General features: G+C 63.9%; 46 protein-coding genes and 1 tRNA gene. 28 read left to right on the top strand and 19 right to left on the bottom strand.

What is annotated here, in order from left to right:
* Positions 1 to 416: 416 nt before the first annotated feature.
* The 3 genes from CR492_RS17950 to CR492_RS17940 form a co-directional block, all read right to left on the bottom strand.
* A complete protein-coding gene (locus tag CR492_RS17950) occupies positions 417 to 1,094 on the bottom strand; it encodes a DsbA family protein (RefSeq protein WP_102845109.1) in 678 nt (225 codons plus the stop codon).
* A 151-nt stretch (positions 1,095 to 1,245) separates the two neighbouring features.
* Positions 1,246 to 1,752, bottom strand: coding sequence for a DUF721 domain-containing protein (locus CR492_RS17945; RefSeq protein WP_102845103.1), 507 nt, complete (start codon positions 1,750 to 1,752; stop codon positions 1,246 to 1,248).
* 45 nt (positions 1,753 to 1,797) lie between these two features.
* Complete coding sequence (locus CR492_RS17940) at positions 1,798 to 2,289, bottom strand: VOC family protein (RefSeq protein ID WP_102845102.1); 492 nt, start codon at positions 2,287 to 2,289, stop codon at positions 1,798 to 1,800.
* A 177-nt stretch (positions 2,290 to 2,466) separates the two neighbouring features.
* Between CR492_RS17940 and mutY the strand changes: the two genes are divergently transcribed.
* The 3 genes from mutY (at position 2,467) to CR492_RS17925 (ending at position 4,220) form a co-directional block, all read left to right on the top strand.
* Positions 2,467 to 3,531, top strand: coding sequence for an A/G-specific adenine glycosylase (gene mutY, locus CR492_RS17935; RefSeq protein WP_102845101.1), 1,065 nt, complete (start codon positions 2,467 to 2,469; stop codon positions 3,529 to 3,531).
* The gene (locus tag CR492_RS17930) at positions 3,528 to 3,803 is read left to right on the top strand and encodes an Imm74 family immunity protein (protein ID WP_102845100.1); all 276 of its coding nucleotides are present in this window, start codon (positions 3,528 to 3,530) and stop codon (positions 3,801 to 3,803) included. Before mutY ends, CR492_RS17930 begins: the two co-directional genes overlap by 4 nt.
* Before the next feature lie 72 nt (positions 3,804 to 3,875).
* Positions 3,876 to 4,220 carry a nuclear transport factor 2 family protein gene (locus tag CR492_RS17925; protein WP_102845099.1) on the top strand — a complete coding sequence of 115 codons (345 nt, stop codon included), beginning with the start codon at positions 3,876 to 3,878 and terminating at the stop codon, positions 4,218 to 4,220.
* Positions 4,221 to 4,235: 15 nt separating this feature from the next.
* On the opposite strand, the gene CR492_RS17920 is transcribed toward CR492_RS17925, so the two are convergent.
* Positions 4,236 to 5,435 carry a site-specific DNA-methyltransferase gene (locus tag CR492_RS17920; protein WP_432431222.1) on the bottom strand — a complete coding sequence of 400 codons (1,200 nt, stop codon included), beginning with the start codon at positions 5,433 to 5,435 and terminating at the stop codon, positions 4,236 to 4,238.
* Positions 5,436 to 5,553: 118 nt separating this feature from the next.
* Positions 5,554 to 6,180 carry a ribonuclease HII gene (locus CR492_RS17915; RefSeq protein WP_102845097.1) on the bottom strand — a complete coding sequence of 209 codons (627 nt, stop codon included), beginning with the start codon at positions 6,178 to 6,180 and terminating at the stop codon, positions 5,554 to 5,556.
* A 278-nt stretch (positions 6,181 to 6,458) separates the two neighbouring features.
* Here CR492_RS17915 and CR492_RS17910 point away from each other — a divergent pair, with 278 nt between their 5' ends.
* The 11 genes from CR492_RS17910 (at position 6,459) to CR492_RS17860 (ending at position 16,247) form a co-directional block, all read left to right on the top strand.
* Entirely contained in the window at positions 6,459 to 7,871 is a 1,413-nt protein-coding gene (locus CR492_RS17910) for a mannose-1-phosphate guanylyltransferase/mannose-6-phosphate isomerase (RefSeq protein ID WP_102845096.1), read from the top strand.
* Between the two features lie 155 nt (positions 7,872 to 8,026).
* Positions 8,027 to 8,482 (top strand): hypothetical protein, encoded by a 456-nt coding sequence (locus tag CR492_RS17905; protein ID WP_102845095.1) that lies wholly within the window; start codon positions 8,027 to 8,029, stop codon positions 8,480 to 8,482.
* Positions 8,483 to 8,486: 4 nt separating this feature from the next.
* Positions 8,487 to 9,413 (top strand): ribonuclease T2 family protein, encoded by a 927-nt coding sequence (locus CR492_RS17900; RefSeq protein WP_102845094.1) that lies wholly within the window; start codon positions 8,487 to 8,489, stop codon positions 9,411 to 9,413.
* Positions 9,414 to 9,416: 3 nt separating this feature from the next.
* Complete coding sequence (locus CR492_RS17895) at positions 9,417 to 10,274, top strand: 23S rRNA (adenine(2030)-N(6))-methyltransferase RlmJ (protein WP_102845093.1); 858 nt, start codon at positions 9,417 to 9,419, stop codon at positions 10,272 to 10,274.
* Positions 10,275 to 10,390: 116 nt separating this feature from the next.
* The gene (locus tag CR492_RS17890; RefSeq protein ID WP_245412157.1) at positions 10,391 to 10,924 is read left to right on the top strand and encodes a hypothetical protein; all 534 of its coding nucleotides are present in this window, start codon (positions 10,391 to 10,393) and stop codon (positions 10,922 to 10,924) included.
* Positions 10,925 to 11,033: 109 nt separating this feature from the next.
* Positions 11,034 to 11,630 (top strand): glutathione S-transferase family protein, encoded by a 597-nt coding sequence (locus tag CR492_RS17885; RefSeq protein WP_102845091.1) that lies wholly within the window; start codon positions 11,034 to 11,036, stop codon positions 11,628 to 11,630.
* Between the two features lie 121 nt (positions 11,631 to 11,751).
* On the top strand, positions 11,752 to 12,045 hold the full coding sequence (locus CR492_RS17880) for a hypothetical protein (protein WP_102845090.1): 294 nt from the start codon (positions 11,752 to 11,754) through the stop codon (positions 12,043 to 12,045).
* Positions 12,039 to 12,422 carry a hypothetical protein gene (locus tag CR492_RS17875; RefSeq protein ID WP_102845089.1) on the top strand — a complete coding sequence of 128 codons (384 nt, stop codon included), beginning with the start codon at positions 12,039 to 12,041 and terminating at the stop codon, positions 12,420 to 12,422. The genes CR492_RS17880 and CR492_RS17875 overlap by 7 nt, the downstream gene beginning before the upstream one ends.
* 554 nt (positions 12,423 to 12,976) lie before the next feature.
* On the top strand, positions 12,977 to 14,782 hold the full coding sequence (gene xoxF5 / locus CR492_RS17870) for a lanthanide-dependent methanol dehydrogenase XoxF5 (RefSeq protein WP_102845088.1): 1,806 nt from the start codon (positions 12,977 to 12,979) through the stop codon (positions 14,780 to 14,782).
* A gap of 137 nt (positions 14,783 to 14,919) precedes the next feature.
* On the top strand, positions 14,920 to 15,402 hold the full coding sequence (locus tag CR492_RS17865) for a c-type cytochrome, methanol metabolism-related (RefSeq protein WP_180982603.1): 483 nt from the start codon (positions 14,920 to 14,922) through the stop codon (positions 15,400 to 15,402).
* Positions 15,399 to 16,247, top strand: coding sequence for a substrate-binding domain-containing protein (locus CR492_RS17860; RefSeq protein ID WP_102845086.1), 849 nt, complete (start codon positions 15,399 to 15,401; stop codon positions 16,245 to 16,247). The genes CR492_RS17865 and CR492_RS17860 overlap by 4 nt, the downstream gene beginning before the upstream one ends.
* A gap of 42 nt (positions 16,248 to 16,289) precedes the next feature.
* Here CR492_RS17860 and CR492_RS17855 read toward each other — a convergent pair whose 3' ends face one another.
* Entirely contained in the window at positions 16,290 to 16,970 is a 681-nt protein-coding gene (locus tag CR492_RS17855) for a hypothetical protein (RefSeq protein ID WP_102845085.1), read from the bottom strand.
* 246 nt (positions 16,971 to 17,216) lie between these two features.
* Between CR492_RS17855 and CR492_RS17850 the strand changes: the two genes are divergently transcribed.
* The 3 genes from CR492_RS17850 to folK are packed head-to-tail and all read left to right on the top strand — an operon-like array spanning position 17,217 to position 18,797.
* Complete coding sequence (locus tag CR492_RS17850; RefSeq protein WP_102845084.1) at positions 17,217 to 17,432, top strand: hypothetical protein; 216 nt, start codon at positions 17,217 to 17,219, stop codon at positions 17,430 to 17,432.
* Positions 17,429 to 18,301 carry a dihydropteroate synthase gene (gene folP, locus CR492_RS17845; RefSeq protein WP_245412156.1) on the top strand — a complete coding sequence of 291 codons (873 nt, stop codon included), beginning with the start codon at positions 17,429 to 17,431 and terminating at the stop codon, positions 18,299 to 18,301. The genes CR492_RS17850 and folP overlap by 4 nt, the downstream gene beginning before the upstream one ends.
* Complete coding sequence (folK, locus tag CR492_RS17840) at positions 18,282 to 18,797, top strand: 2-amino-4-hydroxy-6-hydroxymethyldihydropteridine diphosphokinase (RefSeq protein WP_102845083.1); 516 nt, start codon at positions 18,282 to 18,284, stop codon at positions 18,795 to 18,797. The genes folP and folK overlap by 20 nt, the downstream gene beginning before the upstream one ends.
* A gap of 4 nt (positions 18,798 to 18,801) precedes the next feature.
* Here folK and CR492_RS17835 read toward each other — a convergent pair whose 3' ends face one another.
* Positions 18,802 to 20,796: an alpha/beta hydrolase family protein gene (locus CR492_RS17835; RefSeq protein ID WP_245412155.1), complete on the bottom strand. Its 1,995-nt coding sequence runs from the start codon at positions 20,794 to 20,796 to the stop codon at positions 18,802 to 18,804.
* A gap of 131 nt (positions 20,797 to 20,927) precedes the next feature.
* Here CR492_RS17835 and CR492_RS17830 point away from each other — a divergent pair, with 131 nt between their 5' ends.
* Entirely contained in the window at positions 20,928 to 21,332 is a 405-nt protein-coding gene (locus CR492_RS17830) for a winged helix-turn-helix domain-containing protein (RefSeq protein WP_102845082.1), read from the top strand.
* On the opposite strand, the gene CR492_RS17825 is transcribed toward CR492_RS17830, so the two are convergent.
* Positions 21,262 to 21,765: a TOBE domain-containing protein gene (locus tag CR492_RS17825; protein WP_180982602.1), complete on the bottom strand. Its 504-nt coding sequence runs from the start codon at positions 21,763 to 21,765 to the stop codon at positions 21,262 to 21,264. The genes CR492_RS17830 and CR492_RS17825 overlap by 71 nt on opposite strands.
* Positions 21,766 to 21,877: 112 nt before the next feature.
* Here CR492_RS17825 and CR492_RS17820 point away from each other — a divergent pair, with 112 nt between their 5' ends.
* Positions 21,878 to 22,087, top strand: a complete 210-nt coding sequence (locus CR492_RS17820) for a TOBE domain-containing protein (RefSeq protein ID WP_012590596.1) — start codon at positions 21,878 to 21,880, stop codon at positions 22,085 to 22,087.
* A gap of 188 nt (positions 22,088 to 22,275) precedes the next feature.
* Here the strand turns inward: CR492_RS17820 and CR492_RS17815 are convergent, their stop codons facing one another.
* The 3 genes from CR492_RS17815 to CR492_RS17805 form a co-directional block, all read right to left on the bottom strand.
* Positions 22,276 to 23,109, bottom strand: a complete 834-nt coding sequence (locus CR492_RS17815) for a molybdenum storage protein subunit alpha (RefSeq protein WP_102845080.1) — start codon at positions 23,107 to 23,109, stop codon at positions 22,276 to 22,278.
* A gap of 11 nt (positions 23,110 to 23,120) precedes the next feature.
* Positions 23,121 to 23,933 (bottom strand): uridine kinase, encoded by an 813-nt coding sequence (locus tag CR492_RS17810; RefSeq protein ID WP_102845079.1) that lies wholly within the window; start codon positions 23,931 to 23,933, stop codon positions 23,121 to 23,123.
* A 220-nt stretch (positions 23,934 to 24,153) separates the two neighbouring features.
* Positions 24,154 to 24,483 (bottom strand): polyhydroxyalkanoic acid system family protein, encoded by a 330-nt coding sequence (locus CR492_RS17805; protein ID WP_102845106.1) that lies wholly within the window; start codon positions 24,481 to 24,483, stop codon positions 24,154 to 24,156.
* A 284-nt stretch (positions 24,484 to 24,767) separates the two neighbouring features.
* Between CR492_RS17805 and CR492_RS17800 the strand changes: the two genes are divergently transcribed.
* From CR492_RS17800 to CR492_RS17790, 3 genes are all read left to right on the top strand, one after another.
* Positions 24,768 to 27,341 carry a heavy metal translocating P-type ATPase gene (locus CR492_RS17800; RefSeq protein WP_102845105.1) on the top strand — a complete coding sequence of 858 codons (2,574 nt, stop codon included), beginning with the start codon at positions 24,768 to 24,770 and terminating at the stop codon, positions 27,339 to 27,341.
* Between the two features lie 178 nt (positions 27,342 to 27,519).
* The gene (purH, locus tag CR492_RS17795; RefSeq protein ID WP_102845104.1) at positions 27,520 to 29,112 is read left to right on the top strand and encodes a bifunctional phosphoribosylaminoimidazolecarboxamide formyltransferase/IMP cyclohydrolase; all 1,593 of its coding nucleotides are present in this window, start codon (positions 27,520 to 27,522) and stop codon (positions 29,110 to 29,112) included.
* Positions 29,113 to 29,349: 237 nt separating this feature from the next.
* A complete protein-coding gene (locus CR492_RS17790; RefSeq protein WP_012590590.1) occupies positions 29,350 to 29,637 on the top strand; it encodes a heavy metal-binding domain-containing protein in 288 nt (95 codons plus the stop codon).
* 207 nt (positions 29,638 to 29,844) lie between these two features.
* Here the strand turns inward: CR492_RS17790 and CR492_RS17785 are convergent, their stop codons facing one another.
* The 3 genes from CR492_RS17785 to CR492_RS17775 form a co-directional block, all read right to left on the bottom strand.
* Positions 29,845 to 31,065, bottom strand: a complete 1,221-nt coding sequence (locus CR492_RS17785; RefSeq protein WP_245412154.1) for an alpha/beta hydrolase — start codon at positions 31,063 to 31,065, stop codon at positions 29,845 to 29,847.
* Between the two features lie 275 nt (positions 31,066 to 31,340).
* The gene (locus CR492_RS17780; protein WP_102845077.1) at positions 31,341 to 32,183 is read right to left on the bottom strand and encodes a transglutaminase-like domain-containing protein; all 843 of its coding nucleotides are present in this window, start codon (positions 32,181 to 32,183) and stop codon (positions 31,341 to 31,343) included.
* 121 nt (positions 32,184 to 32,304) lie between these two features.
* Positions 32,305 to 32,892, bottom strand: coding sequence for a YbhB/YbcL family Raf kinase inhibitor-like protein (locus CR492_RS17775; RefSeq protein WP_102845076.1), 588 nt, complete (start codon positions 32,890 to 32,892; stop codon positions 32,305 to 32,307).
* Positions 32,893 to 33,141: 249 nt separating this feature from the next.
* On the opposite strand from CR492_RS17775, the gene CR492_RS17770 reads away from it, so the two are divergent.
* A complete protein-coding gene (locus tag CR492_RS17770; RefSeq protein ID WP_102845075.1) occupies positions 33,142 to 33,459 on the top strand; it encodes a hypothetical protein in 318 nt (105 codons plus the stop codon).
* A 9-nt stretch (positions 33,460 to 33,468) separates the two neighbouring features.
* Here the strand turns inward: CR492_RS17770 and CR492_RS17765 are convergent, their stop codons facing one another.
* From CR492_RS17765 to CR492_RS17750, 4 genes are all read right to left on the bottom strand, one after another.
* Positions 33,469 to 33,909, bottom strand: coding sequence for an EamA family transporter (locus CR492_RS17765; RefSeq protein ID WP_102845074.1), 441 nt, complete (start codon positions 33,907 to 33,909; stop codon positions 33,469 to 33,471).
* Positions 33,906 to 34,988 (bottom strand): peptide chain release factor 1, encoded by a 1,083-nt coding sequence (gene prfA, locus CR492_RS17760; RefSeq protein WP_102845073.1) that lies wholly within the window; start codon positions 34,986 to 34,988, stop codon positions 33,906 to 33,908. The genes CR492_RS17765 and prfA overlap by 4 nt, the downstream gene beginning before the upstream one ends.
* Positions 34,989 to 35,097: 109 nt before the next feature.
* Positions 35,098 to 37,362, bottom strand: coding sequence for a phosphoenolpyruvate--protein phosphotransferase (gene ptsP, locus CR492_RS17755; RefSeq protein WP_102845072.1), 2,265 nt, complete (start codon positions 37,360 to 37,362; stop codon positions 35,098 to 35,100).
* A gap of 174 nt (positions 37,363 to 37,536) precedes the next feature.
* Positions 37,537 to 38,772 carry an aspartate kinase gene (locus CR492_RS17750; RefSeq protein WP_102845071.1) on the bottom strand — a complete coding sequence of 412 codons (1,236 nt, stop codon included), beginning with the start codon at positions 38,770 to 38,772 and terminating at the stop codon, positions 37,537 to 37,539.
* A 193-nt stretch (positions 38,773 to 38,965) separates the two neighbouring features.
* Between CR492_RS17750 and ubiG the strand changes: the two genes are divergently transcribed.
* Entirely contained in the window at positions 38,966 to 39,736 is a 771-nt protein-coding gene (gene ubiG / locus CR492_RS17745) for a bifunctional 2-polyprenyl-6-hydroxyphenol methylase/3-demethylubiquinol 3-O-methyltransferase UbiG (RefSeq protein ID WP_102845070.1), read from the top strand.
* Between the two features lie 123 nt (positions 39,737 to 39,859).
* On the opposite strand, the gene CR492_RS17740 is transcribed toward ubiG, so the two are convergent.
* Positions 39,860 to 42,361: a glycosyl hydrolase family 28-related protein gene (locus tag CR492_RS17740; protein WP_146030318.1), complete on the bottom strand. Its 2,502-nt coding sequence runs from the start codon at positions 42,359 to 42,361 to the stop codon at positions 39,860 to 39,862.
* Positions 42,362 to 42,984: 623 nt separating this feature from the next.
* On the opposite strand from CR492_RS17740, the gene CR492_RS17735 reads away from it, so the two are divergent.
* The 4 genes from CR492_RS17735 to CR492_RS17720 all read left to right on the top strand — a co-directional run bounded on the left by CR492_RS17735 (position 42,985) and on the right by CR492_RS17720 (position 46,665).
* Positions 42,985 to 44,277: a COG4223 family protein gene (locus tag CR492_RS17735; protein WP_102845068.1), complete on the top strand. Its 1,293-nt coding sequence runs from the start codon at positions 42,985 to 42,987 to the stop codon at positions 44,275 to 44,277.
* 47 nt (positions 44,278 to 44,324) lie between these two features.
* Complete coding sequence (locus CR492_RS17730) at positions 44,325 to 45,872, top strand: heme biosynthesis protein HemY (protein ID WP_102845067.1); 1,548 nt, start codon at positions 44,325 to 44,327, stop codon at positions 45,870 to 45,872.
* Between the two features lie 110 nt (positions 45,873 to 45,982).
* Positions 45,983 to 46,058: transfer RNA gene (locus CR492_RS17725), tRNA-Thr, on the top strand.
* Positions 46,059 to 46,221: 163 nt separating this feature from the next.
* Positions 46,222 to 46,665, top strand: a complete 444-nt coding sequence (locus tag CR492_RS17720) for a tyrosine-type recombinase/integrase (RefSeq protein WP_102845066.1) — start codon at positions 46,222 to 46,224, stop codon at positions 46,663 to 46,665.
* The last annotated feature ends 112 nt before the right edge of the window (positions 46,666 to 46,777 follow it).

The following is a 46,777-nucleotide window of genomic DNA, read 5'->3' as shown; positions in this document are numbered from 1 at the left end:
GCCCTTTGGGGGGGGGGGGGGCGCGTGTAGGTCGCCGTCCGTAAAGCTTTCGGGCCCATTGGCCGCTGGCGGGTCCGTTGCCGGCCGGAACCCACGGCTGTCCGGATTGTCTTTCTTCCCACCCGTCGAGGACGGCGCGTTCGAGGCTTGGGCCCTTCATCAGGGCGTCAGGCGTTATGCCTTAAGGAATTCGGCCGCCGCTAGCACGGCGAAGGCCCGCTCCTCGCACAGCGCGCCCAACTTGCATTGGAGGGCCTGCAAGGCCGTTTGGAAATCCGATTCTCCGCATCCTGAGGAGCCATTTCGCGAGAAATGGCGTCTCGAAGGATGTGTCACGCGGGCTGTTGACGCTCTCGTGGTTCGAGACGGGCTCTCGGAGCCCTCCTCAACATGAGAGATTTTGGAGAATGTAGCTCTCACCCCTTCAGCAGCGGCTCCAGCAATTTGTCCAGCGTCTCCGGCGAGATCTCGCCGCTTTCCTTCTTGCCATTGATGAAGAAGGTCGGCGTCGCGGTCACGTTGAATTTCGCCGAGGCGTTGTCGCGCACCTTGTTGACGTTGTTGTAAAGCTCCTGATTCTTCAGGCAGGCCTCGAACGCTTCCTGTCCGACGCCGGCCTGTTTAAGGAGTCCCGCCAGCGCCTCGACCGGCTTTTCGGTAAAGGCCCAGTTCTTCTGCTGCGCAAACAGAAGATCGACGATGGCGTTGCGCTTGTCGTCGCCGGCGCAGCGGGCGAGCATGAAGCCGGCCGTCGCCAGAGGGTCGAGCGGAAATTCGCGCAGGATGAAGCGCACCTTGCCCGTATCGATATATTTGCTTTTCAGCACCGGGAAGGTCGTCGTGTGAAATGCGGCGCAATGCGAGCACGTCATAGAGGCGTATTCGACGATGGTGATCGGCGCGTCGGCTGATCCCAGCGCCAGATCCGGCAGCGCGCCTGGCGCCATCAGCTGATCGGGCGGCACGGCCGCGCCCTGGGCCAGCGCCGGGGCCGCGCCCGTGGCGGCGACGCTCGCGAAAACGAGCGCCGCGCGCGCGAGCTGGAACAGGAATCGCCGGCTCGGAAAGGCCGGAGCTTTGGTCACAGTCGTCATGGATTTCGATTCCATCCGGCAGGTAGGAGTGGCGAAGTTAGCGAAGGCCGACGATGCAGTGTGGCCCGCGGACCGCTTCATCGCCAGAAAAAACCCGCGCCAGAAAAAACATGGCGGCAAAACGCATGTCCGCGCGGCGGAACGATGGCGGTCAGCCGCCGTCCTCGCGCTGGGAGCGGGTTAGCACACAGGCGCCAAGGCGCGTCAAGGCGTCGCGGAGCGCTTCATCGGCGATATCGCCGGTCGCGGCGGCCGCGGCCTTCACAATTTCGGGAGTCGGCGGCTCGCTGCGGCGCCTTGGGCCCGGGCGCGGCTCTAGCGGACCCTGTTTCAACAGCAGCCGGTAGACGCAGCGCCAGCCAAGATGGGCGTTGACGCGTTCGACGACAATTCCGGCAAGATGCTGAAGCTCGAGCGCAAAGCCCGTTTCGACGCGCACGATGAGCGTCGCTGGCGTTGCGGCGGCGCGGCCGCGCGGCGGCCATTGCAGCTTGATCGGCTGCGACATGGCGGCGATTCGCGCGCCGACGATCTCCTCCCAATAGAGGATGACGTCGGATTTGCCGAAGCCGCGTCGCGCCAGCGCGGGGTCGATGATCGGCCCGACGAGGTCGGCGATCGGCCGCGACCAGGGATCCTTGGAACGCTTTGCGCGCATGACGCTTTGTAACGCGTTTCGGGCTGGCCGCAAGGCGGCCGACGTTCAGCCCTGCGCGGGCGCCTCGCCGTGGAGAGCGGCGGCGCGGCGGCGAATTTCCTCGGTCGAGAGATCCTCGATGTGACTGGCGATCCACCAGCGATGCCCGAACGGATCTTCGAATTTGCCGCCGCGATCGCCATAAAACTGATCGGCCACCGGCCGCAGCGTTTTCAACCCCTCTTGCCCGGCGCGGCGGGTGAAGGCGTCGACGTCCTCGACATAAAGATGCATGAGCACCGGCGTGCCGCCGATCGTCTGGGGCGATAACGCCTCATGATCGGGAAATTCGTCCGACAGCATGATTTTCGCTGGGCCGATCTCGAGTTCGGCGTGGCCGACGCGACCTTCATGCTCGATGCGCAGCGTCTCCTGCGCCCCGAAGGCCCGTTTGTAGAATTCGATGGCGCTGGAGCCGCTGCGCACGGTGAGATAGGGGATCGCGCCCTCGCGCCCTGCCGGGACGGGCCGGGCGCTCCGCGCGGATTGCTGGTTCATCGATGCTCCTCCGGACGCGTTTTTTGCTGCGCCTCTGTTTGAAGGTTTTCGGACGGGCCTTGCAGCGTCAAAACGCCAATCGCGCGGCGCTATGTCGGACGCCGACGCCCGGGGTTCCGTGTTCGAGTCGACCCAGGCTCGCTTTGCCAAGCAAATGAGACCGGTTAAACGAGGCGCATGTGTGACGCCGCAATCCCAGACGCAGTTCTTGCCTGGTACGACCGCCATCGCCGCGTTCTACCCTGGCGCGCGCCTCCTGGGGCGACGGCTGATCCTTACGCCGTCTGGCTCTCGGAAATCATGCTGCAGCAGACGACGGTCGCGGCGGTAAAATCCTATTTTTCGGCATTTCTGGCGCATTGGCCCAACGTCGACGCGCTGGCGCGGGCGCCAGCCGAGGAGGTGATGCGGCAATGGGCCGGGCTCGGCTATTATTCGCGGGCGCGCAATTTGCACGCCTGCGCCAAAACCGTGTCCGCGCAATTTGGCGGACAATTTCCTGACAAGGAGGCGGCCCTGCGCGCTCTGCCGGGTCTTGGCCCTTATACCGCGGCGGCGGTGGCCGCGATCGCATTCGGCCGCAAGGCTGTCGTCGTCGACGGCAATGTCGAGCGCGTCCTCTCGCGGCTCCATGCGATCGAGGCGCCCCCGCCGGCGGGAAAACGCCTGATCTACGCGAAAGCCGAGGCGCTGACGCCTGCCGAGCGTCCCGGCGATTATGCGCAGGCGATGATGGATCTAGGCGCGACGATCTGCACGCCGAAAAACCCCGCCTGCGCGCTTTGCCCCCTGAACGGCGCCTGCGCGGCGTTCAGGGCCGGCGATCCGGCGCGTTTTCCCGTGAAGGCCGCGAAACGGGATCGGCCGCTCCGGCGCGGCGCGGCCTTTTTTGTGGCGCGCCCTGACGGCGCGGTCCTGGTGCGAACGCGCCCGCCGAAAGGGTTGCTCGGCGGCATGACCGAGATCCCCGGCTCGCCCTGGAGCGAGGATTTCGACGAGGCCGCCGCGCCGCGCCATGCGCCGGTCGCGGCCAATTATCGCCGCCTGGCGCGCCCCGTCGAGCATAGTTTCACGCATTTTGCCTTGCAGCTTTCGGTCTATGTGGGGGAGGCTGGGGCGGACATGCCGGCGCCCGAGGGCTGCCGCTGGGCGGCGGGCGATCTTGAGAATGAGGCGCTGCCGAGCCTGATGCGCAAACTGGTCGGCGCGGCGCGGCGACGGGAATTTGGGGGAGATGCGTGACGAAAAGCAAGCGGCGCGGGTCGGGACCGCAGATCACTCTGACGGAAGGCGCGATCCGGGTCGCCTGGGCGGACAGGCGCCTGACCATCCTGCCGTCGGCGCAGCTTCCCGACGCCGAGGAGCCGGCCGATTTCGTTGTCGATCTCGATCAGATCGTCGCGTGGGACGCGCCGCACGAGAGCGCGGAGGTCACCATCGAGGAGCTGCAGGCGATCGCGCAGGCGATCGAGGCGGAGTTTGACAAGCTCGGCCTTGTCGTCGAGCTGGATTGAGGGCGGCGGGCCAGCTTGCGCTGCGGCGGCGTTCGCGGCACAACGGCGCCATTCTCATGGGAGCGCTACTTGATGACCCGTACGCCGCAAGAAATTTTCCAGCACCATGCCGAGACGCTCGTCGCCGGTGACCTCGACGGCATCGTCTATGATTATGCCGAAGACGCCGTAATCCTGACGCCGGCAGGCGTGAAGCGCGGCAAAGCGGGCGTTCGCGAGGCTTTCGTGGCGCTGCTGGCGGACTTGCCGCAGGCCGACTGGGCTTTGCCGACTGTCCTCTTTGAAGGCGATGCGCTGTTTCTGGAATGGACGGCGAAATCGAAGGAAAATTACGCCGACGACGGGGTCGACACCTTCATTTTCCGCGACGGATTTATCCGCCTGCAGTCGGTGCGCTACACGCTGAAGAAGGTCTGAGCTGGTAAATTCCAGTCAGGCTTCGGCCTCGCGCAGCCTTCCGCGCGCCACCGTGCGGAGCGCGTCGATTGGCTGCAATTTGCCGTCTTGTGCAAAATGCCAATAGGTCCAGCCGTTGCAGGCGGGCAAGCCCTGCGCCAGCGCCCCGATCTTGTGGATCGAGCCGACGACCGGACCAAGGGTGATGGCGCCGTCGGCCCTGACGGTCGCGCGATGGCGCTGCTTGTCGTCGACGAGGCTGTCGCCGGGCGCGATCAGCCCGGCCTCGACGATCGCCGAAAAGGCGACGCGCGGCTCGGTGCGTTTGCTCGGCGTCAACGCGATCGCCGCTTCGGGCAGCGGCTCGACGGCGTCGATGCGCGCCCGCGCGGCGGCGGCGTAGGTTTTATCACGCTCGATGCCGACAAAATGACGCCCGAGCCGTTTCGCGGCGGCGCCCGTCGTGCCGGAGCCGAAGAACGGGTCGAGCACAACATCGCCGGGGTTGGTCGCGGCGATCAGGATGCGGGCCAGCAAAGCTTCCGGCTTTTGCGTCGGATGCGTCTTGCGCCCGTCCGAACCTTTCAGCCGTTCGGCGCCCGTGCAGATCGGGAAAAGCCAGTCGGAGCGCAGCTGACAATCCTCATTGCCGGCTTTCAGAAGCTCATAATTGAAGCGGTAGTTCTTGGCGGCGGAATCCTTCGCGGCCCAGATCAGGGTTTCATGGGCGTTGGTGAAACGCCGCCCGCGAAAATTCGGCATCGGATTGGCCTTGCGCCAGACGATGTCGTTCAAGATCCAGAAGCCCTCGTCCTGCAGCGTCGAGCCGACCCGGAAGATGTTGTGATAGGAGCCGATCACGAACAGTGTCGCCTCCGGCTTCATGACGCGGCGGACGGCCTTGAGCCAGGCCCTGCTGAACGAATCATAGTGGGAAAAGCTGTCGAACTTGTCCCAATCATCGTCGACGGCGTCGACGAGGCTCTGGTCCGGCCGCGACAGCGTCGATTCGAGTTGAAGATTATAGGGCGGGTCGGCGAAGACGGCGTCGACGCTGGCGTCGGGCAGGCGCGCCAGCTGCTCGAGGCAGTCGCCGATCAGAATTTCATTGAGCGGAAGCGTGGGAGAGCGATCCGCCGGGAGAGGCGCGGGAAACGCTCCGGTCTCAGGACGCAATACCTTAAGCTGAGATCGGGCGTGCGCTGCGCGCGCGGCCCCGGCGGATGCTGGACGCATGATTAAAAACCGATACGCAACTGACGCACATTCTTTACCGTCCGAGCGGTAAAGGGCGCGTTGCGGGGTCCAAGCGGAGCTGTCCCGATTTTGGACGAGTTTCAACCGGCCGGGAGTTTCAATCCGCCCGGAACGGCCGAAAGCTCATCCGGTGAAACGGGCAGGGGCCGTGCGCCTCGATCGCCTGAAGATGCGCCGGCGTGCCGTAGCCGACATGCTGGCTGAAGCCATAGACCGGATGGACGGCGCAGAGCCGGCGCATCAGTCGATCGCGCGTGACCTTGGCGACGATCGAGGCGGCGGCGATTGAAAGGATCGAGGCGTCGCCCTTGACGATCGTCTCGCCCTCGCAGCAAAGGTCCGGAGCGAGGTCGTTGCCGTCGATCAGCACATAGCGCGGCGAGGCGGCGAGCGCCCCCAGGGCGCGGCGCATGGCGCGGAACGTCGCCTGACGGATATTGATGGCGTCAATCTCCTTGACGCTTGAAAATCCGAGCGCGACCGCGAGCGCGCGCTTCATGATCGATTCATAGAGTTTTTCGCGCTCCTCGCGCGTCAACTGCTTCGAATCATTCAGCCCGCGCGGCAGATTGTCGGGATCAAGGATCACGGCGGCGGCGGCGACCGGCCCGGCGAGCGGGCCGCGGCCCGCCTCGTCGACGCCGGCGACGGGCCAGACGTCGCGGCGCAGCAGCTTGCGCTCCAGCCGGAAGTCAGGGCGGTCCGGGATCGGTTTTTCGGCCAAGGCGGTCTACCGAAGCTGCGGCGGGGCGCCGCGCAAGGCGGCGCCGGCGGGCGCAAAAGGCGGGGGAGGCGACATTTTTATCATTGTCCTTTATAACTTGGCCCGCGCTCCGCTCAGCTTGAGGCGGCCCGGTTGGCTGCGTTGGCCTTTTGACGGATTGAGGACGGCGCAGAACCGTCCCTCCTCTGGCGCGCTCGCGTAAACCGGGCGGCTATGCTAGATCGCGCAAAATTTTCCGGGACTGGCCCAACCAACCGATTTGCCTGCGGGGAATAAGAATGCCGAAAATCCTTCCGGTTATCATGTGCGGCGGCTCCGGCACGCGGGTCTGGCCGGAATCCCGCGAAAGCCTGCCGAAGCAATTCATCTCCCTGATCGGAACACGCTCAACCTTCCAGATGGCCGCCGAGATCCTGAAGGACCCGGTGTTCGAAAACCCGATCGTCATCTCGAACCACGATTACCGTTTTCTCGTGTCCGAGCAACTGGCCGAGATCAAGCGGGAAGCCCGCATCGTCCTTGAGCCGGTGCGGCGCGATTCGGCCCCGGCCGTCGCGGTCGCCGCCGAACTCGCCGCGCAGCTTGGCCCCGAAACGGTCGTCGCCCTGCTCGCCGCCGACCATGTCGTTCAGGACACAAAGGGCTTCGTCGAACTCTGCAAGCAGGCGGCCGAGGCCGCCGCGCTCGGCTATATCGTGACCCTCGGCATCAAGCCGACCGCGCCCGCGACGGGCTATGGCTACATCAAGACCGGCAAGCCCGTGAGCCTCGATGGCGCGGTGCTGAAAGTGGCGGGCTTTGTCGAAAAGCCCGACGCCGCCACGGCGGAAAAATATATCGCCGAGAATTACCTCTGGAATTCCGGCAATTTCTTCTTCCGCGCCGACGTCATGCAGGCCGAATTGCAGAAATTCGCTCCCGCCATCGCGGAGGCCGCGGCCGCGGCCGTCGCCGGCGCGAAGCAGGATCTGAATTTCCTCGTCCTCGACAAGGAGGCGTTCAGCGCCGCGCCGAAGATCTCGATCGACTATGCCGTCATGGAGCGGACCGACAAGGCGGCGGTGGTTCCGGCCGACATCGGCTGGTCCGACGTCGGCAATTGGGCGGCCGTCTGGGATCTGTCGGACCGCGATGAATTCGGCAATTCGACGCGCGGCAATGGCGTCGTGATGAACGCCTCCAACGTGCATATCCGCTCGGATGATTTCCTGACGACGGTCGTCGGCGTCGACAATGTCATCGTCGTCACGACGCAGGACGCCGTGCTCGTGCTCAACAAGGCGTATGGCGATCAGGTCAAGCAGCTCGTCGATCGGCTGAAAGCGGAAGGCCGGCCAGAGGCGCTGCAGCACAAGCGCTCCTACCGGCCCTGGGGCTATTATCAGTCGGTCGACAATGGCGCGCGCTATCAGGTCAAGCGCATCGTCGTGAAGCCGGGCCAGCGGCTCTCGCTGCAAAAGCATTTCCACCGCGCCGAGCATTGGATCGTCGTCCGGGGCACGGCGGAGGTCACGCGCGACAGCGAAGTGATCTTTGTCCACGAGAATGAATCGATCTATCTGCCCATCGGCTGCACCCACCGCATGACCAATCCGGGGCGGATCGACCTCGAATTGATCGAGGTCCAGACGGGCTCCTATCTCGGCGAGGACGACATCATCCGCATCGAGGACATTTATAATCGCGGCTGAGATTTCGCCGCTGGCGCAGGCCTGCAACAGGGGGCGTAAAACGAGCCCCCTGCCGCCGCGCGCTCTTGACGGCTTGACCTTCGCGCCGCATCGTCGCCGCTCTTTCGGGGGGCGGCGGAGGTTTGCCGCCCGGCCGAGCAAATGGCGGAGCGCCTATGGCGAATAGAACATCAGGTCTTGCTGCGGCGCTCGCCTTGGCTGCCGCAGCGATCGGCGGCGGCCCGGCCGCGTCGGCGCGTCCGCTGGTGCCGTCCGAATATCGATATGAGCCGTTCAACAGCAATCTGCCTGCCTGCGCCGACCCGGAGCCGCTCGGCGAGATCAGGACCACGTTTCGCGAGCGCGAGCAGCAATATTGGCGCACCGGCCTCGACATCGTCGCCTTCGAGGTCGTGCAGGAAACCGGCTTTCGTTCAAACGGCCTCGACTATATTCCGCGCCGCTATTGTGAGGCGCGCATCGCAATGAGCGACTCAAAAGTGCGGCTGCTCTCTTATTCGATCTCGCAGAGCCTTGGCCCGATTGGCTTTGGCTTCGGCGTCGAATGGTGCGTCAGCGGCCTTGATCGCTTCAACGCCAATGCGCCGAACTGCAAGATGGCGCGGCCGTAGCTCTATGGCCGGCTTCCGACTCGGCGCGCGCGCCCTGGCTGCCTGTCTCGTCGCCGCCCTCGCTGGCGCGCCCGCATTTGCGTCTGACGCAGCCATTGCCGGAACCGAAAACTGCGCGCTCGACGAATGCGTCAATGAACGCCTCCCGCAAGGCCTCCCGGCGGAGCCTTCCGCCGCTGCGCCGGCTCCCGCGCCTTCTACGCCGCCCACCCCCGCCGTCGCCGGCGCGGAGGACTGCGTGCTCGACGAATGCGCCGGCCCCGAGCCGTCGGCAACGCCGCCGCAAGCCGATGCGCCGGCGACCGCGCCTTTCACGCCGGCCGCTGCCGCTCCAGCCTACCGGCGCAGCGCCAATGCGCCAGGCGATTTCGATTTCTACGTGCTCGCTCTGTCCTGGTCGCCCGGCTTCTGCCGCACGGCCGCGGCTGAGCGCGCCGGCAGACAATGCGCGCCGGGCGCCGGCCTTGGCTTTCTCGTGCATGGGCTTTGGCCGCAATATGAGCGGGGCTATCCGCAAAATTGTCCCCTCGGCGCGTCCTTTCCCTCGCGTATCGCGCTTCAGAACGCCGCCGGAGTCTACCCGAGCGAAAGCCTCGCCCGCTACGAATGGCGCAAGCATGGGGTCTGCTCCGGCCGCAGCCCGACCGATTATTTCGCGGACGTGCGCCGCGCCCGCGAGGCGATCGTCATTCCGCCGCCCTTCGCCAATCCGGCGCTGACGCAAACTTCAACTTCGATCGACATCGAGCGCGCCTTCATCGCCGCCAATCCGCGCCTGCGGCCGGGTATGATCGGGGTGTCCTGCCAGCAGAGCGCACTGCAAGAGGTCAGGCTCTGCCTCTCCAAGGATCTGCGCGATTTCCATGCCTGCCCGGAGATCAGCCGCCGTCACTGTCCGATCGGCCAGATCGCCGTCCCGCCGGCGCTGTGAGTTTTGAACTACGCGCATGAATTCCATGCCGGCAATTTCGCCGACGTGCTCAAGCATATTTTTCTCGTCCGCGTCCTTTCCTATCTCAGACGGAAGGAGGCGGGATTTCGCTTTATCGATAGCCACGCCGGCGCCGGCCTTTATGATCTTGGCGGCGCAAGGGCCGAAAAAACCGGCGAGTGGCGCGGCGGCGTCCTACGGCTGATGCAGAGCGGCGTTGCCGGGCCGGCGCGGGAGCTGATCCAGCCCTATCTCGACGGCGTCGCGCCCTATCTCGCCGCGGACCCGCCGCTTTATCCGGGCTCGCCCCTGATCGGCGCGGCGCTGCTGCGGCCGCAGGACCGGTTGATCGCCTGCGAGCTTCACCCCGACGCGTTTCAACGCCTCGCCGAAAATCTCCACGGCTATCGCCACGCAAAAGCGATCGAAATCGACGGCTACTCTGGTCTCAGGGCCTATATTCCGCCGGCCGAGCGGCGCGGCCTCGTGCTGATCGATCCGCCCTTTGAAGACGCCGGTGAATTCGCCCGCCTTGGCGAGGCGCTGCCCGCGGCGGTGCGCAAATGGCCGACCGGAATTTATATGCTTTGGCGCCCGGTGAAGGACCGCGCCGCGGTCGCCGGTTTCACCCGGAGCCTCGCGCAGGGTCTTGCCGCCGCGGGCGCCAAAGCGGCGCTGCGGCTTGAATTGCAGATCCGGCCGCAGGAACGCGACGGCGCCCTCACGCGGACGGATCTCCTGATCGTCAATCCGCCCTTCACCATCGCCGATGAGGCGCGGCTGATCATGTCCGAGCTCGCCCGCAGCCTCGGCGAGGCCGGGTCCGACTGCGGCGTCGAGATCTTGTTTGAGGCGGGGTAGGGGCCGCGCCATTAATTTGGCGTCCGCTGCATTTTTCCGGCGCCGGCGGGGCCGTTCCATACGTTAAGCGCTCCAGAAACGTCAATTCGGGAGAGGAACGCGCGATGGGGAAATCAATGAGGCGCGTTGCCGCCGCCTTTGCCGGTGTTTGCGGCGCCGTTCTACTTGCGGGCTCCGGCGGCGCACGGGCGGCGGAGACCTGTTTTCATGTCTGCCTCAAACAGAGGATGACGTCGTCCGATATCGCCGATTCCGCCATCCGGGACGCGATGGCGGCCTGTCGCGACGATTGCGACGAAGAGGCCGAAGCGCGCCTCGCGCAGTCCGGCCTTGCGGGAAAGATCGCGTCCTGCGAGCCGGCGCCTTTGAGTGAAGAGGAATTCCGAAAAATCCGCTCCGCCAGTCTCTCGGTAATCGGCTTCGCCAACGCCTTCACCTGGGAAGTCAACAATGTGCTCCCGGACAAGATCATCCGCCGCGTTGAACTCATGACCCAGAGCCTCGGGCTCCAGGACGTCACCATGGCGGCGAGCGGCGTCGTCGCGCCCGGCGAACGCGGCGCCTTCTTCGTGAACAATGTCGCTGACGGTTATCCAGCGGTGCGCCTGACATCCCGCGTCAAAGCCATCTACGCCTGCCCGGCGAAATGAAAAAGAGGATCGCGCCTCATCCATTCCGGCGCCCCCTCGCCAGCGGCGGCTGGCGCCTTTATGGCTTGCGCGCGCGCGGATCGCCGCCGCGATCTGGATGAGGTTTTAAATGATGCAGTTGCGAACGTCCGGGGCGTCTCCCTTTGGGCGAAAAGTCCAGCTTGCCGCCGCCATCGCCGGCCTGTCGGACCAGATCGAGGTGATCGCGACCGACACCAGCGATCCGGCCTGCGGCCTCAGCGATCTCAATCCGCTCGGCAAGATTCCGGCTCTCACGCTTGACGGCGGCGCGACCTATTTCGACAGCCGCGTCATCGTCGAATATCTCGACCATCTCGCCGGCGGCGACGTCCTGATTCCCAAAGAGCCCCGCGCTCGTTTCAAGGATTTGACGCTGGCGGCGCTCGCCGACGGGGTGATGGAGGCGAGCCTGCTCCAGATCTATGAGAGCCGCCGCCGCGCGGCCGCCAAGCAGGATCCGCTTTGGCTCGATTGGCAGTCGGAGAAAGTCGCGCGCGGACTCGCCGCTTTCGCCGCCGCGCCGCCTTCGGGCCGTCGCACGGCCGGGCATATTGGGCTTGCCGCCGCGCTCGGCTATCTTGATCTGCGTTTTGAAGGACGCTGGCGAAAGGACTATCCGGAGCTGACCGCCTGGCTTGCTGCTTTTGCGGCGGAAGTCCCGGCCTTCGCGGCGACCGCCGCCTAAGGCTGGCGACAGCGGACGCAGCCCCGTCGAAGCGCGTTATCGCACAGCCGGGATTGAAAGCGATCGGCATGGTTAACGCCGCCGGGCAATCGCGCCTGCGCAAATCTTGCTGGGGGCGCCCATGTCGCTCAATTCCATATCGATCCTCGGACTGCGGCTTTATCTCGGCTTCACGCTTTGCGTCTTTTCAGCGCTGGCCATGGCGCTGGCCACAAGCTATCTTAAGGGCGGTTCGGCGCCTGCGACGATCCTTTATTCCTTCTTGTGCGTCGGCTGCGGCGCCGGTCAGTCTCTTCTGGCCCTGGCGGCTGGCGCGGTCCTTTCGGCCGCGATGCTTTGGTCCGGAAGACAAGCCCCCTCGCGCAAGCATAGGCGAACCGCCCCGTCCATTGGAACAGTGAAGCCGCAATGCTGAATTCCCGCTTGAGCAACAACGGCGTCGTCAAGACTGTGCTGGCTGCGATCTTCGCGCTCGCTCCCTTGCCGCAGGTCGCCGCGGCCGCCGGCGACAAGAGCGTCAACGACTATCCGACCGAGGCGCGCGCGGACTATGTCTATGTCTGCATGAAGACCAATGGCGAATCGCGGGACAGTCTGAAGCGCTGCTCCTGCTCGATCGACGTCATCGCCTCGCTATTGCCCTACGAGCGCTATGAAGCCGCTGAAACCGTCTCGAGCATGAATCAGGCGCTGGGCCAGATCGGCACGATGTTTCGCAACAGCCCGCAGGCCCAGGCGACCTCGCAGGAGCTGCGTCGCGCTCAGGCCGAAGCTGAAGTCCGCTGCTTCTGAAGCTTTGTGCGTCGGGGAACTCGGCCGGCGGCTGCAAATACTTGGCGCGTCGCGCAATCGGGCAAGTTTGCACCGCAGCCATTACATGAGTGCGGCGCACAACGGTAGATGTTGCTATGCAGCAATTACCGGAATATGAATTTTTCTATAAAGACCGGGAAAGTTACGTTAATTTTATATGCGGGCCTCCCGTCGGCAACGCCGCAGCGGCGATGCGCGCGATGCGTGCATAACGATAAAAATCATTGTATTTACAGGTAATTATGCCATTTCGGCGGGGCCGCGGCGGGCTGCTGTAAAGCCTCATTTGGCCGATTTTCCCGATTTTTTTGGACTATTGTCTCACCGCTCTTGCCAATATATACAGGTCCCGTAGTTTTCCGGTTTCATGAGCGGCTGGTCGGGGCCGCCGCTCTTTTCGAAGACGTGAGCGAAGCATGCTTGGTCAGCATGACTTGGCTGAGGTGGTGACACGCTGCCGGAAAGACATACAGAAGCGCTGCCGAAGCAGGATAAGCTTCGCAGTCCGCATACATACGGTCCGGAGGAAATAAATGCGCAAAATCCTATTGATGTCCTGTGTCGCCGCATCTGCGCTCATGGCGAACGGGGCGTTCGCGAACGAAGAGCTGATCACTCTTCAAAAGAACGCCAAAAACTGGGCTCTGCCCACCGGTGACTATTCCAACCACCGCTTCTCGGAACTCAATCAAATCACCAGCAAGAACGTGAAGGATCTCGTTCCGGCTTGGACGTTCTCGACAGGCGTGCTGCGCGGCCACGAAGGCAATCCGCTCGTGATCGGCGACGTGATGTATTTCTCGACGCCCTTCCCCAACATCGTCTACGCTCTCGATCTCAACAATGACGGCAAGATCCTTTGGAAATATGAGCCGAAGCAGGATCCGAGCGTCATTCCGGTAATGTGCTGCGATACCGTAACGCGCGGCGTCGCCTATGCCGACGGCAAGATCATTCTCGGCCAGGCCGACACCACGCTCGTCGCTCTCGACGCCAAGACCGGCTCAGTGGTGTGGTCGGTGAAGAACGGCGATCCGGCGAAGGGCGAAACCAACACCTCTGCTCCGCAGGTCGTGAAGGGCAATGTGCTCATCGGCATCTCGGGCGGCGAGTTCGGCGTCCGCGGTTCGGTGACGGCCTATGATCTCAAGACCGGCAAGAAGGCGTGGCGCGGCTATTCGATGGGCCCGGACTCCGATACGCTGATCGATCCGGAAAAGACCACCGCGCTCGGCAAGCCGGTTGGCCCGAACTCCGGCACCAACACCTGGGAAGGCGATCAGTGGAAGATCGGCGGCGGAACGACGTGGGGCTGGATCTCCTATGATCCCGAGCTGAACCTTGTCTACTACGGCTCCGGCAATCCCTCGACCTGGAACCCGACTCAGCGTCCCGGCGACAACCGCTGGTCGATGTCGATCTGGGCGCGTGATGCGGACAGCGGCAAGGTCAAGTGGATCTACCAGATGACCCCCCACGACGAGTGGGATTATGACGGCATCAATGAAATGGTGCTGACCGAGCAGAAGATCGGCGGCAAGGAACGCAAGATCCTGACTCACTTCGATCGTAACGGCTTCGGCTATACGCTCGACCGCGTCACCGGCGAATTGCTTGTCGCCGAGAAATACGACCCGGCCGTCAACTGGGCGACCAAGGTCGATATGGACAAGTCGTCGAAGAGCTACGGCCGTCCGCTCGTCGTGCCGGAGTTTTCGACCGCTCACGGCGGCGAAGACGTGAACACGAAGGGCATCTGCCCGGCAGCTCTCGGCTCCAAGGACGAGCAGCCTTCGTCCTACTCGCCGCTCACCGAACTGCACTATGTTCCGACCAATCACGTCTGCATGGACTATGAGCCCTTCAGAGTGAGCTACACCGCTGGCCAGCCCTACGTTGGCGCGACGCTGTCCATGTATCCGCCGAAGGGCGAATCCAACATGGGCAATTTCATCGCGTGGGACGCCAAGGTCGGCAAGATCGTGTGGTCGAACAAGGAGCAGTTCTCGGTGTGGTCGGGCGCGCTCGCCACTGCCGGCAACGTCGTGTTCTACGGCACGCTCGAAGGCTATCTCAAGGCTGTCGACGCCAAGACGGGCGAAGAACTCTACAAGTTCAAAACGCCGTCGGGCATCATCGGCAACGTGATGACCTATGAGCACAAGGGCAAGCAGTACGTCGCCATCCTGTCGGGCGTCGGCGGCTGGGCCGGCATCGGCCTCGCGGCCGGCTTGACCGATCCGAACGCCGGCCTCGGCGCCGTCGGTGGTTATGCCGCTCTATCGAACTATACATCGCTCGGCGGCACGCTGACGGTGTTCGCCCTGCACGGTAAGTAAGCCTGCTCACTTAACCGCAAATCAACCCGAGACCTCGGCGCCGCGGCGCCGAGGTTTTTCGCATTGGCGTCCATCCAAAAAGGGATTGTTTCGTGCTTATCAGCTCTCGCGTTCGGGCCTTCTCCTTCGCCCTTCTGATCTCCTCCGCCGGCGTCGCATGGGCCGAAGCTCCCGGCGATCCGGCAGCGGTCAAGCAGGATGACCTTGGCAAATGGTTCGATGCGAAAGGCGATCCCACCTACAAGATCGAACCGGACGGTAAACTCGACTGGTTCTCCTATTCCGGCTTCCGCCGCTATCACTCCGAGTGCCATGTCTGCCATGGCCCCGACGGCGAAGGCTCAAGCTACGCGCCGGCTTTGAAAAACTCGGTGAAGACGCTGAACTATGCGGAATTCGTAGGCATTGTTGTCGGCGGCCGGCGCAATGTGACGAGCAGCCAGGAGAACGTCATGCCGGCGTTCGGCGACAACAAAAATGTGATGTGCTATCTGGACGATATCTACGTTTATCTGCGTGGTCGCTCCACGGAGTCGATCGCCCGCGGCCGCCCGGCCGGCCATGTCGACAAGCCTGAAAAGGCGACAGCGGCCGAGAAGGCCTGCTTGGGACTCCAATGACGTCACGCTCTCGCGCTTTTCTTTTTCTGCTCGCCCTGTCGTCCGCTGCGGCCTTCGGGCTCGAAGTTAAGGCCGAGGGCGCCGATGACGCGGCGATCGAACTTGTCGATCCCGACGTGCTGCGCGTTTGCGCCGATCCGCGCGATTTGCCGTTCTCGAACGAGGCCGGCGAGGGTTTTGAGAATAAGATCGCGGATCTGCTGGCAAAGAAGCTCGGCAAGACGGTCGCCTATGTCTACTATCCGAACACAACAGGCTTCATCCGCAACACTTTGAACGCTCATCGTTGCGATGTGGTGATGGGAATCCCGCAGGGCGACGATATCGTCCAGGTCACCAATCCCTATTATCGCGCCTCCTATGCCGTGGTGACGAAAAAGGGGAGCGATCTCGAAAGCGTCGAGAGCCTGAGCGATCCGCGCCTCAAGGGAAAACATATCGGGATTGTCGCGGGCACCCCGCCGGCGACGATCATCGCGCTCAACGGGCTGCTGCCGAACATCAAATCCTATGCGCTTGTTGTTGATACGCGAGCCGACGCGCCCCCTGTTGAGATGATCAAGGATCTTGAAGCCGGCGATATCGACATTGCCGTTCTTTGGGGCCCCATCGCTGGAAACTTCGCCAAGAACGCCAAAACGCCGCTGGTCACAACGCCGCTGCTGCTCGAAAAGACCGGTCCGCGCATGGTCTATCGGATGGGCATGGGCGTTCGCCACTCCGATCAGGAGTGGAAGCGGACGCTGAATAAATTCATCGCCGAGAACCAGACGGAAATCGACGCCATTTTGACCGACTATGGCGTCCCTCTGCTGGACGAGAACGACAAGCGCAAGACGCACTGACGCTCGTGGTGGGCGCGCGAAACGCGCGCCACCGCGGGGGCGTCAATCCATGGCGTTCTGGATGCTTCGCGCCAAAGCGAACAGGCGCTGCTCGATGAGCGTCGGCGCTTCGCAGGCATAGGTCAGCGATTGTCGCCCTTCATCGAACAGGCGAATATCCCATTGCAATTTCTCGACGGCGGGATTGTCGGCGGGTTCAGGCTGTTCCGGCCGCGACGCGCCGGGCGCATTCTGAATTGTCGCGTTCTCGGCCCGGATCTTTGAGGCGAGCGCTTTCTGCTTGCGGCTGAAGCGCATCAGGCCCTCGATGACTTCGGATCGCTCGCGGTTGAGCGTTTCGAACGCTCCGGCGAACAACGCGGTCAGCCTGGCGTTTTTGTCCGGCCCGGCCGCGGCGGCGAAGCCCTCGATCGTCTTTTCCGCAGCCTCGATGGCGGTTTTTCGGGCGGCTATCTCTGCGACGAGACCGGCGATCGCGCTGTCCTCGCGCCATTGCGCCGAATCGATCGGGGGACCGGACCAGACGGCGGGCAGGGATATCTGCTCGACGAGGATCTGCTTGCAGGGCCAATCCTTATTGGCGGGCGGCGCCGCCTGGACTGTCGCGCCTTTATCGGCCGGCTTCTCCTGCGCGCGGCACGGGGCGAGCGGCGAGGCGGCTAGTAACGCGATGGCCGCGGCGGCGGCCGTAAGGGCTGCGCTGGCGCTGCGTTGAGACCGCATTCATCCCTCCGAACTCTTGATTGGCCCAGTTGGCCTTGGCGAGAGCTTGGGCGCTCTCAGGCGAGGGCTTGCTTCGCCTCGGGCGAGGCCATTTCTCTGACATAAGTCGCGTTCACAAGCCAATCTCGAAATCGCCTTCGGCTCAACGTTTCGGGGGACGTCGGCGGCCAGCTTGTGCTTTTGCATCCATTTCTGCATGCTGAGCGTTTGCGCGTGTGGTTAATCGCCTGCTTCGGGAACGATGTTATGGGACTTATGGAACTGATCCTGACCGTTTGCGCGCTATCGCAGCCTACGGCCTGCGAAGAAAAAAACCTTGTCTTCGAGGATCGGGGCCAAAGTCTCGCCGAATGCGCCATGGCTGCGCCGCCGACCATCGCCGATTGGGTCAATCATCACCCGGCGCGCATCGTCGTCAAGTGGCGCTGCGACTACCCCGGGCGTGAAAGCCACGACCTTTGAGCGAAACCGGCGCGGTCGCCGTCGAGCCCGATTCGATGGCGCAGAAACGGGATGCGTTTCTTGCGCGAATCGGCCTTGGCGCGCTGATCATGGGCATCGTCAATGTGACGCCGGATTCCTTTTCCGACGGCGGCAAATTTGAAACAGCCGCGGCGGCGGTGGCGCAGGCGCGCAGGCTCGCGCAGGAAGGCGCGGCGATCATCGACGTCGGAGCCGAATCGACGCGGCCGGGGCACGAGCCAGTGCCCGCCGAGGTCGAACGCGCGCGGCTTGAGCCGCTGCTTGGCGCGATCGTGGCGAGCGTCGCCGAGTCCGTCTCGATCGATACGTCCAAGGCCTCGGTCGCCCGTTTCGCCGCCCGGCAGGGCGTCGCCTTCATCAATGATGTCTGGGGGCTGCAGCGCGATCCCGCCATGGCCGACGTCGTCGCCGAGAGCGGGGCCGGCGTCGTCATCATGCATAATCGCGCCGAGATCGACCCCGAATGCGACATCGTCGACGACATGCGGCGCTTCTTCGATAAATCCCTCATGCTCGCTGAAAAAGCGGGCGTGCCGCGACAGCGCATCATTCTCGATCCAGGCATTGGCTTCGGCAAGACGCGGCAGCAAAATCTTCAAGCCATCCATGGCATGCGCGCGCTATTGAGCTATGAGCTGCCGATCCTGCTCGGCGTCTCGCGCAAATCCTTGCTGCGCTCGCTGGTTGCGGACGCTCCCGTGTCCGTCGCGCAGGTCGAGCCGCGGCTCGTTGCGACGATCGCCGCCAATCTTGCCGGAGCGGCGGCAGGTGCGAGCATTTTCCGGGTTCATGACGTCGCCGATCACGTCGCCGCCTTCAAGGTTTTCGATGCCATCGAACGCGCCTGAGCCGGCCGAAACGCCGGTCGCGATTGGCCTCGGCCTTGGCAGCAATATCGGCGACAAGCCGGCCAATCTCGCGGCCGGCCTCGCGCATCTTGAGGCGCGCGGCGCCGTCAAGATCGGCGCGGTTTCCTCGATCTATCGCACGGCCCCCTGGGGTTATCTCGATCAGGAGGATTTCGCCAATGCCTGCGCCCTGGCGACGACGACGCTATCGCCGCGCGCGCTTTTGGCCGAGGTGAAGGCCGTCGAGGCCGAAATGGGCCGGCTGCAGGGTCTGCGTTGGGGGCCGCGCCTGATCGATATCGACATTCTGTTTTATGGCGATCATGAAATCGAATGGCCGGAGCTCGTGTTGCCGCATAAGGAGCTGTTCCGGCGCGCTTTCGTGCTGGAGCCTTTAGCGGAGATCGCGCCGCAGCTGATGCTTGGCGGCCGCAGCGTCAAAGAGGCCGCGGCCGAGGCTGACGGCACCGGCGTCGAACGCTGGTTCAAATCCTGAACGCTCACGAATTGGCGATGATGGCGCGCTCGCTCAGGCCCGGGGCCAGGAATCCAAAAACGCGTCCGTAGAAATCAAGCTCCAGCTCCAGAACGCGGCGCTGTGTTTCGGCCTTGCGAAAGCCGTGGCCCTCGCCGGCGAAAAGATAGTAGGCGACGGGCAGTCCACGCGCCTTCATCGCGGCCACCATCTCCTCCGCCTGATTGGGCGGCACAGTGCGGTCCTCCTCGCCTTGAAAGAAGATGACCGGGCAGGCGAGCCTGTCGAGATGGTTGATCGGCGAGCGCTCCGCGTAAAGCGCCTCGGCCTCGGGAAGGGGACCGATCAGAGCGTCGAGATAGCGCGATTCGAATTTATGGGTGTCGCGCGCTAGCAGCATCAGATCGGCGACGCCGTAAAGGCTGGCGCCGGCCTTGAAGACGTCGCCCGAGGTCAAGGCGGCGAGTGTCGTGAAGCCTCCCGCGCTGCCGCCACGGATCGCGAGCCGCGCGCCATCGACGAGACCCCTTTCGACGAGAGAGGCCGCGGCGGCCTGGCAATCGGCGACGTCGACGATCCCCCAGGCGCCGTTGAGAAGCTGCCTGAACGGGCGTCCATAGCCGGTCGAGCCGCCGTAATTGACGTCGACGACGGCGACGCCGCGGCTGGTCCACCATTGCACGTTGAGGCTGAAGGCATTGGTGGTCATGCTGGTCGGACCGCCATGGGTCAGCACGACCAAGGGCGGCAGCGCGCCGGCCGGACCGCAAAAATCACGATTTTTCGGCGCGTACCAAAAGGCATGGCCAAGACCGTGAGCCGTCTCGAATGCGATCGGCGCGCCAATCGAGATTGTCTCCGTCGGCAGGACGGAGGGGGCGGCGGCCCGAACGAGAAGCGCCGGCGCATTGAGCGCGGGTTTGAGCATGATTGCGGGCGGAGCCGTCGGCGCGGTGGCGATAAAGGCCGCGCCTTCGCCGATCGGCTGCGGGCAGTCCTGCACCTGTCCGAAATCGAGCGCGCCTTCGTCGAGGCGAATCAGCGCGCCGCCGCCGATCAGGGCCGCGCGCCGAACGCCATCCTGCACGACGCTGGCGATGATGCGTCCATTGGGGAAGAAGGCGTAAAAGCGCTGGCGGAACACCCAATGCGGCCCGCCGATCTCGGCCTCAACCGGGCAAAGCGCGACGTCAGCGCCATCTTCGCGCGCGTAAAGATTCCACCAGCCGGTGCGGTCGGAGCAGAAATGCAGCACATTTTGCGGCGACCAGCCGGGCTGGACGATCGCCTCCGCGGCGCCGCCTCCGGCGATCAGCTCCGGCGCGCCGACGTCGCCGTCGTTGAGCAGCGCGCAGAAAAGCCGCGTGCGGTCCCAGGGCATGTCTGGATGGTCCCAGGCGATCCAGGCGAGGTTTCGGCCGTCCGGCGAGAGGCGCGGCGAACTGAGAAAATCCGGCCCCCGGATCAGGATCGTCTCTTCCTCGCCCGCGAGCGAGAGGGCGACGATCGCCGCCTCGGGGTCCGTCGGAGGCCGCCCGCGATGGTCTTCGCGGACAGCGAGGACGCGCCGGCGGGGCAGGTCGAATTCGAAATCGGCATAGCGGCAGCCTTCCGGCGTCGCGATTTTTCGTGGCGCTGCGTCGCCTTCAATCGCCCAGACCGACCCGTCGCTGCGCTCGCTGTAGACGATCCAGCCTTCCGTGACGCCATAGGCGCCGCCGCCATATTCATGGACCCTGCTGCCGACATTGACCGGCGCCGGCGTCACATCCGTGATGATTCCGTCCGCGCCGCGCCGGCACAGGGACTGACGGCCGCCCTCCATGGGGCGTCCTTCCAGCCAGTAAAGGACGCCGCCGCAGGCGGAGAGAGAGCCAAGACTGATTGAGGCGCCCGTCATCAGCTCGGTCGTGACCGGCGAGATCCAGGCGCCGAAAGGCGCGATTGTCGTCATGCGATGGGGAATTGGAGAGAGGATCGGGCGAAGGCCCGGCGTGAATAGCGCCGGACCCGTGGCCATTATGGGCCTGCGCGAAGGCGCGGCGCAAGCTGCGCGGAAGTTTTGCGTCGCGGCCGCGCAAGCTGTATAATGATCGGAATAGAGGCCGTTTTGAGAGCCTTGGCCGGACAAGGCAGCGCAGGAGCCGCTTTATGTCGAACAGCAAACGGGCGCCCGCGGCGCTTGCGATTGAGCTGCGTCTGCCAAATGGAGGCTGGTTCGGAGAAGAGGAGCTTGCCCTTGTCGAAGCCATTGGCAAGGAGCGTTCGATCATTGGGGCGAGCCGGGCGCTCGGGATTTCCTACCGGAAATGCTGGCTCATCGTCGATATGATGAATCGATGCTTCGAATCCCCGGTCGTCGTCACTTTCCCGGGGCGCCGTTCCGGCGGCTCCGAAATCTCGCAATTCGGCGAGCGGCTCGTCGCGATTTACCGCTCGATCGGCCGCCATTCGGCCAACGCCTCGAAGAAATCTCTCGAGGAGCTTACGGCTTCTTTGGACTGGAGCTTCGATCCAAAGGCCAGGGCCGCGGCGTCAGAGAGTAATCCGGCATAAGATCCTCGCCTGAAATGGCGACCGCCTTGATCATCACCCAGGCGCGCAGCCCGGCGACAAGAGCGAGGCGCTCGACCGATTCGCTGGTGACGAGCGTATGCATGCGCGTGACGCCAAGACTGAAAGTGACGCGCACATAGGGCGCCTGCAGAGCGGCGATTTCGACGATTTCCCCCGGCAGGCGATTGGTGATCGAGACATCCATCGGGCGGGAGAGCGCGATCGAGACGTCGCTGGCGTCGATCTGCACCGCGACCGCGGAGCCGACCGGGTCCTCGATCAGCGGCGCGCGCAATTCTCCGTCCTCGAATTGCAGCGTCGTCATTGCCGCCGCCAAATCATGGCGCAAGACCCGCGCCGCCAGGGTCGTCGTCAGGAGGGGGCGCGCCATGCGCGAAGGCGAGTTCCCGATCAGCTTGTCGCCCGCGGTCATGCTTTGCAATTGCCTTCCTTATCCTATGACTTTAGGAATACTGTTGAAAGTCGTCCCGGTAAACAGCGACGCTTTCGGCGCGGCGAGCGCCCGGCTTAAAAAAGGAAATTCAATGAAAATTTCGGCTCGCAATTCGCTTGAGGGCGTCGTCAAGACGGTCATCAAGGGAGCAACCACGGCTCATGTCGAAATCGAATTGACGGGCGGTGCGATCGTCACGGCGTCGATCACGAATGAAGCTGTCGACGATCTCAAGCTCGCCGTCGGATCGAAGGCCTTCGCGGTGATCAAATCCTCCGATGTGATGGTCGCCGTCGCCTGACGCGCCGTTTTGGAGGCGCCGCTGCAAACGGCGGGAGCTGCAAGTTGATCGGCGCCCGAGGCGTCGCCTGCGCCTCCATCGTCCCGCTCCAGCGCCTCCGCCTTGCGACGCATAGGATGTGTCGCTGACATTGGCGCTGGAGCAGCCTCAATCCTTCAGTGCCTGATCAGCGCGGATCGGGCGCGTGCTCAGGCCGCTTGCGCGCCGGTGTGGATGATCGTCCCGACATGCTCGCCGCGCAGCGCGGCGGTGAGCCGGCCGGGCACGAGCCCATTCACGATCTGCACACGCTCGAGATGGCGCGCGGTCGCCATGACCTCGAGGAGCGCAGGATCGAAGGGCAGCGTCCCCCTGGACTTGGCGATGTCGGCGGCGTTGGCCTCTCGGATGAACTGCGCCTTTTTCCCATCGGGGCCGTTCGGGTCAAGATCATATAATCCATCCACGTCCTCGACGATCGTCAGGCCGGCCGCTCCGAGCGCATCGGCGAGCAGAAACGCGCCCGTGTCAGCCCGGTGAGTCGGGATGCGGGAGCCGGGGAACTCGTGGTGGTGATAGGGAGGAAAGGCGCTCCCCACGACCGCACGAGCCGCGGTGAGATGGATCGCGAGCTGGCCCGCCAGTGTGGGGTGCTCGACGTATGAGACGCCATCGGGCGCAAGCAGCGACGCGAGGATGCTGCCGTTCTGGCCGGCCTCGCTTGCGGCGAGCGGGGCGAGCGATCCGACCGGCAAACCGAGATCGAGGCCGACGCCGTAGAGGTGGCGCGCGCGGATGCCGGCGCCCGTCAGGATCAGCAGACGGTGCTCGGGCAAGAGCTTGCGCAGCTCGTCCACGATCGGCAGGATCGCCTCATGGCCGCGATCCATGATGGAGCGGCCGCCGATCTTGACGACCTGAAGCCAGGGGAGAATCCGTACCGGGCGCCCGCCCGCGACGGGGCGGGTGAGCGTGTCGTCGAGGAGGGTCTGGCGCGCGAGCGGCGAGGCGACGTGTTTGATGGCGTTGGTAAGTTCGGACATGGCGTTGGCCTCTAGCTCGCGGTGATGATGGTGCCGACGTGCTCGCCGGCGAGCGCGCGGGTCAGGTTGCCGGGGACGAGGCCATTCACAATCTGCACCTGCCGGACGTGGCGCGCCGACTGGAGCAGGTCGAGCATCGGGAATTCGAGGATCGAATCGTGCAGCCCGCGCGCTTTCATCTCGTCAACCGAGATCTTCGGGATGAAAGTCGCGTCCTTCGAGGTTTTCGGGTTGGCGGTAAAGAGACCGTCTTCATCTTTCACGAAAATCATGGCCTTGCAGCCGAACTGTTCGGCGAGCAGGAAACATCCGGCGTCGGTGCGGTAGGGCGGGATGACGCCTTTCGCAGCGGGGCGCATCCAGAGGCCGTAGGGCGGCATGCCGCTGAAGATGACGGCGTTCACCTCGGCGAGGAAGAGCGGCACCGCCGAGAGTCCGGCGCCGTCGACCGCGCAAATGCCGTGCTTGGCGAGGAGCTGCCCCAGAATCACGGCGTTCTGATTGGCGACGGAGGCGCCAAGCTGCGAGAGCACGCCCGCCGGCAGGTTAAGCCCCGCCGCGATCGAATAGAGGTGACGGGCTCTTGTGCCGGCGCCGGTCCCGATCAACAGCTTGTGAGCCTTGCGGGCGGCGACGATCTCATCCACAAGCGGGTAGACGGCGGCGCGGCCGCGGTCGATGATGCTCTGCCCGCCGATCTTGAGCAACGTCGCGTCTGGCAGGATCCGGAAGTCCGAAGCCGTCTCGGCCGCATCGAGGAGCTGCGCGTCGGTCAGGGATCGCTGCATGAGGAGCGACTCGAGCTCCTCCGTCGTATTGGCCATTAGAGTACCTTTCGTCGATTCTACCGTTTCTTCCTTCTTGGGAAGAAATGCGCCTCATGGAATACTCTTCCATGAGGCAGACGTATGCATATTTTACCTGACGGTAAAAAGATACGTCATCAAGCGGCGCCCTCAGCCGCCGGAATCGAGAACGACGGAGATTTGACCTCGCGCCATGGACGCCTGGGCGACGTCCAGCTTGCCCAACCCGAATCGAGCCTCAACCTTTCGGCGGAGTATAGCCGATTTTCAGAGCGTCCCGGGCGTTGCTGCTCAGAACGCCCTGGATCTTGTTCGCAAGCATTCCGAGCAGCCACGGCAGTTGCACTTCGATCCGCAGCTGTTCGGGCAGGACGTCGATCTGCGCCGTGACGGACTGCCCCAGGGCGACGACGCGCAAATCGGCCTTGTCGCCGGTCCATTTGATCTCCGAATAGGCCAATTTATCGATGTAGGCGCCGCGCAGCGCGTCGATGCGTTCGCAAATGCGCTTTTTCGCGGCTTCGACCCCAAGATCATGCGGCACGGTAATGACAATCGATTTGGACATCAGACTTCTCCGTTTCCTGCATGTAGAGATGCGCCGGGCCCAAGTGAAGATGGAGGCGGCGCCGAATCCGGTCAGCGCTTGAGGGACGATCCCGCGCGGCGCGCTTTCGCTTTTATCGTAACGCATCATGCGGGCCGGAAGCTGCGCAACCTTCGCGCCTGTCGGCTTTAGCCTTGATTTCCGGCCGTGTCGGATGATCTAGATATCAGGCGTCTGCGTTTTCACCCCGGAGAATGAACCGCGGGGTCAAGAAAGTGCTGGCGCTCCCGATTAAGGATCGATCGATGTCCGCTCATTCCGACGATATTTCCGCGCCCCCCGTCAGCGTTCCCATCAAGGGCATGCATTGCGCCTCCTGCGTCGGGCGCGTCGAAAAGGCGATTTCCACAGTGCCCGGCGTCGCCGACGTTTCGGTCAATCTGGCGACCGAAAAGGCGAGCGTCAGTTTCCTCGGGCCGGTCGATCTCGACGCGGTGATCGCGGCGATCAACAAGGCGGGCTATTCCGCCGTGCTTGCCTCGGCCGAATTTTCGATCGCGCAAATGACCTGCGATCATTGCGTGAAAACGGTCGAGGAGGCCTTCCGCGGCGTCACGGGCGTCGTCGACGCGACGGTCAATCTGGCGACCGGAGCCGGAATTGTCCGCTATGTGAGTTCGATCACCGATCCTCAGACCATCGCCAAGGCCGCGACCGAGGCGGGCTATCCGACGCGCGAAATCAGCGCCGGAGCGGCCCCCCCGCCGTCGCATGCGGCCCATCATCATGGCGACGCCGAGGCGCTTGCGCGCGATGCGCGACTGGCGCTCATCCTGACGCTGCCGGTGTTCCTCATCGAGATGGGCTCGCACGTCATTCCCGGCCTGCACGGCTTTCTCATGGACAAGATCGGCATGCAGCCGATCCGCATCGCCGAATTCGTGCTGACGGCGATCGTGCTGTTCGGACCGGGACGGCAGTTTTTCACCACCGGCGTTCCCGCGCTCTTGCGCGGCGCGCCCGAAATGAATTCGCTCGTCGCGCTTGGCGCTGGCGCCGCCTTTCTCTATTCGACGCTCGCGACCTTTGCGCCGCAGCTTTTCCCCGAGGGCACAGCGCAGGTTTATTTTGAGTCGGCGGGCGTGATCGTGACGCTGATTCTGTTCGGACGCATGCTTGAGGCGCGCGCCAGGGGCAGGGCGGGCGCGGCGATCGAACGGCTGGTCGGGCTGCGGCCGCAATCGGCGGCCGTGCTGAAGGGCGGCGAGGCCGTGGATACGCCGCTCGACCAGATCGTGGTCGGCGACGTCGTGCTGGTGCGGCCCGGCGAGAAGATCGCCGTCGATGGCGTCGTCGTCGAGGGCTCCTCCTTCGTCGATGAATCGATGCTGACCGGCGAGGCGCGTCCGGTCCAGAAATCGGCCGGGGCCGACGTCGTCGGCGCGACGATCAACACGACCGGCAGCTTTTCCTTCAAGGTGACGAAGATTGGCGCGGACACGGCGTTGTCCCATATCATCCGGCTGGTCGAGCAGGCCCAGGGCGCGAAGCTGCCGATCCAGGCGCTGGCCGACAAGATCACGGCGCGGTTCGTGCCGATTGTGATGGCGATCGCCGTCGTCACCTTCCTGCTCTGGCTGCTGCTCGGCCCGGCGCCGTCGCTGAGCCATGCGCTGATCGCCATGGTCAGCGTGCTGATTATCGCCTGTCCCTGCGCGATGGGCCTCGCCACGCCAATGTCGGTCATGGTCGGCGCCGGGCGGGGCGCCGAGCTTGGCGTTCTTTTCCGCAAGGGCGACGCGCTGCAGCGGCTATCCGAGCCGAGAACGGCGGCGCTGGACAAGACCGGCACCATCACCAAGGGGGCGCCCGAACTGACCGATCTTGCCCCTGCGCCGGGCTTTACCAGTGACGAGCTTCTGGCGACGGTCGCTGCGGTCGAGGCGCGCTCCGAACATCCCGTCGCCGCCGCCATCGTCGCCGCGGCGCGGGCGAAGGGGCTCGCGATCAAGCCGGCCGAGCAATTCCTCGCCAAGACCGGCTATGGTGTCGAGGCAATCGTCGAGGGCCGCAAAATAGCGATCGGCGCCGAGCGTTTCATGTCAGAGCTGGGCGTCGACGTCAGCGTCTTCGCGCAAGACGCCGCGCGTTTCGCCGCCGAAGCAAAATCGCCGCTCTATGCCGCAATCGACGGCAGGCTGGCCGCACTCATCTGCGTCGCCGATCCGCTCGCGGAGGGCGCGGCGAGCGCCGTCGCCGCATTGCGGGGCCTCGGCTTCCGTCTTGTCATGGTGACGGGCGACAACCGCAAGACGGCGGCGGCGATCGCCAACTCCGTCGGCATCGACCGCGTCATCGCCGAGGTTTTGCCGGAGGGCAAGGTCGCGGAGGTGCGCCGGCTCCAGACCGAAAACGGCCGGGTCATCTTTGTCGGCGATGGCGTCAATGATGCGCCGGCGCTCGCCGCCGCCGATATCGGCCTCGCCATCGGCAAGGGAACGGATGTCGCGATCGAGGCCGCTGATGCGGTGCTGATCGGCGGCGATCTGCGCGCCGTCCCCGCGGCGATCGCGCTGAGCCGGGCGACGATGCGCAACATCAAGGAGAATCTGTTCTGGGCCTTCGCCTATAACATCGTGCTCATTCCGGTCGCCGCCGGCGCGCTCTATCCTTTTTTCGGGATCATGTTGTCGCCGATGCTTGCGGCCGGGGCGATGGCCTTCTCCTCCATCTTCGTGGTTTTGAACGCGCTGCGACTGCGCGGCTTCATTCCGCCGGCAGGCTATGGCGCTGAGGCGGCCGGGACAACGGAGCGCATCGCGCCGGCCGCCGCCGCGCCCGCGGCGGAAGCGGATCTTGCCGGCGCGCGCCTGCGCTGACGCGGGGCTGAGGCTTGGGATAGGATCGCGGCGCGCTTCATGCTAACAGCCAATCGTCCGGCCGGGCAGCGGGCGCCGTTTCCGTGGGCTCCTATCCGGATTGTCGGTCGTCAATGTACCGCATTTCCTGACGCGATTGGCTTCGCCCGGACATGCTTTCGGCTATGGGTTTCCTGAAATGTCGCAAGAATTCCGCCGCGCCGCCCGGGCGCTTATCTCCGTTTCCGACAAGACGGGCGTTATCGATTTCGCGCGCGGCCTGGCTGCGCTAGGGATCGAGCTGATTTCGACCGGGGGAACCCATGCCGCTCTGCTCGAGGCGGGGCTGAAGGTCATTGACGTCGCCGATGTCACCGGATTTCCTGAATTGATGGACGGAAGGGTCAAGACGCTGCACCCCAAGGTGCATGGCGGTCTTCTCGCCATTCGCGAAAATCCGGAGCATGAGGCGGCGATGCTCGCCCATGGCATCGAGCCGATCGACCTGCTCATCGTCAATCTCTATCCGTTTCAGGCGACGATCGACGCGGGCGCAGACTTCGACCAATGCGTCGAGAACATCGACATTGGCGGCCCGGCGATGATCCGGGCTGCCTCCAAGAATTTCAACGATGTCGCCGTCATCGTCGCGGTCGAGGATTACGCGCCTCTCCTCGCTGAACTCGAGGCCAATGCCGGCGCGACGACCCTGGCGCTTCGGCAAAGACTGGCGCAGAAGGCGTTCGCGCGCACGGCCGTCTATGACGCCGCGATCTCGAACTGGTTTGCCGAGCAGATCGGCGCCGATGCGCCGGATTTCCGCGCCATTGGCGGCAAGCTCGCGCTGAATTTGCGTTATGGCGAGAATCCGCATCAGCAGGCCGCCTTCTACGCCACCGGCGAGCGGCGCTACGGCGTTGCGACCGCGCGCCAGCTTCAGGGCAAGCAGCTCTCCTACAATAATATTGGCGATACCGACGCCGCCTTCGAACTGGTCGCCGAATTCGATCCGGAACGAACCGCCGCCGTCGCGATCATCAAGCACTCAAATCCGTGCGGCGTCGCCGAGGGGGCAACGCTGGAAGAGGCCTATCGGCTGGCGCTGCGCTGCGACCCGGTCTCCGCCTTCGGCGGCGTCGTGGCCGTGAACCGGAAGCTCGACGCCAAAGCGGCTACCGAAATCGTGCAAATTTTCACCGAAGTCATCATCGCGCCGGACGCCGACGATGAGGCGATCGAGATCGTCGCCGCCAGGAAGAATTTGCGGCTGCTGATCGCAGGAGGCCTGCCGGATCCCCGCGCGGCCAGCCTCTTTATTCGGCCCGTCGCCGGCGGCTTCCTGGCGCAGGGGCGCGACAATGCCGTCGTCGACGATATGGATTTGCGCGTCGTCACGAAGCGCGAGCCGACCGCGGCTGAATGGGCCGATCTCGCTTTTGCGTTTCGCGTCGCCAAGCATGTGAAATCGAATGCGATTGTCTACGCCAAGTCCGGGGCGACGGTTGGCGTCGGAGCCGGTCAGATGAGCCGGGTCGATTCGACGCGCATCGCCGCGATCAAAGCCGCGGAAGCGGCGCGGCAGGCGGGACTGCCCGAAAGTCTGGCCTTGGGATCCGTCGTCGCCTCGGACGCTTTCTTTCCCTTCGCCGATGGCGTCGAGACGGCGATCGAAGCCGGCGCGACGGCGCTTATCCAGCCGGGCGGCTCCGTTCGCGACGCCGAGGTGATCGCCGCGGCCGACGCGGCCGGGGTCGCCATGGTCTTTACCGGAGTGAGACATTTTCGGCACTGAAGCGGCCTGGCCAAAAAGACGCGCATGGGCAGCGCGACGCAGCAAAGACTAAGCGACTGTTAAAGTTTACAAAATTCAACCCAAACTTTTTTTGAATATTGCGGTGCAGCAAGGTGTGCTAAGTCACCTACGGTTCACATTGAACCAGCGATAGTCGCTTCACACGAGGGCGAGCCCCCCGGCTTAAGTTTCGGGAAACCCTTGGCTTCTATCGTGGATCGCACCGGAGACAAGTCTATGCATATCAGCTCAACGGACTTCGTGAACGAAGGCCGCATCCTCTATCCGATCGGGAAGATCAGCGCCGCTTCCGCCTGGCATGCCGGGCCGGTCGACGCCTCCCAGGGAGATTGGCGCGCTGTCGCGCTGCAAGAGCTGATCCGGCGGGCCGAAGACGTAGACGCCGACGCGATCATCGACGTCAATTATGTGACCGATGGGATTGCCCCCGCCGACGAGTCTGGCGTCAGCCTGCGCCGCGTTCTGGCGACCGGCACGGCGGTGCGGCTGGCCGACCTGGCTTAAGCCGGAACGCCAAGCCGGGTTCGCGGCGCAAGAGCAGCCGCGAACCTTCGGCATTATGTCGATATCTCTCTGAAGTCGTTCGCCCTTCGACGACAATCATCCTCTTCCACGGATTGAGAGAAGGCTGACCACCGCCGCCGGCGGGTCATCTGCGCCCGCGGGCGGGGCCTCACCTCGGCTTCCGACAAAGGCGCCTTCTGCAGAATCTTATTGCGAGGGCTCGGACGTCGGTCCGATATGCGTGACCGACTGGGTAAACTGATCGACCTGCGCGTCGAAGTGATCCCGGGTGTCGGGATCGACGATGGCGACTGGCGCAGAGACGACGAGGCCGGCAGCGTGGCCGACGGAGCTCGCCGCGCTCGCCGTGGTCTGCATGATCTTTTCGCCAAAGCCGACACGGGAATCGGTCAGCACCTGTCCTGAGGCGAGGCCGCGCCCGATCAACTCGATCACTTTCGGATCCTCGGCGAATTTGCCGTGATTGAATTCGTCATGCGAGGGGAACGTGGTCAGATTGATGACCGAAATTTTTTCCTTCGCCAGCATGGCGCGGTAGGGTTCGACGTCGGGATCGATGGCGCCGAGACGAGGCGCGCCCCAAACCTCTTTTGAGGCCGCGAGCGCCTTGTCGTCCTGCGAGGTGAACAGGACCACATGCGGCCGGTCTGGCCCCATCGTGGAGATCTGCTCCTCAGCGACCTGGACGTCGACGTCCGGCGCGGCGAGAAGCACCAGCTGAATCTTCGGCGCGACCCGTCCGTCGCGGATCGCCATCTGTCGCAGCGCTTCGAGCGTCACCCAATTGCCCATGGAATGGGCGAGGATCGAGATTTTCTTGACCTTCGGGTCTTTGGCCAGAAAGCGCAGAAGCGCTTCGAGTGCATCACGCGAATAATTCGCGCTTTCGCGGTCGTAGCCATAAGAAAACACGCTGCCCTTCGAGGGCCAGGTGAACAGCACGGGAGCGACTGTGCCGAGCGCGCCGGAATCATGCAGGATCTGCGCGAAGCGATAGACGGCGTCGTCGTAGCGCTGGTTGAAGCCGTGCACGAAGACCATCGCCTCGCTCTTGTTGGATTCGCGCAAGAGCCGGCTGAAGGTGGCGATTGCCTGATCGCGATTGATGACGTCGGCGCGAAGCGTCACGAAATCCGTCAGCGCGTTGCCGGGAAGCTGCTTTGGCCATTGCACGTCGCCGATTTTACGATTGGCGGCCGGCGGAATCGACACCAGCATATCGGCGAATTGGGGCACGGGCGCGCGGCCGCCGCCGAACATGACCGCCCGGGTCGCAGCCGGCGCGCGCGTCGTCGCGACGACAATTTCGACATGCGTCGTTCCCGGCGCATTGAAGGCGTCGGGATTGGGCTCAAGAAAGCCGTTGATGTTGCTGCAGCCGGTAAGGCTCAAGGCGCTGCTGGCCAAGGCGAGCCCGCAAAGCAAGGCGCGGCAGCGGCGCACAGACGATGAACGCGCGTCAACACGCGACCGCAGATGCCAAATCGATTGACGCATACGCAACGCACCCACCCCCGCCTGCCGGCCGCCGAGGCGCGGCGGCGCGAGCAGGCACCGTCGCGTCGAGAGCGCGAAGCGGTCAAGCGGAAGGAGCGGTTTGGCGCGCCGGAGAGGCGCTTTGCGGCGCTGTGCTGCGGCGGCGCCACAGTTTTGATGGGAAAACGGCCGAGGCGCGCCGGTCTTTAGGCGCTGCGCCTTTCAAGGTCGCGCACGACGGATTCGTCAACTTCCTCGGTCCAGACCTTGAAGCCTTTCAGAATATGAGGGCCAAATGACGTCGCGAGCGGAATGTCTGTCGCGTCACGGCCGCGCGCGACGGTGACGCGCCCGATCCGCGGCGTGTTGTGGCGGGCGTCAAAGGTGATCCATCTTCCGTCGAGATAGGCTTCGAACCAGGCGTTATAGTCCATCGGCGCCGGATCAGGGGGCACGCCGATGTCGCCCAAAAATCCGTTGGCGTAGCGGGCAGGGATGTTCATGCAGCGGCAGAACGTCACCGCGAGATGAGCGAAGTCGCGGCAGACGCCGACCCGTTCATTATAGGCCTCGAAGGCCGTGCGGGTGGAGCGGGCGTACGGATAGCCAAAGGTCAGATGGTTCATGACGAAGTCGCAGATTGCCTTGACCCGCGGCCATCCCCGCGGGGTCGAACCGAACAATTGCCAGGCGATATCGCCGAGCTTGTCGGTTTCGCAGTAGCGGCTGCCGAGCAGATAGACCAGCGTCTCGCTGGGCAGGAACTCCAGCGGGACTTCCTGGGCAACCTGCTCATAGCCGTCGGCAAGACCGCTGTCCTCGATCACGAAATCACGCGAGATCGCGAGGTCTCCGGCGGGCGCGACGAAGCGTCTGACGCAGTTTCCGAAGGTGTCATAATAGGTTTGGGTCGCGATCGAGGGCGTCGTGTAGAACGGACTCTTGAACCGGACGCGATAGTCATACTCTTGATGCGAGTCCAGCAGACAAACCATCAGCGTTGGCTGAAAGCATTGAAAGACCAGATCGTATCCGTAGCGAATCAGCATGTGGGCAGTCCCGCTTCGTTCGGGTGGCGTAGAAAAGGACCGCATTAGCGGTCCCGCGCAGTTAAGCTCCCATCGTAAAGCGTGTTTACCGGCGGAAGTTCCATGCGCCCGGGCCCATAAGTTAGGCAGAACGCTCGAAGATTCCGGTGAGGCGCCCCTTTGCAATGGCGCGGCTCTGGAGGAAGCGAATGATTTCCGCCCGCCCCGGCGGCGCATCGAAATCGGGACGCCGGTCGACGGCGTAGACCTGAAACACATAACGATGCGCGCCATGGCCCGGCGGCGGATCGGGCGGCGTCCAGGACGTGGCCCCGCGCGAATTGACGCCGAGCAGGAGGCCTTCCGTAAACGCGTTCTCCGGGCAGAGCGCGCCTGGAATGAGATCGTCGTCCATGCCCGGCGTTTTAACCGCGATCGCGTGAAGAAAAGGTTCCGGCGTCTTGCTATCGGCATCCTCGACGACGAGAACAATCGAGGCGGCGCCGTCCGGCACGCCGCGCCAGCGCAGCGGCGGCGATTCGCCCTCGCCGAGCGCGCTAAAGAGCGGCGGAATGGCTTCGCCGTCTTCGAAGGCGACGCTTGCCACCCGGATCGTCTCCGGGATGTCCGGCCCGGCCTCGGCATAGATCAGAGCGTCAAGCCAGGGCGCTGACTCCTCGGCTCCATTGGCGCGGAGATGACCGTGGCCCGCGGGCTGTTTCCCGAGCATGCGTCGTTCCTCCAAAAAAGCTCATCTGCGGCTAACGCTCAGCCACCGGTTTTGGTTCGTTTTAAACTTGGCGCGCCTTTCGCTAGTGGCTTCACGACAAAATTGTAACGCATCTTGCGCGCCGGGCGTATCATTGTCCTCAACTTCTGGTTTTCCTGGAGCCCCCGCGCGCGTCGAGGCGCTGTTTTTGGCGAATAGGAGGAGGCGCTTTCGGGCGGCTCCATTCATAGTTTGCGCAAAGGACTGAACATGATCGTTGAAGCGGCGCTCGTGGTCCACATCGCAGAATTTCTGTGCGATTCAAGGCAAACCGCCGTCTTGTTCGAAGACAGACTGGTCGAGCAGCCGGTCGCGGAACTCGCGGCGAATGATATTGCGCGCGAAGCCGGCAAGCAGGTTTGCGGCTTTTATTCAGGAGACGCGGCTGTTGCTTCTGAAACGCGCGTCATCATACATGGCGTTGTTTATCTTATTACCGAATTTGTGTTCGATACGGATCATCGGACCGCGATAAGCGCGCAACGTGTCTTCGACGCGCAGGCGAAGTCGGATGGAGAGGATCTGTAGCTGGCGTCCCTATTTGCCGAAGGCGATCAAAAGGGCGCCGCAGGCGATGAGGCCAACGCCGAGCCAATTGGCGGCGGAGAGGCGTTCGCCAAGAAAGATAACAGCAAAGATTGCGACGAGAACGACGGACAGCTTGTCGATCGGAGCGACCCGGGCTGCGTCGCCAAGCTGGAGCGCGCGGAAATAGCAGGCCCAGGATGCGCCGGTCGCGAGCGCCGAAAAACTGAGAAACAGCCAGCTGCGCGCCGGGATCGAAGAGAGCGCTCTCAGTCCGTCCGTCGCGGCGAGGAAGACCCCGAGGATCGCCGCGATGATCACGGTCCGGATCAGCGTCGCGAGATTGGAGTTGACCTCAGCGACGCCGATCTTGGCGAAGATCGCGGTCAGAGCCGCGAAGCCGGCTGAGAGCAGGGCGAAGACCAGCCAGGCGCTCGATCCGGGCAGGCTCACAATCCGCCGCTTTCGCTGTCGGCGAGCAGCGCCGCCTGGTGATGCGTGATCAGCGCGTCGACGACCTCGTCGAGCGCCTCGCCGGTGACGACCTTGTCGAGCTTGTACAGCGTCAGATTGATGCGGTGGTCGGTGACGCGGCCTTGCGGGAAATTATAGGTCCGGATGCGCTCGGAGCGATCGCCCGACCCCACCTGCGAGCGCCGGTCGGCGGCGCGCTCGGCGTCGAGCTTTTGCCTTTGCTCGTCATAGATGCGCGAGCGCAGCAGCGCCATCGCCCGGGCGCGGTTCTTGTGCTGCGAGCGCTCGTCCTGCACGAAGACGATCGTGCCGGTGGGGATATGGGTGATGCGGATCGCCGATTCCGTCTTGTTGACGTGCTGGCCGCCTGCGCCCTGCGCGCGCATGGTGTCGATCTTTAGATCCGCCTCATTGATGTCGACGTCGACCTCCTGCGCCTCCGGCAGCACGGCGACGGTCGCGGCCGAGGTATGGATGCGCCCCTGTGTTTCGGTGTCCGGCACGCGCTGGACGCGATGGACGCCGGATTCGAACTTCAGCTTGGCGAACACGCCCCGGCCGGCGATCTCGGCGATGATTTCCTTGAACCCGCCCGCCGCGCCCTCATTGGCCGAGATGACGTCAACGCTCCATCCTCTGGCTTCGGCATAGCGCTGATACATGCGGAATAAATCGCCGGCGAACAGCGCGGCCTCGTCGCCGCCGGTTCCGGCGCGCACTTCGAGGATAGCGCTGCGCTCGTCTGCGGCGTCCTTTGGCAGGAGGGCGATCTTGAGCTGATGCTCCAGGGCTTCGAGACGCTCTTTTGCGTCGCGCAACTCCTCCTCGGCGAGGCTGCGCATGTCGGAATCGGTCGCCGGATCGGCCAGCATGGCGGCGAGGCCTTCGACCTCTTGCGTCTGCGCGCGATAGTCGCGGATCGCCGCCGCGACCTCCTCGAGCCCGGCGAATTCGCGCGAGAGCTGGACATAAAGCGCCGGCTCCACGGCCTCGTTGAGGCGCGCGGAAACTTCCTCGTAGCGGCGAAGGATGAGATCGAGCTTTTCTTGCGGCAGCATGGCGGTTGGCTGGACCTTTAGCACCGTGCCGAAAGTTGCAGGCTTTTCGGATCGGATTGATGCGTTGAAAGAATGCGTTAGCAAGCGCGGCGATCTGTTCCGGCGCGGCCTAAATCGGGATCCCGTGATCTTCCGCGAATTGGGCTAGCACTTCGCGCAGGCTCAATCCGGTCGATTTTTCGTTCAGCCGGGCCATCACGAGAGCGCGGGCGAGCCGCAAATCCGCCGACAGGATCATGGCCTTGACCGGGCCGATCGCGGCGGCCGACATCGACAGGCTGCGATAGCCGATCGCCAGCAAAGCAAGGGCCTCAAGCGGCTTGCCTCCGATCTCGCCGCACAGCGTCAACTGCGTCGAGGCGGCGCGGGCGGCGTCGGCGATCTGCTTCAAGGCGCGCAAGAAAGGCGGCGAGAGCGCGTCGAACCGTCTTGAAACGCGCTTGTTGTCGCGGTCGGCCGCGTAAAAATACTGCATAAGGTCGTTCGAGCCGACGGAAATAAAGTCGACGCTGCGGCAAATGTCGTCGATCTCAAACAGGAGGGACGGCACTTCGACCATGACGCCGACCTTGAGCTCGGACGGCGGTTCACGGCGGTGGCGTTCAAGCTGGGCGATTTCGCGGTCGAGGATCGCGCGCGCCGCGTCGAGTTCAGCGAGGCTTGCGATCATCGGAAACATGATGCGCAGCGGACGGCCGGCGCCGGCGCGCAAGAATCCGCGCAATTGCGTGCGCAAAAGGCCGGGCCGGTCGAGGCCGATGCGGATGGCGCGCCAGCCAAGCGCGGGGTTCTCCTCCTCGACCTGCGTCATATAGGGCAGCACCTTGTCGGAGCCGATGTCGAGCGTGCGGAAGGTGATCGGCTTGCCCGCGGCAAGATCGAGCGCGGAGCGGTAGAGCCGTTCCTGCTCGCTCATTTTCGGGAAGCGGGAGGCGAGCATGAATTGTAATTCGGTGCGGAACAGGCCGACCGATTTCGCGCCGGTTTCGGCGAGATGCTGCAGATCGACGAGGAGGCCGGCGTTCATATGCAGCTCGATCTCGACGCCGTCTTTGGTGACGGCCGGCAGGTCGCGCAGCTTGTGATATTGCTCCTGCCGTTTCGCCCGCAGCCGCGCCTTCTCGGCATAGGCGTGCTCGACGTCGGGGGCAGGGCGCACATGCACCTCGCCCGAGACGCCGTCGACGATGATGGCGTCGCCGGGCTCGACGAAATCGAGAATATTGGCGACGTCGCCGGCCGCGGCGATGCCGAGCGCCCTGGCGACGATCGCGACATGGCTGCCGCCGCCGACGTCCTCGAGCACGAGGCCGCGCAATTTCGACCGGTCGTATTCCAGCAGCGCGGCCGGCCCCATCGAGCGGGCGACGATGATGGCGTTATGCGGCAGCTCGTCATGCGTCGCGACATAGCTCTGGCCGGTCAGCTGATGCAGCAGCCGGTTGGCGAGATCGTCGAGGTCGTGCAGCCGCTCGCGCATCGAGGGCTCTGGATGGCGCTGCAATTTGGCGCGGGCGTCGTTCTGGACGCGCTCCACGGCCGCCTCGGCGGTGAGGCCGGTGGCGACGGCCTCGCGCAGGCGGCGCAGCCAGCCGCGGTCATGCGCAACCATGCGGAAGGTTTCGAGCACCTCGCGGTGCTCGCCCGGCCCCATATTGCCGGCTTCGATCAGGCTGTCGATCGATTCCCGCATCTCGCCGATGGCCTTGTCGAGTCGCGCCATCTCCTGCTTCATGTCTTCGGCGATGAGCTGCTTGACGATGATGCGCGGCTCATGCAGCACGACATGGCCGAGGCCCACGCCATCGGCGAGGGGCGATCCCTTGAGCGTGCGCGGGCGACCGAGCGCGATGTCGGCGCCGGGCTCGGCGAGCGACTGCAATTCGCCCGAGGCGACCATTTCGGCGAGCAGCATCGCCGTCGTCTGCAGCGCCTCGATTTCCTCGTCGGTATAGACGCGGCGCGCCCTGTTCTGAACGTCGAGCACGCCGAGCGTATTGCCGCCGCGCAGGATCGGCACGCCAAGGAAGGAGGAATAGATTTCCTCGCCCGTCTCCGGACGATAGGAGAAGGAGGGATGGTTCTGCGCGTCGGCGAGCGCGAGCGGCTCGGCGGTCTCGGCGATCAGGCCGACAAGGCCCTCGCTCGCGCGCATGGTGGTGTTATGGACCGCCTCGCGATTGAGGCCTTCGGTCGCATATAGCTCGAGCCGGCCGTCGGCGCGCAGGATATAGACCGAACAGACCTCGGCGACCATGTTCGCCGCGATATGCACGACGATCTTGTCGAGCCGAGCCTGCGGGCTGACCGGCTCCGCCATGACTTCGCGAAGCCGGCGCAGCAGCAGACGCGGTCCGCCGAGTGCGCCATACATGGCTGTTTCCTGTTCAGGCCTGTCGGGGCCGCTTTCATTGAACCGGCGCCCGAAAGCGCGCCGCACGAGTTTTGGGCGCGCGCTGCGGCCCTGGTCCCGTTTAACCAGCGGGCGCCCCGAACCGCAAGCAATTGTAACGCGGAGGCTGCTATTCCCCGGCGGTCATTTCCCGTTTCAGCCCTTGTCGAGGCCGTAAAGGGAATGCAGCGTGCGCACCGCGAGCTCAGTATAGGCTGCTTCGATCAGCACCGAGAATTTAATCTCGGAGGTGGTGATCGCGCGGATATTAATGCCTTTTTCGGCGAGCGCCTTGAACGCTCTGGCGGCGACGCCGGCATGGCTGCGCATGCCGACGCCGATCGCCGAAACTTTCACGACGTCGCTTGCGCCATGCAGGCTGGCGAAGCCAATCTGCGGCTGCGCCTTGAGCAGAATCGCCTTGGTCCGCTCGAATTCCGCGCCCGGCACGGTGAAGGTCATGTCCGTCGTCACCGAATCCTCGGAGGCGACCTGGATGATCATGTCGACATTGATATTGGCTTCGGCCAGCGGCATGAATATGGCCGCGGCGACGCCAGGGTGATCAGCGACCTGCTTCAGCGTGATCTGCGCCTCGTCCTTGGAGAAGGCGATGCCGGTGACGACCTGCTGCTCCACGATATCCTCCTCATCGCACATCAAGGTGCCGGGCTGCGGAAACTCCGGGTCGTCGAACGAGGACCGCACGAAGGTCTTCACCTTATGCGTCATGGCGAGCTCGACCGAGCGGACCTGCAGCACCTTGGCGCCGAGCGAGGCCATTTCCAGCATTTCCTCGAAGGCGATGCGGTCGAGTCGCCGCGCCTTCGGCACGATGCGCGGATCGGTCGTATAAACGCCGTCGACGTCCGTATAGATGTCGCAGCGATCGGCCTTGATTGCCGCCGCGATGGCGACCGCGCTGGTGTCGGAGCCGCCGCGTCCGAGCGTCGTGACGCGCCGCGTCGCCGGATCGACGCCCTGAAATCCCGCGATCACCGCGATTTCGCCCTTTGCAAAACCTTCAAGAAGGGCCGTGCCGTCGATGTCGAGGATGCGCGCCGATCCATGCGCATTGGAAGTGACGATCGGCACCTGCCAGCCTTGCCAGGAGCGGGCGGGCAGGCCATTTCCTTGCAGGACGGCGGCGAGCAATCCGGCCGTCACCTGCTCGCCCGACGAGACCACTGCGTCATATTCGCGCGGGTCGTAGAGCTTGGCGGCGTCCTGGCAGAGCCCGACCAGCTCATTGGTCCTGCCGGACATCGCCGAGACGACCACGGCGACGTCGAAGCCGGCCTTGCGCTCGCGCGCGACATGGCGCGCCACATTGCGGATTCGATCCATATTCGCGACCGACGTGCCGCCAAATTTCATGACCAGACGGGGCATCGGCGCGAATGGAGCTCCTTGGGGCGACGGAGGCGAAGACGGATGATCTTGGCTGATTTGCCATGACCCGCCGCCGCGGCCTATCAAGGCGCGTCGCCGCTTGGCGCTTGCGAAAGCGGCAAGCCGGCGCGACCGCGCCGCGCCAACTTCAGCGCGGCGCGTATATGCAATAAAGCCAGACGGAATGCAAACCATGGCGCAACGGGAAGAGGCGGACCGATCCTCGGTCGATGCGGAGGACGTCGCGCGATTCGATCGGATTGGCGAAGACTGGTGGCGCGCCGACGGGCCGATGGCGGCGCTGCATAAGCTCAATCCCGTGCGCGTCGCCTATCTGCGCGATCAGATGAGCCGCCATTTCCGGGTCGGGGGATTGCCGCGCGACCGTTACGCGCCGCGCCCGCTCGCGGGGCTGAGCATCCTTGACGCCGGATGCGGCGCCGGCATTCTCGCTGAGCCGCTGGCGCGCCTTGGCGCGCGCGTCACCGCGATCGATCCCTCGTCGCGCAACATCGAAGTCGCGCGCGATCACGCCGAGAAATCCGGGTTGTCGATCGATTACCGCATGACGACAATCGAGGCGCTGTCCGCCGAGGGGGGCGAGTTCGACGCCGTCCTCGCCATGGAGGTTCTGGAGCATGTGCTTGACGTTGCCGGCTTCGTACGTTGCTGCGGCGCGCTTGTGCGGCCGGGCGGCCTGATGTTCGCTGCGACGCTGAACCGAACGCTGAAGAGCTTCGCCTTCGCCATCGTCGGCGCCGAATATGTGCTGGGCTGGGCGCCACGCGGCACACATGACTGGCGCCGCTTCATTTCGCCGCGAGAACTCGCCAAGGCGATGGCGGCGGCGGGGCTCAGCGTATTTGACGAAACGGGCGTCGTGTTCGATCCGCTCAAAGGGGGGTGGCGGCTCGCCCGTGACATGGACATCAACTACATGACGGCGGCGTTGCGACGCGGCTGAGACAGGGACCGCGTGGACGCACGGATGCGGCCCCTGGCGTTTCGAGCCGCATCTTTTTTTGCAGGGAGCGGCAGGGCGCGAGGAGGATGATCAATCCGCCGCCACGCGCCTTGCGAGGTCGCCTCAGTCGTTGCCGGTGATGGTTCCGGCCGATTTGTTGGGCGATGACGTCACGATCGGCGTGTCATAGACAAAAACGGAGTCGATGCCCACCGGCTTTGCGAATGAATTGTTCCAAAGCACGGTATAAAGGGCTCCTGTGTTGAGGGTGAAGGCTCTGGCGCAGGTGATGCAGGCGTTCCCCTGCATGACGGTCCCGGTGACTCCGTATACGCCGTTCTCCGTGTAGGCCGTGCTGCCCTGATAAAGCACGATGTTCTGGAAGCCTTCGGAGTAGGGGTAGGGAAAGGTTCCCGGCTTTGCGGTCAGCCTGTTGGCGCGCACTTCGACCCCGTAGAGCGAGGTTCCCCAGGGCGACGCCGGGGAAATCATCGTTTGGCCAATACGAACATAGGCAGGAAACTTACCCGCAGCGTTCGTGATTGTGTTGTTCATGATTTCCATGTTCTTGGCCGTGTTGAACGTAAGGCTATTTGCAATAAAGGCGTTGGTCGTCGACTTGGGGTCCAGATAGATGCCCCCATTATTGGTCAGCCGGTTGTTGGTGACCGTCGTGTTCAGGAACATTCCGGCCCAAAGTCCGATCCCGATCGGATTGTCATTCATGGTATTGTTGGTAATGACCGCATTCTCAAACGACGGGACGGCGATGGCGAAATGATCGCCGGCCGCCGGAATGAGGTCCCACGGCTTGTCGAGCGTGAAGGTGTTGTTGTTCCGCGCGACGATATGCCTATATTGGCCAGCTCCTTTGCCGCTGACGACAAAGAGGTTCATGTTCGGATATTCGTTCCATGTGCACACGCCGGAACATTTGGAATCCGCGCTGATCGTCGTCGCGCTTGCCGCGGTGACGACGCCGGTGTCGTCGCGACGAACTGATTCATTCAGGATCGTCTCGCCGTCATTCTGGTTGACTTTGAGCGTCCCGTCGGAGACGTCGAACGTATTTCCGTAGATCACCGTATTCCGGCCAAATTGCATCGACAGCTGGCGTCCAAGCCTGCGGCTTATGACGTCGCCGACGGCGATCGGCTTCACAATATAGGACCACGATGTTTGCGCGGTCGTCGCGACAATCGTATCTTTCGCGCTGCGCGTGAAGTGATTGCTTTCAACCTTGGCGTTGACTGTGTCGTTGATGCTGATCTGATCGGTCGCCCATTTGATCGAATTCCAGCCGAGCACGAAGTTTGACACTGGACCGACGACCAGGGGGCCGTTTCCGCCGGTCAGCGCATCTCCGCCTTGATGGTTAACCGCTTGAGTGATCGTCGAATTGACGATGGCGATGCGGTCGCCCTTCAAATTAATCGCCGATCCGGTTCCAAGGTCCCAATTCACGCGTGCGATGAAGAACTTCGAAATCACTCCGCCGCGCACGCCGAAATTGACGACCTTCTGACTCAATTTGTCGACATTCCTCAGTGACAAATCGGCGATTCCGGTGAGGGCGCCATCGTCGGGCACGCCGGTCGCTCCCATCGAGAATGATGAGCTCTGAGCCGTTGTCGGGCCGTAAGTAATGAGCGTCGCGGCAGTGCTCTGTCCCTGGAGCACGACGCCAGGGCGGATCGCGATTCCCGTCGTGCCGAGATTGTAGGTTCCAGCCGGCAGATAGACGATGCCGCCGCCGTTTTTCGAGGCGCGGTCGAGCGCGTCCTGGATGGCCGGCGCGTCGTTCGTCACGCCGTCGCCGAGGGCGCGTTTCGTCAAAGAGACATCGGTCCGGACGTTGAAGACATGATGATCGGCCTCCTTCGTTCCGGCGACGCCGGCGCGATAGCCGGAGCCGTTCCGTGTGATAAAGTCGAAGGCCCACACTTGGCCGACTTTGAAATAGTCGTTGCCCGCAGCATGGCCGAGCGTCGTCGCTTCCGAGGTGACCGAGCCATAACCGTTGGACACGATCGCCTTGTAAGCGTGTCCGCCGATGATTCCGGCTGGCGGCTTGAAGCCCAGCATATAGGTCTGGCGGATGGTGACCGTCGCGGGCAACTGCGCATTGGTCACCGTGTCAAGGAGAGTGACTTTGGGCGTCGCTCCCCCGACGTTGAGATTGCGGCCATATACCCGGTTCTCCATCCCCGTCGCGAGGTCGGGCGCGTCAAAATGATGGATCTGCGGCGCATTGAGCTGCGTACCGTCGCTCCCGGATAAGAGAGTCTCATAGACTTTGAGCGTGTACAGGCTGAAGGCCATCGTCTTCGGGATGCGCACGATGAGCACATTGTCCCGACCTTCCGTCACCGCAATCTCGGTCGGGACAACTGAATTCGCCGGTGTGATGAACACCCGCGGCTTGGCGCCGAAGCCCGAGCCTTGCAATGTGATGAAATCGCCGGGATTTGCCGAGAACGGCGCGGCGGTCACAATCGGCTTCGCGCGAGCCGTTCCGGCCGAGAGCGCCATAAGCAAAGGGATGACAAGGAGAACGCCGAGCTTTCTCCAACAGCCTTGCGACCATTGTCCGGTTAATTCAGTCGTGGGGAGCGAATAATTCACGAAAAATCCTCTCAATAGTGTCACGAGAGGCTTGCAAGCACAAAGCCTGACCTGAGCTATTCGTAAAAATGCGATTTGAATGTGGTTAAATATTGTAAATGTTATGGCGCAATATTCGTCAGCACGCAAGCGCGCATCTGTAAAAGCGCAAAGGCCGCACGCACGACAGTGAACAAAAAGTGAACATTTCGGGCGAATCTAATCTTGGCGATGCGGTATTGTGCGACAATTCGCCTCGAAGTGTCATATAATGGCTCAGCTTTCCGTGTAATCCCCTTGGACGAAAGCTTCGCGGCGCGCGCCAACGGACGCTGGCCTTTTTTGCGACAGGATGTCGCACGGAAAGATTGTAAATTTCAGTAAATTGAAAACAGGACGCGATTTTTTGATTTCTTTGCGGGAGCATCTCGGCTTATGCCCGCCGTCGTAATCGAGGCGCGTCGCGCAATCACAAACGAGGCGGCGCCATCAGGGCAAGCGGCGCTCTGCGTTTCGGCGGCGCCCGCAGCCCGTCGGCCGAATGTTGCAGCCGCCTGAGGCGCCTTCAGGCCGCCGCGAATATTGCTTCATCGTTGCGATTGAAGAGGGGTTGCTCTACAAGAATCGAAAAGCAGGGGATACGAATGGCCGAGGACAAGGACGAGCCGTTTCGACAGACCGCCGGAGCCGGCAAGTCTCCCGATCCCGACGAGGGCGGGGCCTTTGCGCCCGGCGGCGGCGCTGAAATGACCCACATCGAGCAAGATGGCGAGACGCCGCGCGACTTGGCCGCGACACTGGACAATCCTGACGCCGGCAGCGCCCCGGCCGACCTCCCGCCGCCCGAGCAGCCCTATAAGGCGCCCGAGCAGCCCCATAAGACGAAGGAGCCCTCCCGCGCGCCTCTGCTCGTCGGCGCCCTGATTCTGGGCGCGCTTGGCGGCGTCGGCGGCGTTCTGGCGCTGCGCAGTTTCGAATCGCTCGACGCCGCGCCGACGGCCGACGCCCTCGCCGAACTGAATGCGCGCGCCGTCGAAATTGAAAAAAAGGCTGAGGCTTCGGCCGCGGCGCTGGCCGCGTTGCAGGGTCGCGTCGCCTCGGCGGAGACCACGGCGGGCAAAGCATCGGCTGCGGCCGACGCCGCCGTCAGCGAAATGCACAAATCGCTTGCCGCCAGCGCCGCGCCCGCTCCCTCGGGTGGAGACGCCGCGGCTCCTCCGACCGGCGTCGCCGCTGCCGACCTTGCCCCTGTCGCGTCGAAAGTCGATGCGGTCGCCTCGCGCGTCGGCGCATTCGAATCAAAAGTCGCCGCCTTTGAGAGCAAGCTCGGCGCCGTCGAGGCGAAGCTCGCAACGCCGAAGATCGACGCGCGGGCAAAGCAGGATCAAGAGGAGGCGGACGCCGCCGCGAAGGCGCTTTCGACGGCTCATTCGATCGCCGTCGTTGCGGCGGCGCTGACCCAGCATGTCGGCGCGGGCGTTCCCTTCGAGGCGGATGTCGTCGCGCTTGGCAATTTGAATGTCGATGCGGCCCGGCTGCAGCCCTTGAAGGCTAACGCCAGGACAGGCGTCAGCAAGGTCAGCGATCTCGCCGACGGCTTTGCCGCAATCGTGCCGGCGCTTGAAGCTCCCGAACCGGCCAAGCCGGAAAGCGGGATTTTGGAGCGGCTGACGCATGACGCGTTAAATCTCGTTCGCGTCCGCCGGCAGGCCGAGCCGTCCGACACGGACGTCCCCGGCCAGATCGCTGCGATCGAAAGCGCTCTGGCGCGTCTTGACGTCGTCAAAGCCTATGCGCTGTGGTCGCAACTGCCGCCCGATTTGAAAGTCAAATCGGCCAAATGGGGCGAGGCGGCCAAGGCGCGCCTCGATGCTATCGCCGCCGCCAATGCGATCGAGGCCGATGCGGTGGCGACTCTCGGCAAGCCCAAATCCTGATGCTTCGTTCTTAAACCATTGGCAACCGATCTTACGGCAGGAAACCCATGATCCGTGTCCTCCTGTTTCTCGCCGTCCTGATCTGTCTCGCCATCGCCGAAGCATGGCTGATCGAGCGGCCGGGCGAACTGGTGCTCAATTGGCAGGGCTACAAAATCGAAACCAGCGTGCTGATGGGCATCGCCGCCGTCTTTGTCGCGGCGGCGATTCTTCTTGGCTTGTGGATGTTGCTGAGCTTTATCTTCAACATTCCTTCCCTGATGTCTCTGGCGAGCCGGGGACGGCGCCGCGACAAAGGCTATGCTGCGCTTTCCCGCGGCATGATCGCCGTCGGCGCGGGCGACACGCAGGCGGCGCGCCGGGCGGCGGCCGAAGCGCAGAGAATGCTTCCGCATGAGCCGCTGGCGCTGCTCCTCAAGGCGCAGGCGGCGCAGCTTTCCGGCGAAACCGGCCATGCCGAGGCGGCCTTCACGGAGATGACCAAGCGCAACGACATGCGCCTCCTTGGCCTGCGCGGATTGCACGTCGAGGCCGGACGCCAGGGCGATATCGAGAAGGCGCAGGGCTATGCCGAGGCCGCGCGCGAGATTGCGCCGCTCCCCTGGGCTTCGAAGGCGACGTTCGAGCATAAGGTTGCGGCCGGCGATTGGCGCGGCGCCTTGGCTCTGCTCGAGAACGGCGCCGAAGCAAAGAATATCGACAAGCCCGTTCGCGAGCGCAGCCGCGCCGTGCTCGAAACCGCCATCGCGATCGAAAAAGCCGACGCGCAGCCGGCGGAAGCGCTGACGCTGGCGCGGGCCGCGGTCAAGCGCGCGCCAACGCTTGTTCCCGCCGTCGCGCTCGCCGCGCGGCTGACCGGTGAGCAAGGCGACGCGCGCAAGGCGGCAAAGCTGATCGAAGCGGGCTGGGCCGGGACGCACCACCCGGATATCGCCAGAATCTACGTCGGCCTCTATCCCGGCGAATCCAGCGCCGACCGGCTGAAGCGCGCGATCTCGCTGGCGCAGCTCGCCCCGCGCGAGCCGGAAAGCAAGATCATGGTTGCCGGGGCGGCGATCGCGGCGGGCGATTTCAGGGCCGCGCGCGAGGCGATGCAGCCTCTGATCGAGGGGCCGGAGCGTCCGACCGCGCGGATGTGCCGGTTGATGGCCGAGCTTGAAGAGAAGCAGCACGGCGCGCGCGGATATATCAGGGAGTGGCTGACGCGGGCCTCGCTCGCGCCGCCGGACCCGACCTGGGTGGCTGATGGCGTCGCCTCCGATCAATGGCGGCCGATCTCGCCGGTGACGGGAAGGCTCGACGCCTTCGTCTGGCAGAAGCCGGTGGAGCGGCTCAACTCGGGCAATGAGGCCGAAGACGCGATCTTCGCGCAGATCCTTCCGCCGGAGCCTCCGCTGCTGCTGGAGGAAGCGCAGGCGCCCTCCGGGGCAAAGACCCAGGCGCTCGAGGAGTCGCCGCATGCCGACCCCGAGGTCGCCATTCCGCTGGGGGGGCCGCCCGCGGCCATCGAGCCGTCGGCCACGCCCGCGCCGCAGGAAAAGGAGCAGGACAGGCCGAAAGGTCTCGCTCACCTCTTTGACGCAAAGGTAAAATAAGCCCCAAAGCCCAGCGATACGACGCCCCGGCGCAGCGAAAGGCCAGTTGCGGATCGCAACGCTTGCCGCTAAGGAGTGACGCCGCAGCGCGCTGCAGGCCAAATCAGGACGCCGCAATAGCTCAGCTGGTAGAGCACGTCATTCGTAATGACGGGGTCGGGGGTTCGAATCCCTCTTGCGGCACCAAATCACTGTCCGGCATCGTCCAAAATACTCCATAATACACTGATATTAATTGATTTACGGTCTTATCGTCGTCCGATAGCGTCTTTTGAGGTGCGTTGGTATCCGGGCAAAAAGTTGGTACATTCGTTGGTATAGCTCCGATGCCAACCAAACAGATACCAACATGCCCCTGACCGACATCGAAATTCGAAAAGCCAAAGCCGGCGATCGCCTTATCAAACTCTCGGACGGAGGCGGCCTGCAATTGTGGATCATGCCGGACGGCGCGAAGCGCTGGCGCCTCGCTTATCGTTTTGGAGGTGGGCAAAAGACGCTCGCGATTGGGGTTTACCCGGCCACTGGCCTTCGTGAAGCGCGGGATGCTCGGGAAGAAGTAAGAAGGCTCCTGGGCGCGGGAACAGACCCCTCGTTCGCGAAGAAGGTCGCCAAGGCCAATCAGGCGACCGCGTCTGCAAATACATTCGATGCGATAGCGGCCGAGCTTCTGGAGAAGAAAAGGCGCGAGTCGAAGGCTGATCGGACCTTGGGGAAACTCGAATGGCTGCTTAGCCTCGCGCGACCGGCAATAGGTTCGCGTCCAATCTCCCAGATGGTCAATCGGCATTGAACTGGGGCTCTGACTCAATTTTGATGAAGTTTGGGCGCCGGCTGGCATTGGTTTCATCAAGGAATCAACGCCATGCGAAGTCTCCGCCCCTCGGCTTTCGTGCCGCCCGGTT

The organism is Methylocella silvestris (assembly GCF_002891535.1).
GTDB classification, from domain to species: Bacteria; Pseudomonadota; Alphaproteobacteria; order Rhizobiales; family Beijerinckiaceae; genus Methylocapsa; species Methylocapsa silvestris_A.
Note: the sequence above shows the minus strand (reverse complement) of the source record. Positions and strands in the feature narration are given on the sequence as shown.

Bases quoted from the DNA above. Each gene is read 5' to 3' on its own strand.
- CR492_RS17950 (WP_102845109.1), bottom strand. From the start codon at position 1,094: ATGACGACTGTGACCAAAGCTCCGGCCTTTCCGAGCCGGCGATTCCTG.
- CR492_RS17945 (WP_102845103.1), bottom strand. From the start codon at position 1,752: ATGCGCGCAAAGCGTTCCAAGGATCCCTGGTCGCGGCCGATCGCCGAC.
- CR492_RS17940 (WP_102845102.1), bottom strand. From the start codon at position 2,289: ATGAACCAGCAATCCGCGCGGAGCGCCCGGCCCGTCCCGGCAGGGCGC.
- mutY (WP_102845101.1), top strand. From the start codon at position 2,467: ATGTGTGACGCCGCAATCCCAGACGCAGTTCTTGCCTGGTACGACCGC.
- CR492_RS17925 (WP_102845099.1), top strand. From the start codon at position 3,876: ATGACCCGTACGCCGCAAGAAATTTTCCAGCACCATGCCGAGACGCTC.
- CR492_RS17920 (WP_432431222.1), bottom strand. From the start codon at position 5,435: ATGCGTCCAGCATCCGCCGGGGCCGCGCGCGCAGCGCACGCCCGATCT.
- CR492_RS17910 (WP_102845096.1), top strand. From the start codon at position 6,459: ATGCCGAAAATCCTTCCGGTTATCATGTGCGGCGGCTCCGGCACGCGG.
- CR492_RS17905 (WP_102845095.1), top strand. From the start codon at position 8,027: ATGGCGAATAGAACATCAGGTCTTGCTGCGGCGCTCGCCTTGGCTGCC.
- CR492_RS17900 (WP_102845094.1), top strand. From the start codon at position 8,487: ATGGCCGGCTTCCGACTCGGCGCGCGCGCCCTGGCTGCCTGTCTCGTC.
- CR492_RS17890 (WP_245412157.1), top strand. From the start codon at position 10,391: ATGAGGCGCGTTGCCGCCGCCTTTGCCGGTGTTTGCGGCGCCGTTCTA.
- CR492_RS17885 (WP_102845091.1), top strand. From the start codon at position 11,034: ATGATGCAGTTGCGAACGTCCGGGGCGTCTCCCTTTGGGCGAAAAGTC.
- CR492_RS17880 (WP_102845090.1), top strand. From the start codon at position 11,752: ATGTCGCTCAATTCCATATCGATCCTCGGACTGCGGCTTTATCTCGGC.
- CR492_RS17875 (WP_102845089.1), top strand. From the start codon at position 12,039: ATGCTGAATTCCCGCTTGAGCAACAACGGCGTCGTCAAGACTGTGCTG.
- xoxF5 (WP_102845088.1), top strand. From the start codon at position 12,977: ATGCGCAAAATCCTATTGATGTCCTGTGTCGCCGCATCTGCGCTCATG.
- CR492_RS17860 (WP_102845086.1), top strand. From the start codon at position 15,399: ATGACGTCACGCTCTCGCGCTTTTCTTTTTCTGCTCGCCCTGTCGTCC.
- CR492_RS17855 (WP_102845085.1), bottom strand. From the start codon at position 16,970: ATGCGGTCTCAACGCAGCGCCAGCGCAGCCCTTACGGCCGCCGCCGCG.
- CR492_RS17850 (WP_102845084.1), top strand. From the start codon at position 17,217: ATGGGACTTATGGAACTGATCCTGACCGTTTGCGCGCTATCGCAGCCT.
- folK (WP_102845083.1), top strand. From the start codon at position 18,282: ATGCCATCGAACGCGCCTGAGCCGGCCGAAACGCCGGTCGCGATTGGC.
- CR492_RS17835 (WP_245412155.1), bottom strand. From the start codon at position 20,796: ATGGCCACGGGTCCGGCGCTATTCACGCCGGGCCTTCGCCCGATCCTC.
- CR492_RS17830 (WP_102845082.1), top strand. From the start codon at position 20,928: ATGTCGAACAGCAAACGGGCGCCCGCGGCGCTTGCGATTGAGCTGCGT.
- CR492_RS17825 (WP_180982602.1), bottom strand. From the start codon at position 21,765: ATGACCGCGGGCGACAAGCTGATCGGGAACTCGCCTTCGCGCATGGCG.
- CR492_RS17820 (WP_012590596.1), top strand. From the start codon at position 21,878: ATGAAAATTTCGGCTCGCAATTCGCTTGAGGGCGTCGTCAAGACGGTC.
- CR492_RS17815 (WP_102845080.1), bottom strand. From the start codon at position 23,109: ATGTCCGAACTTACCAACGCCATCAAACACGTCGCCTCGCCGCTCGCG.
- CR492_RS17810 (WP_102845079.1), bottom strand. From the start codon at position 23,933: ATGGCCAATACGACGGAGGAGCTCGAGTCGCTCCTCATGCAGCGATCC.
- CR492_RS17805 (WP_102845106.1), bottom strand. From the start codon at position 24,483: ATGTCCAAATCGATTGTCATTACCGTGCCGCATGATCTTGGGGTCGAA.
- CR492_RS17800 (WP_102845105.1), top strand. From the start codon at position 24,768: ATGTCCGCTCATTCCGACGATATTTCCGCGCCCCCCGTCAGCGTTCCC.
- purH (WP_102845104.1), top strand. From the start codon at position 27,520: ATGTCGCAAGAATTCCGCCGCGCCGCCCGGGCGCTTATCTCCGTTTCC.
- CR492_RS17790 (WP_012590590.1), top strand. From the start codon at position 29,350: ATGCATATCAGCTCAACGGACTTCGTGAACGAAGGCCGCATCCTCTAT.
- CR492_RS17780 (WP_102845077.1), bottom strand. From the start codon at position 32,183: ATGCTGATTCGCTACGGATACGATCTGGTCTTTCAATGCTTTCAGCCA.
- CR492_RS17775 (WP_102845076.1), bottom strand. From the start codon at position 32,892: ATGCTCGGGAAACAGCCCGCGGGCCACGGTCATCTCCGCGCCAATGGA.
- CR492_RS17770 (WP_102845075.1), top strand. From the start codon at position 33,142: ATGATCGTTGAAGCGGCGCTCGTGGTCCACATCGCAGAATTTCTGTGC.
- prfA (WP_102845073.1), bottom strand. From the start codon at position 34,988: ATGCTGCCGCAAGAAAAGCTCGATCTCATCCTTCGCCGCTACGAGGAA.
- ptsP (WP_102845072.1), bottom strand. From the start codon at position 37,362: ATGTATGGCGCACTCGGCGGACCGCGTCTGCTGCTGCGCCGGCTTCGC.
- CR492_RS17750 (WP_102845071.1), bottom strand. From the start codon at position 38,772: ATGCCCCGTCTGGTCATGAAATTTGGCGGCACGTCGGTCGCGAATATG.
- ubiG (WP_102845070.1), top strand. From the start codon at position 38,966: ATGGCGCAACGGGAAGAGGCGGACCGATCCTCGGTCGATGCGGAGGAC.
- CR492_RS17735 (WP_102845068.1), top strand. From the start codon at position 42,985: ATGGCCGAGGACAAGGACGAGCCGTTTCGACAGACCGCCGGAGCCGGC.
- CR492_RS17730 (WP_102845067.1), top strand. From the start codon at position 44,325: ATGATCCGTGTCCTCCTGTTTCTCGCCGTCCTGATCTGTCTCGCCATC.
- CR492_RS17720 (WP_102845066.1), top strand. From the start codon at position 46,222: ATGCCCCTGACCGACATCGAAATTCGAAAAGCCAAAGCCGGCGATCGC.